Source organism: Bacillus sp. AK031 (assembly GCF_053903065.1).
On record NZ_CP096424.1, the window covers coordinates 3,325,739 to 3,383,409 of the forward strand.

Consider the following 57,671-nt stretch of genomic DNA (forward strand, 5'->3'; position numbering starts at 1 on the left):
ATGGTGGCTCAGGACGGAATCGAACCGCCGACACATGGATTTTCAGTCCATTGCTCTACCAACTGAGCTACTGAGCCATATTTGGTTTCGGCTTCCGCTAAGCTGCGAATTACTTCGTCAGCGCCTTTGCTCACATCCTCATGTACCTGTCAGTGCACTCCGGTGTTCACTCAGTTGCTTCCTTGAACTTCTCAGTTATCGAAACCCTCTTAGATTGAACTAAGATTTTTTTAAAAGATAATGGCGGTCCGGACGGGACTCGAACCCGCGACCTCCTGCGTGACAGGCAGGCATTCTAACCAACTGAACTACCGGACCATGGTATTGCGGGGGCAGGATTTGAACCTGCGACCTTCGGGTTATGAGCCCGACGAGCTACCGAACTGCTCCACCCCGCGACGATGTTAATCTTTTTTTAAAACTTAATGGTGGAGGATGACGGGATCGAACCGCCGACCCTCTGCTTGTAAGGCAGATGCTCTCCCAGCTGAGCTAATCCTCCGTAATGGGTTTTAAGTTTAACTTTTAATAAATCTTATTTAAGATCCTTGCGCTGATGATTTTTTAAGGAAGTTTATTTACTCCGCTTTGCTTCGTAAAAAACCTGGTGACCCCTACGGGATTCGAACCCGTGTTACCGCCGTGAAAGGGCGGTGTCTTAACCGCTTGACCAAGGGGCCAGTTAAGATATAATGGCGGAGAGCAAGGGATTTGAACCCTTGAGACAGGGTTACCCGCCTACACGATTTCCAATCGTGCTCCTTCGGCCACTCGGACAGCTCTCCATTATGGCTCCGCAGGCAGGACTCGAACCTGCGACCGATCGGTTAACAGCCGATAGCTCTACCACTGAGCTACTGCGGAATGGTAAGCCTGGCGACGTCCTACTCTCACAGGGGGAGATCCCCCAACTACCATCGGCGCTGAAGAGCTTAACTTCCGTGTTCGGCATGGGAACGGGTGTGACCTCTTCGCCTTAGTCACCAGACATTGTCTCTTTTTTAGGGACAAGTACTATTATAACGAGTTTTATAATTTTTTCAAGTGTTTTTTTAAAAATTATTCACTCAAAACTAGATAAAGTTATGAAGAAAAGAAAGTATTCCGAGTTTCGCTATAATTGTGGTTAAGTCCTCGATCGATTAGTATCTGTCAGCTGCACGTGTCGCCACGCTTCCACCTCAGACCTATCTACCTGATCATCTTTCAGGGATCTTACTCACATAAAGTGATGGGAAATCTCATCTCGAGGGGGGCTTCATGCTTAGATGCTTTCAGCACTTATCCCTTCCGCACATAGCTACCCAGCGATGCCTTTGGCAAGACAACTGGTACACCAGCGGTGCGTCCATCCCGGTCCTCTCGTACTAAGGACAGCTCCTCTCAAATTTCCTGCGCCCACGACGGATAGGGACCGAACTGTCTCACGACGTTCTGAACCCAGCTCGCGTACCGCTTTAATGGGCGAACAGCCCAACCCTTGGGACCGACTACAGCCCCAGGATGCGATGAGCCGACATCGAGGTGCCAAACCTCCCCGTCGATGTGGACTCTTGGGGGAGATAAGCCTGTTATCCCCGGGGTAGCTTTTATCCGTTGAGCGATGGCCCTTCCATGCGGAACCACCGGATCACTAAGCCCGACTTTCGTCCCTGCTCGACTTGTAGGTCTCGCAGTCAAGCTCCCTTGTGCCTTTACACTCTGCGAATGATTTCCAACCATTCTGAGGGAACCTTTGGGCGCCTCCGTTACTCTTTAGGAGGCGACCGCCCCAGTCAAACTGCCCACCTGACACTGTCTCCCACCCCGATCAGGGGCGAGGGTTAGAAGTTCAACACAGCCAGGGTAGTATCCCACCAGCGCCTCCACCGAAGCTGGCGCTCCGGTTTCCAAGGCTCCTACCTATCCTGTACAAGCTGTGCCAAAATTCAATATCAGGCTACAGTAAAGCTCCACGGGGTCTTTCCGTCCTGTCGCGGGTAACCTGCATCTTCACAGGTACTATAATTTCACCGAGTCTCTCGTTGAGACAGTGCCCAGATCGTTGCGCCTTTCGTGCGGGTCGGAACTTACCCGACAAGGAATTTCGCTACCTTAGGACCGTTATAGTTACGGCCGCCGTTTACTGGGGCTTCGGTTCGCACCTTCGCTTGCGCTAAGCACTCCCCTTAACCTTCCAGCACCGGGCAGGCGTCAGCCCCTATACTTCGCCTTACGGCTTCGCAGAGACCTGTGTTTTTGCTAAACAGTCGCCTGGGCCTATTCACTGCGGCTCTCTCGGGCTTGCACCCTAACAGAGCACCCCTTCTCCCGAAGTTACGGGGTCATTTTGCCGAGTTCCTTAACGAGAGTTCTCTCGCTCACCTTAGGATTCTCTCCTCGCCTACCTGTGTCGGTTTGCGGTACGGGCACCTTTTTCCTCGCTAGAGGCTTTTCTTGGCAGTGTGGAATCAGGAACTTCGGTACTATATTTCCCTCGCTATCACAGCTCAGCCTTCACGGTGACGGGATTTGCCTCATCACCAGCCTAACTGCTTAGACGCGCATATCCAGCAGCGCGCTTACCCTATCCTCCTGCGTCCCCCCATTGCTCAAACGGAAAAGAGGTGGTACAGGAATATCAACCTGTTGTCCATCGCCTACGCCTTTCGGCCTCGGCTTAGGTCCCGACTAACCCTGAGCGGACGAGCCTTCCTCAGGAAACCTTAGGCATTCGGTGGACAGGATTCTCACCTGTCTTTCGCTACTCATACCGGCATTCTCACTTCTAAGCGCTCCACCAGTCCTTACGGTCCAGCTTCTCAGCCCTTAGAACGCTCTCCTACCACTGACACCAAACGGTGTCAATCCACAGCTTCGGTGATACGTTTAGCCCCAGTACATTTTCGGCGCAGAGTCACTCGACCAGTGAGCTATTACGCACTCTTTAAATGGTGGCTGCTTCTAAGCCAACATCCTGGTTGTCTAAGCAACTCCACATCCTTTTCCACTTAACGTATACTTTGGGACCTTAGCTGGTGGTCTGGGCTGTTTCCCTTTCGACTACGGATCTTATCACTCGCAGTCTGACTCCCATGGATAAGTCTTTGGCATTCGGAGTTTGTCTGAATTCGGTAACCCGATGAGGGCCCCTAGTCCAAACAGTGCTCTACCTCCAAGACTCTTACTACATGAGGCTAGCCCTAAAGCTATTTCGGAGAGAACCAGCTATCTCCAAGTTCGATTGGAATTTCTCCGCTACCCACACCTCATCCCCGCACTTTTCAACGTGCGTGGGTTCGGGCCTCCATTCAGTGTTACCTGAACTTCACCCTGGACATGGGTAGATCACCTGGTTTCGGGTCTACGACCACATACTCATTCGCCCTATTCAGACTCGCTTTCGCTGCGGCTCCGTCTTTCCGACTTAACCTTGCATGGGATCGTAACTCGCCGGTTCATTCTACAAAAGGCACGCCATCACCCGTTAACGGGCTCTGACTACTTGTAGGCACACGGTTTCAGGTTCTATTTCACTCCCCTTCCGGGGTGCTTTTCACCTTTCCCTCACGGTACTGGTTCACTATCGGTCACTAGGGAGTATTTAGCCTTGGGAGATGGTCCTCCCAGCTTCCGACGGGATTTCACGTGTCCCGCCGTACTCAGGATCCACTCAAGAGGGAACGAAGTTTCGACTACAGGGTTATTACCTTCTGTGACGAGCCTTTCCAGACTTCTTCGTCTACTTCGTTCCTTTGTAACTCCGTATAGAGTGTCCTACAACCCCAAGAGGCAAGCCTTTTGGTTTGGGCTAATCCCGTTTCGCTCGCCGCTACTCAGGGAATCGCGTTTGCTTTCTCTTCCTCCGGGTACTTAGATGTTTCAGTTCCCCGGGTCTGCCTTCCATACTCTATGTATTCAAGTATGGATACTGCACCATTACGTGCAGTGGGTTCCCCCATTCGGAAATCTCCGGATCAAAGCTTACTTACAGCTCCCCGAAGCATATCGGTGTTAGTCCCGTCCTTCATCGGCTCCTAGTGCCAAGGCATCCACCGTGCGCCCTTTCTAACTTAACCAAATGGTTAATCAAACAATATCTCATAAGAGATATCCTAAAATGGCGAATTCTCGGTTCTTTCTTGACTTTCTTCATATATCTTTATCTAGTTTTCAAAGAACAATGTTTGATGGTCATCACTTATCAAAGGAGCTTTTAAAGCTTCGCTTCGCTGCGCGATGTTAATGAGGGTTATTTTGCTGTCGCAAAAACCTAATTAAACCATCAAAACTGAACAAAACAAAATCAAATCGTCACGTCTCATATATCCTTAGAAAGGAGGTGATCCAGCCGCACCTTCCGATACGGCTACCTTGTTACGACTTCACCCCAATCATCTGTCCCACCTTAGGCGGCTGGCTCCAAAAGGTTACCTCACCGACTTCGGGTGTTACAAACTCTCGTGGTGTGACGGGCGGTGTGTACAAGGCCCGGGAACGTATTCACCGCGGCATGCTGATCCGCGATTACTAGCGATTCCAGCTTCATGCAGGCGAGTTGCAGCCTGCAATCCGAACTGAGAACGGTTTTATGGGATTTGCTAAACCTCGCGGTCTTGCTGCCCTTTGTACCGTCCATTGTAGCACGTGTGTAGCCCAGGTCATAAGGGGCATGATGATTTGACGTCATCCCCACCTTCCTCCGGTTTGTCACCGGCAGTCATCTTAGAGTGCCCAACTGAATGCTGGCAACTAAGATCAAGGGTTGCGCTCGTTGCGGGACTTAACCCAACATCTCACGACACGAGCTGACGACAACCATGCACCACCTGTCACTCTGTCCCCCGAAGGGGAAAGCCCTATCTCTAGGGTTGTCAGAGGATGTCAAGACCTGGTAAGGTTCTTCGCGTTGCTTCGAATTAAACCACATGCTCCACCGCTTGTGCGGGCCCCCGTCAATTCCTTTGAGTTTCAGTCTTGCGACCGTACTCCCCAGGCGGAGTGCTTAATGCGTTAGCTGCAGCACTAAAGGGCGGAAACCCTCTAACACTTAGCACTCATCGTTTACGGCGTGGACTACCAGGGTATCTAATCCTGTTTGCTCCCCACGCTTTCGCGCCTCAGCGTCAGTTACAGACCAGAAAGTCGCCTTCGCCACTGGTGTTCCTCCACATATCTACGCATTTCACCGCTACACGTGGAATTCCACTTTCCTCTTCTGTACTCAAGTCCCCCAGTTTCCAATGACCCTCCACGGTTGAGCCGTGGGCTTTCACATCAGACTTAAGAGACCGCCTGCGCGCGCTTTACGCCCAATAATTCCGGACAACGCTTGCCACCTACGTATTACCGCGGCTGCTGGCACGTAGTTAGCCGTGGCTTTCTGGTTAGGTACCGTCAAGGTACCGCCCTATTCGAACGATACTTGTTCTTCCCTAACAACAGAGCTTTACGATCCGAAAACCTTCATCACTCACGCGGCGTTGCTCCGTCAGACTTTCGTCCATTGCGGAAGATTCCCTACTGCTGCCTCCCGTAGGAGTCTGGGCCGTGTCTCAGTCCCAGTGTGGCCGATCACCCTCTCAGGTCGGCTACGCATCGTCGCCTTGGTGAGCCGTTACCTCACCAACTAGCTAATGCGCCGCGGGTCCATCTGTAAGTGGTAGCTAAAAGCCACCTTTCCACTTTTCCTCATGCGAGGAAAAGAAATATCCGGTATTAGCCCCGGTTTCCCGGAGTTATCCCAGTCTTACAGGCAGGTTACCCACGTGTTACTCACCCGTCCGCCGCTGACTTCAGGGAGCAAGCTCCCATCAGTCCGCTCGACTTGCATGTATTAGGCACGCCGCCAGCGTTCGTCCTGAGCCAGGATCAAACTCTCCGATAGAAGTTCGACTTGCTCATTGATGCTGAAACTGTGTTTCAGCCTGCTAATTTTAAAGTGTTAGCAACTTTGTAAGAACTGTGTTCTTACTAGAATTAACGTTGACGTTTTGTCTTGTTTTGTTCAGTTTTCAAGGTTCAATCTGCGCCGCTCGTTTGAAGCGACTTTATTATCTTAACACCTCTTTGTTATTGCGTCAATAACTTTTTTCAAAAAAATTTAGAAGGTGTTGAGATTGTTTTTTGGGAAATCTCAGTCGCCACCGACCAAAAATGTAATTTCGTTCAGCGGCGACGTTTATTAATATAACAAGTATCTGATTTTAAGTCAACACTTTTATAATATTTTAATATAATTTTTTCGAAGCCCTGTAATACCTATGGAACAATCCTTGTCCTTTGGTCTCCACATTGACTGTTTCTATAATGTTCTTCTCTGCCAAATATTCAATTAGCACGCTGAGATCTACAGAATAAGGCTGGATTTCCTCATGCTCCTGAAGCTCACTGAAACTCCACTTCTCTTTCTCTTCCAGTACACTTATCAGATGTTCCGAACCAATTTTCAGCCTGGAATGAATAAGGAATTCACTTGCGAGGAATAACAGTTCTAGTCTTTTTTCAAGATTTTCTTCACTGTTACAGAGCTCCTCGTACAGCTTAAAGATCTCCGGTTCAATTTGTTTCACCTGATTCCAGACAGTCACTTCAGGGTGAAATCCATTTTCTATCACCGCAAGCCTGGCGAGATGATGCAGGGAATGCACAACGTGATTATAGGCATCAAGGTAATGTTTATTTTCAAAAAATGCTTTTCCATCAAGATACCTGCGAATTAATTTAGAGAATTCAAGTCCGATTTTAATTTTCCTTCCATAGAAAGGGAAATCCCTTAATTCTACTTTCAGGTTGCTTATATACTCGTTTCTGTCAAAAATAATCTTGCCATTGAATAACCATTCAACAATTTTTCTGTTGGTGCCTAGCAGTATCCACTCTTTGAGTTTATCCTCACTCACCATATGCATGGCGGCTTTTTGTTGTTCATATGAATAATGCTTTATAAACACCGGTTTTTCTGAATTCTTAACAATGATGAGCAGCACAATATCAAATGTGTCTGTTACGGGGCTTGATTTCTTTCGCTGATCGATCATTAGGACACCTAAAGTATTAGGGTGACTTGCTCTTTCCTGGTATATGGGTCGTAATATATCCTCCATCTTATAATTCCTCCACTTACTTTCATTGGGTTACTATTTCGACGGCAACAATAAATATCCTTCCTACTTTTTAGTCAATTTTCGACAAGGTGCTCCAAAGTGCACTAATTCCTAAGTAAATATGGTATAGTATTTTTTTAGGAGGGACAATAATGGCTAAAAAATATTCTAATAAAATTAATAAAATCCGCACTTTTGCACTAAGTCTTATCTTCATCGGCTTCATCATTATGTATGGCGGAATATTCTTCAGGGAACACCCTATAGTGATGACCATTTTTATGCTGCTTGGACTTCTTTCCATTGTCGCAAGTACTGTCGTATACTTTTGGATCGGCATGTTATCAACCAAAGCCGTACAGGTTGTCTGCCCCAACTGCGGCAAACCGACAAAAGTTCTTGGACGCGTTGATATGTGCATGTATTGCAACGAACCGCTCACACTGGATAAAAATTTAGAAGGAAAAGAGTTCAAAGAAGACTACAATAAAAAAGGTTAATCCCTGTTTCTACTATAAAATATTTAAAAAAGGAATTGCCGGCGGCAATTCCTTTTTTTAATGCGTTTCAGTATTTGTACTGCAATTATCGCATGTTCCGTATATCTCCATCCTGTGGGTGCGAACTTTGAAACCCGTGACATGGGAAGCCAACTGTTCAACTTCATCCAGTCCCGGGTAGTGAAAGTCAACTATTTTTCCGCATTCATCACAGATTACATGGTAGTGATCTGATGTTACATAATCAAAGCGGGAGGATGCATCTCCATAAGTCAATTCTTTCACAAGGCCCACTTCCCTGAAAACCCGAAGATTATTGTAGACTGTCGCTACACTCATGTTCGGGAACTTTCCTTCTAATGCTTTATAAATATCATCAGCAGTCGGGTGTGCCATTGAATGTATCAAAAATTCCAAAATCGCATGACGCTGGGGAGTAATACGGACTCCAGTTTCCTTCAGTGTGTCGATCGCTTCCTTCAATTGGACATCTGACATCGTCATGCACCTCTATTCCATAAAGATTATTACTTTATAATATTTATAATTAGTGTACTAACGAAAGCCCTGTTTTGTCAATAAATCACCAATTTATTTCCCTTCATGAAGGTGCTGTTCTTTTTCTCCCAACTGGTTATTAATATATCTTGCTGCTACAAAGAGGAAGTCAGATAGCCTGTTTAAGTAAGAAAGAACCAGAGGATTCACTCCTTCTTCAATACTTACCGCCTCTCTTTCCGCCCGCCTTACTACAGTCCGTGCAGTATGTAACGCGGCTCCAGACGGGTGTCCTCCGGGGAGTATAAAGTTAGACAGGGGCGTCAGTGCAGAATCCCATTTATCTATTGTTTTCTCTAATTCTTCAACATCTTCTTCAGTAACTTTCCATTTCACTTCTTTCCCTGCAGGTGTTGCAAGTTCAGCCCCTACATGGAACAGCGCTGTCTGAATTTTATGGAAAGCAGCTTCAAATTCTTCCCGTCCTTCAAAATATTCATTCTTAATGTAGCTTAACCCAAGACCTATCAAAGAATTCGCTTCATCACATGTACCATATGCCTCCACTCTGCTGTCCGCTTTTGAAACGCGCTGGCCGTAGACCAAAGATGTTGTCCCTTTGTCACCTGATTTAGTATATATTTTCATTTCTCAGTACCCTCTTTCTGCATCAATTTCATTTATATAATCATTCCCATTGTTAATATATGTCGTTAAGTTATTTTTAAAGATCTCAAAAGACCTGGGCAGGTAATGTTCCGTTCTGCTTGATAGATGCGGAGTGACCGTCACTTGTTCCATTTTCCAGAATGGATGAACGTTTTCCAATGGTTCTTTTTCGAATACATCCAGGAAGGCATGTGAAATCTCCTTATTCTCCAAGGCTTCAATAAGCACAGCTTCGCGGAACAAGTCCCCTCTCCCTATATTTATGAAAACTGCTGATTCATTCATACATATAAAATGCTCTTTTTTAAGCAAGTAGCGGGTTTCCTTGGTGCTCGGAAGAACAGAAATGATATAATCAGCCTCTTTTAAAGATGTTATCATGGTATCCATTGTATACATATCATCGAAGTACTCTGCCTTTTCACCGCTCGTATTGACTCCTGAAACTTTCATCCTGAACGCCTTGCCAAGCCTGGCTATTTCTCCCCCAATTGCCCCGGCTCCCAAAACAAGCATTCGCCGGCCGCAAAGCTCTGCCCCTGGAAAGTCCCGTTCCCAAATCCTGTTTTCTTCTTGCTTTCTGATTCTCGGCAGCTGCTTGGAATATTGAAGCATCAACCCAAATGTAAATTCAGCCATCGGAATCTTATGGATGCCTTTTACATTTGTCACCAGAATGTTTCTTTGTTTGATCATTTCAAGAGGCATCAGCTCCAAGCCTGCCGATACAACCATGACCCACCGAAGGTTTTCGGCTTCAAGGATATGTTCGTTTGTTAGATCTTCCCCAAACGTGACGATGACTTCAGCTTCTCCCAAACACCCTTCCGCCGACATGATGTCTTCAAAAAACTGGAACTCCACGCTCTTAAAGCTGGCCTCTATGTCCTGTAAAAGGGATTGTGGAGGAATGAATGTGAATAATACTTTCATTAGTGCACCTCTGACTGTTTAATAATAGAGCTTAGTTATTGTATGAATATTTTATCATTTCATTGAAATACAGCTCAACTTTAAGGATTCTCACGAAAAGAGAGCACCATTACAAAAAAAGAACGGCTGCACGTTTGCAGCCGTCAACGATCCGAGACTTATTGAGGAGGTATGCCCTACTTTAATCTATGTAAGAAGAAGAAAAGTGAATGGACAAAAGCCTCCTCTTAGTGAAAATAGGCTTTATTGAAGGTTTTCTTTAATATATTCCAAGGCTTCTTCTACATGTCCCTTCACTCTTACTTTTCTCCACTCCTTTGCAATTTTGCCTTCCTTATCGATAATGAAGGTTGATCGCTCAATCCCCATGTACTCTTTTCCGAAGTTTTTCTTATGCTTCCATACTCCGTATTCATCAGCCACTTTATGGTCCTCATCGACTAAGAGCAAGAAAGGAAGTCCATGTTTTTCAACAAACTTCTCATGTTTATTGCGCGGGTCGGGACTCACTCCCAGTATGACAGCATCAAGCTCTTGGAATTGTTCATGCTGATCCCTGAAGTCACATGCTTCAGTTGTACATCCCGGAGTCATATCCTTCGGGTAAAAATAGAGAACAACATTTTTGCCTTTATAATCAGAAAGCTTCACTATTTCTCCATTGTTAGCCTCTAATTCAAATTGCGGTGCTTGATTCCCTGTTTCGACAGTCATAACGGAACACTCCTATACATTTTGGTTATCTTTAGCTTAACCAAAATCACTGTCCCGCTCAACTGTTTCTCTTTTTGGAGGTGCTGTTTAACTGGCCTTCTACGATAAATGTTTTGATCACAAACGCTGCCGGAATGGTATAACCCAGCCACGACTCAATCAATGCAATCCCTCTGCCTACCCCAATTGGAGTGATATCTCCATAGCCTACAGAAAAAAGGGTGACACCGCTGAAGTACAGACAGGTAAATAAGTGCTCAAGGAATCCCCCCTGGATAATATCGCCGTTCTCGATCAAGATATCCAGGCCTTTTACTTCGAGCAGAACATAAACAAGCCCAAATCCGAGCATCAAGACAAAATAGGAGATTCCCAGCAATAGAAAATTTTTTATTGAAAGGTGCTTTTCTCTCCATTTGGAAGGAAAGAAAAGGGTTCTGAGACTCATAAACATGCAGAAAACAATCGCTGCCAAGATCGTATAGATCATCACGCACCATTCCTTATCAATTAACTTGTCTCTACATCTTACGTACGGATTCCTTAAAAAATGTTCAGAGAAAAAACCACCCTTAAGAAGGATGGCTCAGTCATCAATTTCCGGCTCCGCGATACCTTTTCACCCCTTCATTCCACAAAAACACAGAGAGGGCAAAAAATGCAGCTCCGATTGCCGGCGTTAAATAAGAAAACATGTACCATTCCTCTTTACCGAGGAAATAGGCCGCAGGATAGACACCCACAAAGGCAAACGGCAGTATCCATGTAAGCACAAACCGGATGACGCTGTTATAGATATCAACAGGGTACCTTCCGTAGTTCCCTATGTTATACATCATCGGCATAAGCGATGTCTTGGCATCAGACCAGAACCCGATGCTTGCAAGCGAGATAAAGATACCTGCATACACCAGCGCTCCACCCAGCACAAACAAAATGAAAAGGATGGGATCCAGCCAGCCTATTGATAACCCAAGATTCTTTCCTGCATAGAACATAATAAACAGACCAGTGAAAACACCAAAAAGGGACTCAAGCTCCATCCTTTCCAGTATGACCTGGAACAGACTGTGAATCGGCCTGGTCAGAATGCGGTCCAGCTCTCCTTTGACAATATACCGCTCATTGAAATCCCAAATATTGAAGAATGTTGAAAAAAGCGCAAAAGGCACAAGAAAAAAACCATAGATAAAAATGATTTCGTCGCGGTTCCATCCGCTCAGCAGCTGGGTATGCCCGAAGACGACAAGGATAAACACCAGATTGACAGCCTGGAACAGCAGGTCAGACAGTATTTCAACGACCAGGTCTGTGCGATACTGCAGCCTTGTTTTCATATACTGTGATACATACCGAAAGAACATTGATAGATAAAACACGTCTCACCCTCCTTGAATGATCATTTGTTTTTTGGCAATATGCCAAAGAGCACCTATGGGGATCAGCAGCACAATCACCCAGATAATTTGCAGGCCAAGGGCTTCATACACTTCAAAGCCTGTGTATCCTTCTGTGAATATCATACTCGGTACATAGCTGATGCTTTGGAATGGCAGGAATTTCATTATGGACTGTGCCCATAACGGGAAAAAACTGATAGGCAGCAGCAAGCCCGAGAATAAATCTATGACGACCCTTTTCGCCCTGATCAGTCCGTCGTTATTAAATAAGAAAAAGGTCGTGATTCCGGTCAGGAGGTTAATCTGTGTATTAATCATGAAGCTGAAAATAATCGAAAAGGTAAAAAATATCCACGTAGACACATTTGCCGATATTTCTATTGGAAAGACAAGCGCGACAATCACCATACCCGGAACCGAGAAGAACAGCAGCCTGAAGATCCCTTCCCCAAGCCCCTGCATGGTCTTCATGCCAAGATAGCTGTATGGCCTGATGAGTTCCACGGCCACCTTCCCTTCTTTTATTTCAGCCGCTATTTCTCTGTCTATGTTATTAAAATAGAATGCCCTCGCCATCCACGCCACAGCGATGTAGGTTGTCATCTGGATAACCGATAACCCTTCTATTTCCCCTTTGCCTCCATATATCGCCTGCCAAAGGAAATAATAGGCACCGATATTGATACTGTAAATCAGAATGCCGCTGTAATAATTTGTGCGGTATGCAAGCATCATCAAAAAGCGGATGCGAATCATTTCAAGATATTTTGACATTGCCGAACCCCCTAGACTTCCACTTTTTCTTTTTCGGCGGTTTTTATATCGACAACGCCTTGTTCATAAATGTTCCGGATGATTTCTTCCGTAGTTGTTTCCTTAACTTTCATATCTCTTACCTTAAAAGCTGACACCACAATCCCAATCAGATCTGAGATTTTATCGTCATCCGCTTCAATGATGGCTGAAAACCTTAATTCTTTATCATCAAGCTCCCATTCCGCTCCAAGCGTTGCCGTCAATGAATTCAATTCTTCAACAGAAGGGTGATCCAGGAATTGAAATTGAATTTCTTTATGCTCTCCCCACTCTGTTTTTAAATTCTGAAGAGCTCCATCATAAATGATTCTTCCCTCATCAAGCATAACCACCCGCTCACAAAGAGCTTCTATATCTGAAAGGTCATGCGTTGTCAGCAAGATGGTGGTATTATATTTTTCATTGATTTCTTTTAAAAATTGGCGGATTTTCAGTTTCACTAGTACGTCCAGCCCAATGGTCGGCTCATCAAGAAATAAAAGCGGCGGGTTATGGACCAATGCAGCTGCCAGTTCACACCTCATCCTCTGTCCTAAAGACAGTTTCCTGACAGGCTTGTCCAGTAACGGCTGGATACCTAATGTTTCGATCACATGATCCATATGTTCCTTATATTGGGCATCCGGAACTTTGTAAACTTTCTTTAACAGCTGGAAGGATTCCTGAACGGCAATATCCCACCACAATTGGGATCTCTGCCCGAATACGACCCCAATACTCTGGACGAACTTCTCCCGCTCTTTATGAGGGTTCATTCCGTTTACCGTCACTTCACCAGCCGTCGGGGTCAAAATACCGGTCAGCATTTTGATGCTCGTTGATTTCCCGGCACCATTTTCTCCTATATAGCCGACCATCTCACCTTGTTTAACTGTGAAACTTATATCGTTAACGGCCGATACAATTTTATAGTTACGGGTAAACAAATCACGGAAAGCACCCTTCAGCCCTGACCTGCTTGAATAGGCTTTAAAATCCTTCCGCAGATTGTGCACCTCTATAGCGTTGCTCATTTAATGACTCCTCCTTCAACTAAACCATGGAATAGTGTAACACACCCCTCAGGACAGAGCAGCTGCATATGCTTATCAACTAATTCCCCTGCAGCTCATCATCTCATTTATCCTCTCCCGATTTGCGCTATGCCTTGCATCATACTAAAATGGTTGAGAGATTCAGAAAATGAAGGAGGATACCAAGATGGATTTCAGCAATTCTGAACGTTTACATAAACAAGCATTAGAGAGAATAGTCGGTGGCGTCAACAGCCCTTCCCGCTCTTACAAAGCAGTCGGCGGCGGCTCACCTGTTGCCATGGAACGTGCCAAGGGAGCATACTTCTGGGATGTGGATGGCAACCGCTATATTGACTATCTTGCAGCATACGGTCCGATCATCACGGGACATGCCCATCCACATATTACCGAAGCGATTACGAAAGCAGCTGAAAGTGGGGTATTATATGGAACGCCAACACCATTCGAAGTTAAATTCGCGGAGATGCTGCAGGAAGCAATGCCGAATCTGGATAAAGTGAGATTCGTCAATTCAGGCACAGAAGCCGTCATGACAACCATCCGTGTTGCCAGGGCCTATACTGGCCGCGACAAGATCATTAAATTTGCAGGCTGCTATCACGGACATTCCGACCTTGTACTGGTTGCGGCAGGGTCGGGCCCTTCTACGCTGGGAACACCGGATTCTGCCGGGGTTCCGAAAAGCATCGCGAATGAGGTCATCACTGTTCCATTTAATGATATCGAGCCTTTTAAAGAAGCAATGGAAAAATGGGGCGACCAAATTGCAGGTGTACTGGTGGAACCGATTGTCGGCAATTTCGGCATCGTTGAACCTAAAGAAGGCTTCCTTCAACAGGTTAATGATATTTCTCACAATGCAGGAGCATTGGTTATCTACGATGAAGTCATCACGGCCTTCCGTTTCATGTACGGCGGCGCTCAGGATATGCTCGGCATTAAACCGGACCTGACAGCTATGGGTAAAATCATCGGCGGCGGACTGCCGATTGGGGCCTATGGCGGAAAAGCGGAAATCATGGAAAAGGTTGCACCTCTAGGGCCTGCATACCAGGCTGGGACAATGGCAGGCAACCCTGCTTCGATCCTGTCTGGGATTGCCTGCCTGGAAGTCATGAGCGAAGAAGGATTTTATGACAAATTGGATAAGTTGGGGGCAATGCTTGAGGAAGGCATTTTACAGGCTGCCAAAAAACACAGCGCGCCTATTTCCATCAACAGGTTAAAAGGTGCCTTGACACTGTATTTCACAACTGAAAAAGTCGAGAACTATGACCAGGCTGAGGCCACTGATGGAGAAATGTTCTCGAAATTCTTCAACCTGATGCTGCGCCAGGGAATAAACCTTGCTCCTTCCAAATATGAGGCATGGTTTATTACTTCAGCTCATACAGAAGAAGACATCGAGCAAACCATCAAAGCTGTCGATAACGCATTCGAACAACTACAAAACGCATAAACATTCATCTGTATACAAGGAGGAATCCCTCCTTGTTTTTATTTAACCTTAATATGTAAGCGTTTTCACTCAATTTCATTGTCGCCTCCCCCCTATAACAATCCATCATCTTGAATAAAAAATTGAATTCTGAATATTCTTGTGATATTATATAGTTATTGTTCAGAATATTTAGTAATCGAATTCTGCATTATTTACGGAGGTGCTTTTATTGAAAGAACAAAGAACTCAATGGAGTCCTGAACTCTTTAAGGAATTTCACAATGGCGCACATGACGCCTGTGGTATTGTTGCATCTATAGAAAAAAATAAAAAGCCAACAAAAGCAAATATCGATCGTTGTATCCAAGCGCTGGTGACCATGGATCACAGGGCAGGCTTTATAAACGGCGAAGGAGATGGTGCTGGAATACATATCGACATTCCCAGAGCCGTCTGGTCTGAAAAGCTGGAAGCCGCTTCTATCGATCCCTCATTAGCACTATCGCCCCGATTCATTATCGGCCACTTTTTCATTAAAGGCATTCCAGTAAACCAAGGCAAGCGGGAAATTGTCGAAAAGCTTGAAGACAAAGGGTTTCAAGTGCTGCATAACGTTCTTGATTCGACCAGGCCGGACACATTGGGGCCGATTGCTGCTCAAGAAAACCCCCACTTTTTACAGACTGCATTGCTCGCTCCCGACACCCAAGGGAGATCTGAAACTTATGAAGATTTGTTTGTTCTTCTTGCGTCTATCGAGGAAAACAGCAGTATCCATGTAGCATCTTTGAGCCCTGACCATGCCGTCTATAAAGTGATGGGAGCAGGCGCCTCACTGCAGAGGTATTATAAAGATCTGGCTAATCCGCTGATCGCCTCGACAATGACATTGGGCCACAACCGCTATTCAACCAACACACTTTCTAATTTTTTCAGAGTGCAGCCCTTCAGTGTAATCGGCCATAACGGTGAGATCAACACAATAAGCAAACTGAGAGCGGAAGCACGAAAGGTAGATGTTCCTCTTGTGGAAAACGGCAGTGATTCCCAGGATCTCAACAGAACAATTGAAACGTTGATTGGAAGAGATGGATACTCTTTATTCGAAGCGATGGAGTTAGTGTTTCCTCCAATTATTAATGAAATCAAGCAATACCCTGAACACATGCAGGATATGTATGCCTACTTAAGAGAAACATGGGGCCATTTCGCTCAAGGTCCTGCCGGAATTGTGTCCAGATTTGGTGAGGAAGCTGTTTTCAGTGTGGATTCATTGGGCCTGCGTCCACTATGGATGCTTGAAATCGAAAGTGCTTATGTTTTCGCTTCAGAACCTGGTATCATCAACTCTTCAGAATTCACAGCAGATCCAAAGCCTCTTTCCCCTGGTGAAAAAGTCGGTTTCTCATGGGAAAATGACAGAATCAGAAAATATGAATATAGCGAGTTTCAAAAAGAAATATTCAGCCGTTTTGGAAACAGGCTAAGTTTTTCAGGATACAGAAACAGATTGGAAACGTTAAATCTGCCTAAACACATAATGATGAGCTATCCGACAAGCATTGAAAATGGACAATATAATGCTTTCGGATGGGAAAGGGAACAGGTCCAGCTGTTGGAACAAATGGCGGAAAAAGGCGCAGAACCTATCAGGTCGCTTGGGCACGACTCCCCTCTTGCCGCTATCAATCCAAACCGAAAAAATGTGTCGGACTTTATTAAAGAAAGTGTAGCGGTCGTCACCAATCCGGCCATTGACAGGGACCGGGAGACAGAACACTTCTCTACCAGAACAATTATCGGAAAGAGGCCGCACTACAACAGCAAGACTGAGAAACACCTTGCTGTTGAACTGCTTACCCCTATTGTCATTGAAGGAAAAGCTGGCTGGGAGGCTTCAGAGGCGTTGGATCAACCGAGTTATGACGGACTTGTCCACCACTTCCAGCAAGAGAATCTCTGTCATTTTATCTCTATCACTTTTACAGAGGAAGAATCTATCTCACAAGCTTTAGATAGATTAGCAGAGGAAGCTTTTGAAGCTGTTTCTTCTGGAAAAAGTCTCCTTGTCCTGGATGATGGCGACTCTCATCATGACGGCAAGTTATGGCTGGACCCTCATCTTGCCCTGTCAGCAATCGACCAGAAACTGACTGAGGCTTCTGCCAGAAGGGACTGCTCCTTGCTGCTCCGTTCTGCAGCCATCCGGTCTCTGCATGACGTGATTGTCGCTTACGGGTTTGGAGCAGATGTTATCAGCCCCTATTACATGTTCTTGACAGTACTTGAAGAGGAATCGAATGAGCCGGTAATAAATTTGTATACTTCTTTGCAAAAAGGACTGGAAAAAGTCATTTCAACAATCGGGATTCATGAATTGAGAGGGTACGGCAGGCTCTTCTCGGCCATCGGCTTAAGCGAAGAAGTTGCCAATACCTTGAATATCGTAAACTTCTTCGGTTCCGAAAGCCTTGCTTTCAACTTTGAGGAAATGAAGAAGGATGCAATTCAGCGTGCAGCTGATTACTTTGATGAAAAACAAAGAATCGCTAAAAGTTTCCACTTATTCCCGCGAATCTGGAAAGCAATTGGAGATGTTGCAAGAACCGGGGACTATTCTGGCTACAGAGAGAAAATAACAGAACAGGAAGAGTCGAAACCCGTTACAATCAGGCATCTAACATCTCTCAAAAAATCAGAAAATCCTATCGACCCGTCCAAGGTTGACATTGGCGTTGGTGAGCACAGTCTTCCTTTCGCTATTGCCTCTATGTCATTCGGATCGCAAAATGAAATTGCTTTCCGTGCATATGCAGAAGCTGCAGACCGGCTGAACATGGTCAGCCTGAATGGCGAAGGCGGCGAAATAAAAGATATGATCGGCAAATACCCGAAAACGAGAGGGCAGCAGGTTGCTTCCGGCCGCTTCGGGGTCAACGCAGAATTGTTAAATTCGTCTAATTTGCTGGAAATTAAGATCGGCCAGGGGGCGAAACCTGGGGAAGGCGGACATCTTCCGGGCTCTAAGGTTACCGCGAAGATCGCACAGGCCCGTAATGCGACAATCGGTTCTGACCTTATTTCGCCTTCAAACAACCATGATATCTATTCAATTGAAGATCTTGCCCAAATGATCCATGAATTGAAAACAGCAAACGATCAAGCAAAGGTCGCTGTAAAAGTACCTGTGGTCCCTAACATCGGTACCATCGCTGTCGGAATCGCCAAGGCTGGTGCGGACATCGTTACCCTGAGCGGCTTTGACGGCGGAACAGGAGCAGCCAGAATTCATGCACTTCAGCATGTTGGCCTTCCAGTTGAGATCGGTATAAAAGCCGCGCATAATGCTTTGCTTGAAGCCGGACTCAGGGATACTGTGGAAATCTGGGCAGACGGCGGTATTAAAAGCATGCAGGATGTCATGAAAGTCATGCTTCTCGGTGCCAACCGTATCGGATTCGGTACACTTTCAATGATTGCCATCGGCTGTACCACTTGCCGCGGCTGTCATCTGGATACCTGCCATGTAGGAATTGCTACCCAAATTGAATCAGAGGCACAAGCAAAAGACCACGGTCTGCGCCGTTTCGTACCAAGACAGCTTGACCTTGCTGTGTCAGGTCTGACAAACATGTTCACTGCTTTTGGTGAAGAGCTTAAGTCACTTGCTGCTTCCCTTGGTATTCAGCGTCTCCAGGATGCAGTCGGCAGATCTGACCTATTGGAGCAAATAAGCGGACAGGAATCCATGAACCTATCAACCTTGCTTCAGCCGCTTGAAATCGGACAGCTTCATAAGGAGGCAGCCGCTTCCCTTGAACAGCCGAATATGCTGCAGGCAGTAGCAGGAGAATACCTGGACAGCAGTATTGAAGACCTTCATTTGTCCAGAGAATTTTCCGGGGTTATTTCCAACCAGCGTGTGCTGGGAAGCCGCGCATCCGGACATCGTGTCCGTTCAAAACTTCAAAATGTGAATAATGAATTACAGCCGGTTCAACTGAGCTATAAAGATTGTTCCATCCCAGGGAATGGCCTCGGTGCTTATAATGTGGAGGGAATCGATATCGCGGTAAGCGGCGGAGCACAGGATGGGCTTGGTAAATCAAGTTATGGCGGAAGCATAACTGTCACGAAGGGCAGAACCAAGAACGGCATGTTCTACAATGGTTCTGCTGGGAAAGGCTTTGGTTATGGTGCCCAAAAAGGGTTGTTAATGGTCCAAGGCAATGCCGATGCACGAGCAGGAATTAGGCTCTCAGGTGCGGATATGGTAATCGGCGGCCAGGTAACAAAGCCGATTCCAGCGCAGGAATATGGCAATATCGGTGCAAATGCAAATATTAAAGGGTTCGCATTTGAATACATGACGAACGGACGGGGATTGGTCCTTGGTGATCCGGGACCATGGATTTGCGCCGGAATGACCGGCGGTGTCATTTATCTGCGTCACCAGCCGGAAATGGGCCTTACACAAGACGCACTGACAAGAAGGATCGCAAAAGGCGCCAAGGTCAAGTTACAGCCTCTAAATGAACAAGGATTAGAAGATGTAAATGAACTTCTATCGAACTATATCAAGGTACTTGAGACAGAACAGCCTGAAGAAGCAGAAAACCTGAGGAAGCTATTGGACTCACCGAGTGAGCATTTCCTTCAGGTCATTCCTTCAAAAGAACAGGCAGATCCGTCTGTATCAACAGAGTAATACTTAAAAAGGCTGTGCCGGATGTCTCTTCCGCACAGCCTTTTTATCTGTGTATGGAGTTAAATTTCAATTTTATTCAATTAGTTAGTCGTTCGAGTCCATGCTTAATTTCTTGTATCTACGAGGTTTACCAAGTATGCCGCACTCTTTTACACAATGCCCTATTGATAAGCACTCAATTTCTATTTGAAAATACCTATTCCCTTTTCACAGCCTTATAGTAAAATAGGGTTTATCAAAAGAGGGAAAACTGTTTAGTATTCTCTCTTTGTGTTAAATCTACAATATAACCTACTTTTTAAGTATTACAGAAAGGATTATTTCTAATGAAGCTTGGTGCCCGTATATTCAAGACCGGAATCGCCATTGTGCTGGCTCTTCTGGCAGCCGAGCTGTTTAACTTCCCCAACCCTGTGTTTGCGGGAATCGCAGCCGTTTTTGCTGTCCAGCCCACTATATACCGGTCTTACCTTACGATAATTGAACAAGTTCAAGCAAACTTGATTGGCGCTATTCTTGCAGTTTTGCTTGTGCTGCTTTTCGGTCATAATATATTGGTGATAGGACTCGCCGCCATTATAGCCATCTTAATCATATTAAAACTAAAGATCGAGAATACAATCGGGCTGGCTCTAGTTACTGTCATTGCCATTATGGAAGCGCCGCAGGATGACTTCATTCTATTCTCACTGATCAGATTTTCAACGATCATGACGGGAGTATTTGCTTCTTTCGTTGTAAATCTGATATTCCTGCCGCCCAAATATGAAACGAAGCTCTATCATAAAATTGAGAACATCACCGAGGAGATATTAAAGTGGATCCGTCTCAGCAACAGGCATTCTGCTGACTTTCACCTCCTTAAAAAGGACTTTGAAAAAATCAGGGAGAAATTGACAAAGACGGAACAATTATACCTCCTTTATAAAGAGGAACGGAACTATCTGAAATCAAGCGATGTAGCAAAAAGCCGAAAGCTGGTCATTTACAGGCAAATGATTTCTGCTTCAAGACGGAGCTTTGAAATCTTAAAACGGCTCAACCGCTATGAAAATGAGCTCAACCACTTGCCGGAACAGCTGAGGAATTCGATAACGGAACAGCTTGACTGTCTGTTAACATACCATGAACAGCAGTTGCTCCGGTTCATCGGGAAAATGCATTCCACCCCTGACACAGACCATACCAATACAGTCTGTTTGAACAGGCGGGAAATGATGAATTTATTTATGAATGAAATTAACAAGTCCTATAACGAAAGCGACCTGAATACGTTTCATATTCTGCATATTTTCTCAGCCATCTTTGAATATGATGAGCAACTTGAACATCTGGATACACTGATAACCAGTTTTCAATCCTATCATAAAGAAGACAATGAAGTAGGAGTCAGGGAAACGGAAGAAACTTATTAACAAATTAAAAAGGATGCCGGTCGGCATCCTTTTTAATTTTTCATTTTCGGGTCAAGCGCATCCCTCAAACCGTCACCCATAAGGTTGAAACCTAATACAGTCAGCATGATTGCCAACCCTGGGAAAATCATTGTCCATGGTGCCTGCAGCATATACTGCCGGGCATCTGAAAGCATTTTCCCCCACTCAGGGTCTGGAGCCTGGGCACCGAGACCAAGAAAACCAAGTGCCGCTGCTTCGATGATGGCTGTTGCAATCGCCAATGTACCTTGGACGATGATCGGGGCCATACTGTTTGGAAGAACATGGCTGAATAGAATTCTTCTATCACTCATTCCTATTGCCTTAGCGGCCATCACATATTCTTCCTGTTTTACACTGAGTACCCGTGACCGAATCAATCTCCCGAAGTTCGGTACATTGATGATGGCGATGGCGATCAAAGCATTTCGCAAGGAAGGTCCCAATGCTGCTACGACCGCGATGGCCAGCAGGATACTCGGAAAGGCTAGCAAGATATCAAAGAACCTTGAAATGATGGTATCAACCCACCTGCCATAATAGCCAGCTACAATCCCCAAGAGACTTCCCGCAACTGCCGAGCCGACTACTGCAAAAAAACCAACCCATAATGAAATTCTTGCACCATGGATGATTCGCGATAATATATCACGGCCAAAGTCGTCAGTGCCCAGCCAGTGCTCTGCAGAAGGAGCCTCAAGCCTCTTGTCAAAATCCTGTTCATTGATTCCCTGAGGAGCAATGGCAGGTCCGATTAGGGCAATGACTATAAAAAACAGCACAATTCCCAAACCGACTAATGCCGTCTTATTTTTACGGAAACTCTTCCATGCTTCTTTCCATGGAGAGATTGTTTCTTCTGGAACACTTTGTTTTATTTCACCTGTATTTGGTGCCAGTTCTGCCATATTAGACACCTCTCTTTAATTATATTTGATTCGCGGATCGACTGCTGCATATAAGAGGTCGACGATCAAGTTGATGGTAACAAAGATTGTTGCAACAACAAGAATTCCTGACTGGATGACAGGATAGTCCCTGAAGCTGATTGCATCAAAGATATACCTTCCGATGCCTGGCCATCCGAAAATGGTTTCTGTCAAAATTGCCCCTCCTAGTAACAGGCCCATCTGCAAACCGATAACAGTCAGTACTGGAATGACTGCATTTTTCAGCGAATGTTTGTAAACGACCAGGAACATTTTCAGGCCTTTGGCTCTAGCAGTCCTGATGTAGTCAGACCTCATCACTTCAAGCATGCTTGAACGTGTCATCCTGGCAATGATGGCCATAGGAATCGTAGCAAGCGCAATCCCCGGAAGAATAAGATGTTGAATTACCGAACCTAGCTTTTGGAAATCCCCTTGAATCAAGGTATCAAGAATATAAAGGTTTGTAATGGCATCAACTGGATTCCGTATATCCTCCCGCCCGGTGGTAGGCAGGATATCAAGTTGAAGCCCGAAGATCCACTGCTCCATTAACCCGAGCCAGAAAATCGGCATTGAAACCCCTACCAGAGCCAAAATCATCGCTGTATAATCAAACCAGGAATTTTGGAACCAGGCACTTATGATGCCAGCATTCACCCCAATGACGACCGCTATGATAATAGCCACTAAAGAAAGTTCAAATGTGGCTGCAAGGTAAGGCCAAATCTCACTGGCAACAGCTGACTTTGTCCTGATTGATTCTCCCAAGTTTCCCTGGAACAGCCCGCCTAAATACTCAAAGTACTGAATATACCATGGGTTGTCCAAGCCCAGCTTGGCTCTTAATGCGGCAACTGCTTCTTTCGTTGCCTGCTGCCCCAGTATGGTTTGTGCAGGGTCACCAGGAATCGCCCGAATAATCATGAATACAATGAATGTCATACCGAAAAGTACTGGAATAACCTGAAGCAATCTTCTTATCGTATATTGAAACATACTTGTTCACCTCTTTTAGTAAGGCATTATTTATTACCTGTGTTGATGGAAAACATGCTCTTCTATTTTGTTAAATCCAAAAATGGAGTGGTTTATCAATTCCCGAAAGGCATGACAGTAATTTCTGCTGACCCTTCCACTTATAAACCAACAATATGTACAAAAGGGGAGAAATCTGAGAGATCCCCCCTTTTGTTTAAACCTTTATTCGAATGATACGCCGCTCAGCAAGTCAGAGCCTGTTGGATGCGGTTTGAATCCTTTAAGTTTCGAGCTTCCAGCCAATAGCGGCGTGGAATGAGCTAATGGAACCCATGGAGCATCCTCATGGATGATTTCCTGTGCTTCCTTATAAAGCTCTGCACGTTTGTCTTCATCTACTTCAGATTGAGCTTCAATCAATACATCATGAAGTTCATCGCTGCTGTAGTAAGAGTAGTTATTGCTTCCGATATTGTCTTTATCAAGCAATGTGTAAAGGAAGTTATCGGCATCCCCGTTATCACCAGTCCATCCCAGCAAGAATGCATCAGCTTCACCTTTACTCGCTTTATCCAAGTAAGTTGCCCACTCGAAAGAAACGATTTCGGCTTTAACACCAATTTTTGCAAAGTCAGCTTGGATAGCTTCTGCTACCTTCTGGCCGTCCGGCATATATGGACGTGGAACAGGCATAGCCCATAGTTCCATTTCAAATCCATCCGGGTAACCTGCTTCAGCAAGCAATTCTTTCGCTTTTTCTAAATCGAACGGATATGGATCGATATCATCGTTATAACCTGCGATAACAGGAGGCATCGGATTTTTGGCAGGTGTAGCTTTTCCTTCGAAAAACGCGTTGACAATCGCTTCTTTGTTCACAGCGTGATTAAGCGCCTGGCGAACTTTCGGGTTATCAAATGGTTTTCTTGTAGAAGTTAATCCTAAGTATCCAACGTTTAATGATGGACGCTCAAATAATTGAAGTCCTTCTTCTGCTTCAATCTTCTCAGCATCACTTGGGTTGATACCATCAGCAAGGTCAATCTCCCCAGAGATCAACGCATTCAAGCGTGCAGAGTTCTCAGGAATCGATTTGAAGATAACCTGTTGAAGCGCAGGTGCCTCTCCCCAGTAGTCTTCGTTTCTTTCAAGGACGATTTTGTCATTTTCTTTCCACTCTACAAATTTGAAAGGACCAGTTCCTGCATCAGTAGGCTGCTTTGCAAATTTGTCTCCAAGCTCTTCAACCGCAGTCGGGCTTGCGATCGAGAACGGGCTCATTGCAAGGTTCTTAAGGAACGGTGCTTGTGGGCGTTTCAAAGTGAATTCAACTGTATTTTCATCAACTGCCTTCACTTCTTTGATTACATGGCCTTCATCTGCTTTAAATCCGCCGAACATTGAACCGTAGTACGGGAATTCATCCGCAGTTCCATTCATCCAGCGCTCAAAGTTGAACACTACCGCATCTGCGTTAAAGTCTGTTCCATCTTGGAATTTAACATCTTCTTGAAGCATGAATGTGTAAGTCAATCCATCTTCAGAAACTTCCCATTCTTTCGCAAGGCCTTTATTCACTTCTGTGTCCTGCTCCCCGAATTTAACAAGCGTCTCGAAGATATTCTTTGTTACTTTAAATGATTCACCATCAGTGACAGTGATCGGGTCCAGTCCGACAGAGTCACCTCCACGTCCGAAAATCAATGTGTCCCCAGATCCGCCTGATGACTCTGTCCCGCCGCAGCCGTAAAGCACAGTGGAAACTGCCATCAGCAGGACTAAAAGTACTGCCCAGCTCCTTCTTTTCAAATAAATCCCCTCCAAAAAAATTTTATATACTTACATTACTTGCCCTCTTCATATAGATGGCAAGCAACATAATGCCCCGGTAAATGTTCTTTAAATTGCGGTGTTTGGCTCTTGCAAACGTCCATGGCATGCGGACATCTTGTGTGAAACGCACATCCTGCAGGAGGATTTGATGGACTTGGTATGTCACCTTGCAAAAGAATCGTTTCCCTCTCAAACGCCGGATCGGGAATCGGCACTGCTGACAATAAGGCCTGGGTGTAGGGGTGAAGCGGTTTCTCATAGAGGTTTTCACTCTCGCTGAGTTCTACCATTCTTCCTAAATACATAACACCCACTCTATCACTTATATGCCTGACCACTCCTAAATCATGAGCGATAAATATATAGGTAAGGTCAAATTCCTGCTGAAGTTCTTTCATCAGGTTAAGCACCTGGGCTTGAATGGAGACATCAAGTGCAGAAACAGGTTCATCAGCAATGATCAGCTTCGGCTGGGTCATTAGCGCTCTGGCAATTCCGATTCTCTGCCTTTGCCCGCCGCTGAACTGATGCGGATACCTTTTGGCGTGGTAGCTGCTAAGGCCGACAATTTCAAGCAATTCATATACCTTCTTTTTTCTTTCTTTTGCTGACCCCATCCCATGGACGATCAGCGGTTCTTCGAGAATCCGCTCAACAGTATGCCTCGGATTCAACGATGCGTATGGATCCTGGAACACCATTTGGATATCCCTCCGGACCTTTCGCATCTCCGATTTTGAAAGACTGGTAAGCTCTTTATCTTCAAAAGTGACTTTGCCTTCTGAAGGATCTATCAACCTCATTAACATTCTTCCAGTGGTCGACTTCCCGCAGCCGCTTTCGCCGACAATTCCAAGGGTTTCCCCTTTGGTCACTTGAAATGAAACACCATCAACGGCTTTCACATGGTTGACAGGTCGTCCCAAAATTCCGCCTGTGATTGGAAAATGTTTTTTTAACCCCTCAACTTTTAACAGCGGTGCTTCCATGTGCGATCCCCTCCTTGCTGTCATATAAAAAGCATCGGCTTCTGTGCCCCGGTGCTGTCTCATACAATTCCGGCGTTTCTGCCAGACAGCGGTCAAATGCATATTCACATCTTGCAGCGAAGCGGCATCCGTGTTTTATAGATCCCGGTTTCGGAACGCTTCCAGGAATGGAGTATAGCTTTTGCTTTTTAAAGCGCATATCAGGAACAGATTGGATAAGCCCCTTTGTATATGGGTGCTGAGGATCGTTGAATATATCCTCAACACTTCCCTCTTCCACTACTTTTCCTGAATACATGACGACGAGTCTTTCACACGTCTCTGCCACAACCCCGAGATCATGAGTGATTAAGATGACTGCGGTATTCATTTCTTTGTTAAGCTGCTTCATCAGTTTCAAGATCTGCGCCTGAATCGTCACATCCAAGGCCGTCGTCGGTTCGTCTGCAATCAGGACTTTCGGATCACAGGCCATGGCCATCGCAATCATGACCCTCTGCCTCATTCCACCGGAAAGCTGATGAGGATATTCATTCATTAACTCTTCCGCTCTAGGAAGCCCGACAAGCTGCATGATCCTCACAGCATCTTCTTTCGCTTGTGCTTTACTGTTCTTTTTATGTATGCGAATTGCTTCTGTCAGCTGATTGCCGATTGTGAAAACAGGATTTAAAGAAGTCATAGGCTCTTGAAAAATCATTGCGATATCATTTCCGCGGATTTCCCTCATCCTTTTTTCCGTTGCCTTTGTCAAATCCTCATCTTTGAAGAGGATTTTCCCTCCTGTCACCTTACCTGGAGGACTTGGCACCAGTCCCATTATCGAAAGGGAGGTAACGCTCTTTCCACACCCTGATTCCCCTACTATTCCGAGAACCTCACCTTCATTGACATGAAAATTCACACTATCTACTGCTGGGATTTCTCCATCATCTGTAAAAAAGGTGGTTTGAAGCTCTTCCACTTTTAAAATTGGAGTATTCGCTGACATCCCCATAACCCCCTGACTCTAAAACAATTATGAATTTTATAATATTTCTGACATATACTTGTAACTTATTATACATAGCCCAAAAAAAGAATCAATAGTAAATATTTATTCACACTCATTAATATCAATTTTATGGGTAATTTTCACCACAACTTCATACACCCTAATATATATGTGTTTTGAAAAAATTGAGAACTTCCCGCTCTTTTTCCCCCTAATAAAACATGAATAGACAAAATATGCTAAATTTCGCTTTATATACGACAAAAAAGCTGAATCAAAGATGATTCAGCTTTTTTGTTTCTTTCAAACATAAAATTTTTAGAAAGTCATTAATCAAATTATCTTTTTTTATCCCAAGATAAAATTTAGTCAAAATGGATTACGAAATTTCATCCTGTCCCCTTATCACTGAAAAGGGGGTATCCGCTTCAATTTGTTTCACCTTATTGGTCAAGCTGCTGAACCTGGAACAGTTTGTGATAATGGCCTTGTCGTTCCATCAATTCTGAATGAGTGCCCAATTCGGCAATTTCTCCAAATTCGATATGGATGATCCGGTCAGCGTGCGTAATGGTTGAGAGTCTATGAGCAACGATGAACGTAGTTCTGTCTTTCGCCAGTTTTTCCATCGCTTCCTGGATAAGATGTTCACTCTCTAAGTCAAGAGCTGAAGTCGCTTCATCCAGTATCAATATTGGAGGATTTTTCAGGAACACCCTCGCGATGGCCACCCTTTGCTTCTGGCCTCCTGATAGCTTAACCCCCCGCTCGCCTACTTTTGTATCATACCCTTGTGGAAGGTTCATAATGAAGTCATGGGCGTTTGCCGCCTTAGCTGCAGCGATTACCTCCTCATCTGATGCATGAGGAGCCCCAAATAGAATATTTTCCTTAACTGATTCACTGAACAGGATATTATCCTGGAGAACCATCCCGATATTATTGCGCAGGCTCCTGACTTGATAGTCTTTCAGATCCTTCCCATCAAGCGTGATCCGGCCTCTGGTTACATCATAGAACCTTGGTATCAGGCTGACGAGTGATGATTTACCGCCGCCGCTCATTCCGACAAGCGCTACCGTTTCACCTGCAGGAATCGTTAAGTTAATATCCCGCAGTACCTCTTCATCTTCTTCATTATATTGAAAGTGAACCTTATCAAATACAATTTCGCCTTTGACATTTCTGCATTCAACTGCGCCTGGCAAGTCATCGACATCATACTTTTCATCCATATATTCAAATACCCTGTCCATTGAGGCAATCGATTGTGTAAGTGTCGTTGAAGAGTTCACAAGCCTTCTTAGTGGATTGTACAGCCTGTCAATATAGGCAATGAAAGCGGCCATTACACCTATCGTTAAGTTTCCATTAATAACCTGCAATCCGGCATAACCGATAACAATCAGAGGAGCAATATCGGTTATCGTATTAACAACAGCAAATGCTTTGGCATTCCAGCTTGTCTGCTTTAATGCTTTATCTAAAAAGCGGCTGTTATGCCCTCTGAATTGTTCCTGCTCATGGTCTTCTACAGCAAAACTCTTGATCACAGACATTCCCTGTACCCGTTCGTGCAGATAGCTTTGGACTTCAGCAAGTGCCTGCGACCTGTCTCTGGTCAGTTTTCTGAGATTGCCGAAAAAATACTTTACAGAAACAGCATAGAACGGAAAGGCAATCAGTGACACAAGTGTCAGCCCGACATCATATGTAAACATAATCGTGACGGCGATGATAATTGTCGCTACATCCAGCCATAGATTCATTAATCCGGTTATAACAAAGTTCTTTGTCTGCTCGACATCATTGATCACTCTGGAAATAACCTCTCCAGCTCGTGTATTTGAATAAAATTTGAAGCTTAATTTCTGCGTGTGGCTGTACAGCTTATCCCGCAGGTCATAAAGAATTTTGCTCCCTGTCCACTGGGCAAAATATTGGCGGTAATATTCAACGGGCGGACGGACAATAACAAAGATAAATATCATGACTCCCATGATCATCAGCAGTTTATCCGTTTTCTCGCCTGTAGAAAGTGTGTCGCTTCCCACAATATCATCTATGACATACTGAATTAAAATGGGTATTAACAGCGGGATGGCAAATTTGATGATTCCAATCAAAAGCGTCCCGATAATCTGCAATCTATATGGTTTTACAAATTTCATAAATCGTTTAATGCTGTCCAAACGTCACTCCCCCTCTCAAACATTTTTCCCCTTGGGAACATAAAAAAACCTGTTGAATCAGTCCCAACAGGTTTTTCCCAGAACAGATCATTTTCGATGGTAAAGAAATCTTTCATACCATACATCGATGAAATCCGGAGCAAACGGTCCTTTTCGCTGGCGGATCCAGCGGACCAGCTTGTCCACATTTCTCTGTAAAATTTGGTCAATGACATCAGGATAACCCATCTGCTTTCTGTGCTGTTCATATTCATCTTCATCAAGCAAAGTATAAGTCATATCCGGGAACACTTTTATATCAAGATCATAGTCAATATATTTCAGCGCCTCATCATCATATACAAATGGTGAACTTAAATTGCAATAATAATAAATTCCATCTTCCCGAATCATGCAGATGATATTAAACCAAAGCTCTGCATGAAAGTAGCAGATGGCCGGCTCACGAGTAATCCATGTCCTTCCGTCTGACTCCGTTACCATTGTCCGGTCGTTTCCCCCGATAACGAGATTTCTCGTTCCTTTTAAAACTGTAAGTTCATTCCAGACACGATGAATATTCCCATCATGTTTGTAACTATGTATTTGTATTGGTTGCCCTTCGCTGGGAACCGCCATCAGTCTCCCCTGCCTTCCTGCAGATTATTCCGCAAATCTGTTAAGTCTATATTTTATTATTATAACGTTTTAAGAATAATTTTAAAACAAAAGAGCCATTATTATCGTTCTTCTGTGGATTGCGGACAGTAAACAAGGGGATTCGGACTGGCTGGTCCTTATGGAATAATGGGGGAGTAGTCAGAATTCAAAGAAAGAGCCATCATTATGATAATGGCCCTAGAAAAATTACTTTGAAATTTCTTTATTCATCAAATGACTACCTTTTCTTCGGCATACATCTGGATGACCTCATTTGTCTGCTCTTGAAAAACTTCTTGGATTTCTTTCAGCTCCATTTTCATGGCAGCAATTTCTTTATGGATGGACTCCAGTTTCGATTGCTGCTGCAGTTCAGCCAATTCCTTTTCAATCTCCTGGCATCGTTCAATTTCCGATTGAAGAAATAAAAGTTTATCCATCGTTTTCAGCTGGTCTGTTATAAGCTTGTTAAATTGCGACATTGCTAATTCCCACCCTCTCAGTAGTACTTCTATTAGCATTCCATATTACTTTTTTAATTCCTTTGACTAGTTATGTCGCTTTGCGGGATTGTTTGTCGGAATTCTCGCAGCTTATGGAATTATACGCACAGATTATACATACTTATGTACGTACGCAAACTTTACCCTTTTATGTAAAAAAGCCACTTTAGCAAAAGAGAAAAGGCACCCTGTTACCAGCAGGATGCCTTTTCTTAAGATTATTGTTGGTTCTTCTTAGCTTGAGATTGAGCGTTTTGCTTTCTCACTTGTTGTACGTCAGTCTCTGAAGCAAACTCAGCGCCGTATTGGCCAGCTTGCCCTTGTCCAGCTTGAGCGTTTTGTTGTTTTACGTGTTGTACGTTAGTACCTGATTGCGTTTGGTTGCGTTTTGCCATTGTAATCACCTCCACGAAAGTTAATTTAACCAAGGTGGAGAGTTACTATTCCAAAAAAAATTATTAAAAATCAATTTCTTCTCGATGGACTTTATAACCAGTTTTTATACTAAAAGAGAACGTCCGCCGTCCACAATGATTGTCTGTCCACGGATCATTGATGCCTGGTCAGAAACGAGGAACATGACTGAGTTCACAAGGTCTTCAATTTCCACCATTCTTCCCGCCGGTGTCTTCGTACGCGCATCCTCAAGCAGTTCTTCACGGTTTGGAAAGTGAGTCAGTGCATCTGTGTCGATGGCTCCGCCTGAAACGGCATTCACTACAATGTTCTCCCGGGATAATTCAACTGCCAGGTAACGTGTAAGTGCCTCTACCGCAGCTTTTGATACTCCTACTGTTGTGTAGTTATCAAGATAACGGATAGAACCTAATGAACTGATACTGACAATTTTACCACCGGACTGCTTGTCCATTAATTTGGCTGCTTCCTGTGCGCAAAATAAAAGCGCTTTGCTATTAATATTCATTGTCCAATCCCAATGGGACTCTTCCAGTTCCATTGCGGGTCTCAACACTCCGGATGCAGCATTATTGATGAAGACATCCAGTCTGCCAAACTCCTCTTTGATGGTTTGGAACATTGATTTAATTTTTTCCACATCGCCTACGTTGGCCCTGACAATCAATGCTTTCCTTCCCAGCTTTTCTATCTCTTCTGCTGTTTCAAGTGCTGCTTTTTTACTTCTTGCGTAGTTAACGACGATATCGTACCCCGCTTCAGCCAATCTGATGGCCAGTGCCTTTCCGACACCGCGGCTGCTTCCCGTTACTAATGCAACTTTATTATTCATATAAAATAACCCCTTTCTGATAAGTTTCATTTTAGCCTTTACTGGCATAATCAACAACGTTTACAGAAAAACTATACTCAATGACGCTAAGGAGGACAATCATTATGTATGTTGGCAGAGACATGACAGAACTCTCTATGGTCCCGAAAACAGAATGGGACAAAAGTGAACTTGCGTTTTTTCACCATTCACTACAGCAGATGGTTCCATATTTAAATGCAGAAGGGCAGACCATCCACAGGGAAATCGTTGAGGAAATTGAAAACCGCGGCGGCCTGAAACGAAATGAAGCTGACTGGACACACGGAACAAAAGTAACCTACGATTGAATAAGGAAGCTGCCTTGGATATTATTCTCCAGGGCAGCTTTTTAAATAGCTTTTCCATATTTTCTGGTGTGAAACCGGAAAGGCAAACTGGATCAGTGCTTCTTCATCTACTTTTCTAAATCCCTCTGGCACTTCTTCATAATCGGTGATAGAACCGACGTACACATCAATGTTCCATACCAAGTGGGAAAATACATGCTCAATTTTTGTCAGCAGCCCATTTTCAATCTGGGCTTTCACGTTATATTCTTCACCAAGATATTGTTCAAGCTGTTTTCTTTGAGATCCAAAATTGTCGACTTCACAGTTGGGGAATTCCCAAAGATTAGCCAGCAAGCCTTTTGAAGGCCTCTTATGGATCAGATACTTCCCGTCATCTGTTTTCAATACGACTGCAGCCATCTGCAGCTTTTTCACACTCTTCTTCTTCGTTTTGACCGGAAGGGAGTCCTGGACCCCTTCGTGAAAAGCAGTGCAATGTTCCCTGACCGGACATAACAGACAGGATGGAGAAGTCGGGGTACAGATCAACGCCCCAAGCTCCATCAATGCCTGGTTAAACCAGGATGGATTTTCATGTGAGATCAACTTTCGGACTGCCTCTTCAAACACCTTCCTTGAAGAAGGCTTTGCAATATCTTCCCAGATGGACAATATCCGAGACAGGACTCTCATTACATTTCCGTCCACGGCTGGTTCAGGCTTTCCGTATGCAATACTTAATATCGCTCCTGCAGTATAGGGCCCAACCCCTTTTAATTTTGAGATTTCCTTTGGTTCTGATGGAACAATCCCGCCGTAAGTGTCCCTTACTTCTCTGACTGCAGTTTGCAGATTCCTGGCTCGGGAATAATATCCCAGCCCTTCCCACGCTTTAAGCACTTCTTCTTCATCTGCAGAAGCCAATGCTTCAACTGTAGGAAATTTACTGATAAAATTAAGGAAATAAGGGGTGACCGTATCCACTCTTGTCTGCTGCAGCATGATTTCAGAGACCCAGACCTTATAAGGATCACTGTCTTCTCTCCAGGGAAGCTGCCTTTGTTCTGCACTGAACCAGCTCAACAAATCTTTTCTGAATGCTTCTGTGTCAATTTCTTCTATATGTGTTAAAGGATTACTCTCCACTTTTGTACCTCCAAGATGTTAAACCTTCACTTAATGAGGGAATATATAATATTAACGCACACTTTTCAAAGCAAAGCAGTCCATTTGCTTAAGACCGCCTGAAATACAACCATCCAGCATGCCGAACAGAAGGTGCTGGCGGGACTTTCGCAACTTTTTCAAAGCGTGATAGTGCGATTCAGTCGGCAATGTGAACACTTCCGTAAATTGATTCGGCTTTTCAGGAACTGACTGCCACTGAATATTAAAGGCATCGTAATAGGGCAATGTATGAAGGATGCTTTGTATTAATTGTTCATAATGTTCGATCGATGATTCCTTGATTTCATACTGAATATACATTTGAAGTGAATGTTTCATTGAAATAATCTCCTTTTATACCATATCATTTTCATTCATGAAAACAAGACTATTCTTATTGGAATTAATTAACGATGAACCCTACTTTAGAGGAGGATTAACGTTGGATACAGGTACACATGTAGTAATGGGGTTTGCCATAGGCGGCCTGGCGACATTGGATCCTGTTGTAGCAGAAAGCGCTGCAACCTCACAAAGTGTTCTGATCGGTGCCATCATCGGCTCGCAAATACCCGATATAGATACAGTATTGAAGTTAAGAAATAACGCAGTATACATCCGCAATCACCGTGGAATTACACATTCAATCCCGGCTGTCCTGCTGTGGCCGCTGGCAATATTGGCCGTACTCTATCCATTCTACCCGGAAGCCAATCTGCTTCATTTATGGATTTGGACATTTCTCGCCGTTTTCCTTCATGTTTTTGTCGACATATTCAACGCCTATGGGACACAGGCATTGAGGCCGTTTTCGTCGAAATGGGTCGCATTGGGCGTCATTAATACATTTGACCCAATCATCTTTGGGATCCATGTTATTGGATTGGTATTCTGGGGGTTCGGCTTCGATCCCGGACCCACTTTCCTGATTATGTACTTTGTAATAATTGTCTACTATGTGTTGAGGTTTTTTGTCCAGAATGCAGTGAAATCCGCTGTCCGGAAAAAACTTCCTGATGCCGAGAAGATCATCGTCTCTTCTACCATGCACTTTTACCAGTGGAGACTGGCGATCATCACGAAAGAATACTATTACGTTGCCAGAGCATATGGAAGCTCCATTACATTCTTTGAAAAATATAAACGGATAACGGTTCCGGATAGTCCGGTCATCAATGCCGCCAAGAAAGATAAAAACCTTTCCGCATTTCTTTCCTTTTCACCTGTATATAGGTGGGAGGTTGAAGATTTCGAAGATGACGGCTATGAGGTTAGGTTTATCGACCTGAGGTATCGAAGCAACGGACATTATCCATTTGTAGCAGTGGTTAAGCTCAACGATGATTACGAAATTGAAAGTTCATACACAGGATGGATTTACAGCGAAGAGAAGCTGAGGAAAAAACTTGAGATCATTCCAGACTAATAAAAAGCGCAACCGCCTTGGGCAGCTCCGACAGGCATAAGACGAGCCGGCGGGAAGGTTGCTCTTTAATCTTCTTGACGGATTGGCTTATGACCCGAAGGGCTAGGCGCTGGAGCTGGATTCAGAACCGCCACCTAATTTCCATACCATCTATTTTTTTACTTTCTTATCTAATCAAAAAGGTGCCGCACTTTCGGGCACCTTTCTTAATGGCTTACATCATTTTCATCATCAAGCATGTGACTGTATTTCGGATTCCTTGATGCAAACTCATGCAGCCTGCCGCCATAACTGTCAATCCATTGTTTAACGAGCCGGCTTGTCATTTCTTTGCCCAGATACTCTCCGCGTGCTTTTGCATAGGTAGTTTCAAAATCTTCCCATAATAATTCGACCCATGTGCGTGCTCTTGCATATGATAACTCCTCGTTTTTTTCCAGCAATATCTTGGCTAAATCCTCGTGATACATGTCCATTTAAATCTCCTCCATTCCCAATATTTTTAATGATAACTGATCCATTTAAGTCCCATACTAATAATACGCAATCAGCATAACCCATAGAGGATTTGCTGGTTGCGAGGTGACCATCATTATTGTTGGGAGGAATACGATGCGCAATAAAGAAAGAGGCTTCCCTAACCAGAATAACAATAAGTTCGAAGGTGAACCGCGGGCAAAGCCGGAATATGCTTCCAAAAGGGCAGACGGGACAATCAATACTCACCCTCAGGAACGCATGGCTGCATCCAACCAGCGTGAAAGCGATTCTGTTTAAGTTTTCGAGTAAGATCCATTTTTAAGGAGGCGATTGTATTGGGTATGGGCAAAAAGAACAATACCAATAAATTTGACAGAACGTATCAGAGTCCATTTAACCAGGCATTCTACAATGCAAAACACGCGCACTCACAAGCTAATGGACATACCACTCAAACTCAGGACTTGATCATTCTGGAAAGACAGACCCGAAAAAGATCGTAATATAAGAACGGAAACAAGGCTGGCCGTTGGCCCCTTGTTTCCATTTTATTTTTTCCTGTTCAGTAATGAAATTGGCAGCGCTTCCTCTTTCCCTGTCCCGCCAAGGCGATAACCCCAGGCGAAGACACCGTTCATATAGTCAATCTTGAAAAACACACCCGGATCTCCTTCAATTCCATAGATTTCCCCTGGTTTATAATCATCAGGGTTCAGCAGATAGGCCTGTGCCATTAAAGCTTTCCGTTCTAAAACAGCAAACTCATTTACAATCCCCAGCTGCTCGGCTTTTCTCGCCTTCTCTTTCAGCTGTGAAATTTCCTGCCTTAATTCGTATTCATTCATTTCACTATATCTTGTTTCTTTATCCACAATGTTCACTCCATTCCCCTTCATTATAGGGAAATTAGCATGATAAATAAAGTTTGGTTTAAAATTATTGTCGAAGGAAAAAATTACGGTATAGCATGCATTGTCGAATATTAACAGAAAAGAGTTGAAGTACATATGAAAACTGCAGTCATCTCCGGAGGAGGCTCCGGACTCGGAAGGGAACTTGCCAAGATTTACAGCAATGAAGGGTACCATGTCCTGCTGCTCGGCAGAACAGAAGACAAATTGAAAGCTGTCAAAGATGAGATTGTGATTGATGGGGGCACCGCTTCCTTCATCACAGTCGATATCACCTCTTCTGAACACGTGGAAGAAGCAAGCAAGGAGATACTTGAACAACATGATGTACAGCTGTTGATTAATAACGCAGGCGTCGGCCATTTCGGGCCGTTCCTTGATACCTCTTATAAAAAAATGGACCAGATGCTGGCCGTCAATTTCTCAGGAACGGTTTATCTTACTAAATCACTACTTCCTTACATGTCTAAAAAAGATGATGGAATCATCATTAACATTATTTCTACTGCAGGATTGCGCGGCAAAAAAAATGAGTCTTATTATGCAGCAAGTAAATTTGCACTCAGAGGCTTTGCAGAAAGCCTGCAAAAGGAGTTCGAAGATACAGGCATCAGAATTATTAATGCCTACATGGGTGGAATGAATACACCTTTTTGGGAGGAAACCGACCATGTCGAGGACCCGAGCAAACTCCGGTCACCTCAGAAAGTCGCAGAAATCATCTACGAAGAAAGCAAGTCATCAACCGACATCATCATTGAATCCAAAAAGTAAGAAGAATAAGGAGACAGCAATATGCTGCCTCCTTATTCTTCTTTTAACTTCTCAATCGCAAGGTCAATCTCTTCCATCGCAAAACCTTTCCGGTATAAGTTCTGCTTCATTTTCATTACATAGTCGTAGCCAGTGAATTTTGATTTGAGACGATTGTGAGCTTTCTTTGCATGCACCATGACCGCTTCCAATTTTTCATCTTCAGATTTGTGATTGTCTGTTTCTTCCCAGGCAAGGTTAATGATTGAGAAGTAGTAACCCTTGCGCACAAGGTTTTGCTCTATTTTTTGTTTGGCTGTTGTAAGTGAATCTTTTTTGTATTTCTTAAATAACTTATTCGTCAACACGATCGCTTTCTCCAACTGGATATCCTTGTGGAATGAAGCCAGGGCTTCCTCAATGAAATTCCTATCCACACCCTTTGCAACAAGCTCTCTTTCCACTGCAGCAGGTCCTTTATCAGAAGTATTGATTTGTGTATTTACGTAGGCCTCTGCAAATTCCTTATCGTTCAAATATTTGTATTTCTTTAATTTATGGATTGCCTCGCCGGCAACCGCGTCTCCAAGTTCTTTTTTCTTAAGATAATCCGTAACTTCCTTTTCCGTTCTCATGCGGAAAGACAGATAGTGGATTGCGAGATTAAAGGCTTTACGTACATCGTCTTCATAACCAATTTCCGCGATGGCTATTTCATCAATTTCTTTCCCTTTGCCGAGTTGAAACCTGGCAAGTATCTCTTCATCTACACTAAATGAATAGTCTCCATCAATAAAAATATTATACCGCTCATCATTTTTAACTTGTTTCGTTATTTTTGTGATGACTCCCATATTGAACACCTCATTATTAATGTAACACATCCAAAATGTTTTTTATCAGTGAGAGAGGTAAAATAAGTACAAAGCACAACTAAAAGGAGGTACAACATGAAAGCTGTGATATCAGGCGGTACGGGGTTTGTTGGAAATGCCCTGACAGACGAATTGCTCGCAAACGGTCATGAAGTATCGATACTTACAAGGAATCCGGGTAAACATCAAGACAACAGACAGAACGTGAGCTATGTTAAATGGCTGTCGGAAGGAGCGCAGCCGGAAAATGAACTCCATGACTGTGACATATTCATCAATCTTGCAGGAGAATCCATCAACAGCGGGCGATGGACAGAGGAACGAAAAAAACGGATATTGAACAGCCGTATAGATGCCACCCGGGAGATGATCAGAATCCTCCAGGCCTTGGAAAACAAACCCTCTGTCTTTATTAACGCTAGTGCCATTGGCATTTACGAATCATCAGAAACTAAAACACATACTGAGAATTCCCTCGATACCAGCTCTGATTTCCTCGCTGAAACAGTAAAAAAATGGGAGTCTGAAGCAGGCAAAGCGGCCGACTCAGGTGTAAGGACGGCGTTTACACGTTTTGGGATCATTTTGGGTAAAAATGAAGGCGCCCTTCCAAAGATGGCTCTTCCCTACAAATTGTTTGCCGGAGGTACAGTTGGTTCCGGGGAGCAATGGATGTCCTGGGTGCATATCTCAGATGTCGCAAAAGCAATTCGATTTGTGATTGAAACCAAAGAAATTGAAGGACCTGTTAATGTCACTTCACCTTCCCCTGTCACGATGAAAGTAATGGGGAGAACACTTGGAGATGTATTGAATCGCCCTCACTGGATACCAGCACCTGCATTTGCCATCAAAGCGGCATTGGGCGAAATGAGCACGTTAATCCTGAAAGGGCAGAAGGTCATTCCAGAAAAACTTCTTGAGCATAATTATCCATTTGAATACCCTGAATTGAAGGCAGCCCTTCAAGCAATTTATAAAAACTGAAGTATGAATCCTCAAATGATAGGAAAAAATAGGCATATACTCATTTGAGAAAGGATGAAGCTATTATGGCGGATAAAAAGAAAAGAGATAAAACGAAATCAGTACTGTCTTCAATGCAGGAAGTCACATATTCCCGTGAGTTCAAACGAGCAGACAGAGCTGGCGGCTATACTCAGAAAAAACACTAATTCCCGTCACTATACCCTGAAGTTTGTATCAAAATATACCTCTTTTAAAAAGAGGTCCATTGCTAATACTAAAGGAGCGAAAACATTTTGCGTTTTCGCTCCTTTATCTTTCTAATTATGAAAGGGGACGGTTGTAATGGGCAGAGCACATGGACATAAAACACGTGATAAAAACAAAAATAAACTTCCTCAGGTTCCTAAAAACATGAAAACTGAGGGTATCGACGAGGAATTCTCACGCGAGCTTGCCGACCAGGCTGATATGGAGGCACAAGCACGATCAAATGCAGCTAACCAGCGTCAGCAGGTAGTCAACCGAAACAAAAGATAGTTATTGATAAGATGGTCCCATAAAGGGACCATCTTTTTCCACAAACACATACAAAAGTCTGTGAATTACCTGTTGATAATAATCCACAGCAGGGTGTGGATATTGTTGATAACTTTCTGAATATTGATAATATTAATAACTGAAGTGTGTATAACTATGTTTATAACTTTAAGACTAACCACACAGTGGGGAGTACCACTGCTGTGTTATTGTGTTAACATTTATAAAATTGAATTCCGTTTATTATTGGGGCCTAACACTAGAAACATGCTATTATAAAACGGAGGTCCGCTTATAATACTTTGATTACTTGAGAAACGCACTATTATAAAACCAAGTTCAGCTTCTAATAGCGTGATTACATTAGAAACACACTATTTTAAGGAGAATTCTCCCCCATATCAATATCAAAACGTGTCAAACAGTTATCCTAACAATAAGAAGCTGCCCCATTATTTTCGGGACAGCTTTTAATATTATTTTTTTAACACCAGCTTTGCGACACTTTCAACATGAGCCGTTTGCGGGAACATGTCAACAGGCTGGATATATTCTACTTCATACGTCTTGCTAAGCATCTTTAGATCTTTGGCAAGGGTCGAAGGGTTACAGGATACATAAACAAATGTTTTCGGCTTCACTTTAAGGATGGTGTTCAAAAAGCTCGGTTCACAACCAGTACGGGGTGGATCTACTACTACCACGTCAGGTTTCCAGCCTTCTGCCTTCCACTTTGGCAGCCATTCTTCTGCAGTTCCGACTTCATATACCGCTTGATCCATTCCGAACTTCTCGCTGTTCTTTCTGGCGTTTACAATGCCTTCTTCAACAACATCCATACCGCGGATTTCTTTTGCTCCGCTTGCGAGCCACATCCCGATTGTTCCAACACCGCAGTAAGCATCGACGAGTTTTTCCTCACCGGTCATCGCTGCTGCATCGCGGACCTCATTATAAAGCTTGATTGTCTGTGAAGGATTCAATTGGAAAAAGGCCCTTGCCGATAACTCATAAGAAAACTTATCCAACCGTTCGACAATTGATTCTGTACCATAAAGGTGGATGGTTTCTCTGCCAAATATCAATGAAGTTGATTTTGGGTTAATATTTTGAGCTACTGATTTGACTTCGGGTAGACGCTTGTTGATTTCGGAGAGAATCTTTTCTTTTCCGGGCAGATCTTTTCCGACGGTTACAAGCACAACTTGAACTTCGCCTGTCGTTACACCAACGCGAGTTACCACTGTCTTCACGATGCCTTTTTTTGTCCGTTCATTGTAAATCGGCACCTTGAAATCGTTCAATATCTGCTTTACTTCATTGGTCACTTTATTGGTTGATGGATGCTGGACAATGCATTCAGGAATATCGACGAGCTTATGGGAATTTAAGCTGTATAGGCCAGAGATTATTTTGCCGTCCCTGAATCCCAGCTGGAACTGGCTTTTATTTCTGTAATACCACGGTTCGACCATCCCGATCATCGGTTTCACTTCAAGCTTTTCGAGGTCAAACTTTGTGTGCCGCTCCAGGGATTGAAGGAGGATATCCCGTTTTTCGACCAGCTGCTGTTCATAGCTTAAGTGCTGAAGTTGGCAGCCCCCGCACTGTTCATACACGGGACAAGGCGGCTTTGTTCTATGTTCTGATCTCTTTCTGACTTTTTTCACCCGGCCTTCTGCAAACTTGTGGTGAACTTTAACTGCTTCCACGACAACCTCTTCACCCGGCAAAGCCCCCGGTACGAACACAACTTGTCTTTTAAAATAGCCGACACCTTCTCCATTGATGCCCAGTCTCTTGATTGTCAGGGGAAACTGCTGTTTTTCTTTGATTTTTACTGTTTTATCATTCTTCACTATTTCACTTCCTATTTTCAATACTTCTCCATAAATATAATGAGGCATAACTTAAATAAGGCTCCCATGCTGTGCTCATTTTCTCAATTTCAGCAAGAGTCGGTTTTCTATCCATCCCATAGAGCTTTTTCAAAGCATTCTGAATGCCAATATCAGTTTTCGGAAACAGATTCTGCCTGCCAAGAGCGAACATTAAATAATTCTCAGCTGTCCACGGACCGATTCCCCTTAACTTCACCAATTCCTTGAGTATTTCTTCATCGGTTTTCTTTTCTAATTCCTTCAGGCTCAAACGTCCCTCTGCTATTTCCTTCGAAACGCCGATTACATATTCTGCTTTTCGCTGGCTGAACTGGAGGTCACGCAGCTCAGAAACATCCAGAGCGGCAATCTCACTTGGCCGGGGATAGAACCATACCCCTTCCTTCAACCTCCCATATGTATGGACAAACCTTTCTGTTAACGTATGGGCGAAGGACAGATTGAGCTGCTGGTGGATAATGCTTTTCATCAATGTGGCATAAGGACTGAATTCCAATACTACCGGTGTCCCCGAATGTTCAATGAATATCGGCTTCAAGTCCGTCCCTAAAAAGTGCTGGTGAATATCCTGCAGTGTGCCTTCCCATTGAAAAATCTTCTTCAAAAAATTCATTCTGCTGTTATCTTCATCATTGCTTTCCAGCTTTATTAAAAAAGAAGGCTCATCCGTAGTTCCGGCTGCCTTTACGACAAGAACCTCATCCTTCTCACCATAGTAAGGCACCTTCACACTTCGATCTCCTATATCAACATTATTCAATGGATCCAAAGACAGCCTGTCCAAAACCAAATCAAAATTATAAGGAGGTGATACGATTAATTTCTCTTCTCTCATGGCACCCTCACTTTTTCAGCGTTTATTCGTATTATAGCACTTCCCAAGCGGAGGGATAAGAGATTGCCTTTGTAGAAAGGTATCCTAGTTGATTTTTGGCTCATGTTGCCTGTGAAAGGGGAAACGGAAGAGCAAATAAATTTGCTCCTGCCGTTTCCCCTTTCACAGGCAACCTTTCAGCACAGCTGAAAGGCGAGTGAAACAGAGTTTCACTCGAATGAGCCAAAAATCTAAGAGCGCTCAATATTCACAAAAAGGATGAAACAAGAAATCTGTTTCATCCCATTTATCACACAATCACGGAGTAAGCAGCGGATTCCCGCCACCTTTACTCATCTCATAATAGTCCAGGCTTTTAAATGTATACCCCTGCTTCTTTAAATCCTGAATCACTCTCTTCAGCGCTTCGGCATTATCCTTTGACACAGTATGCAGAAGCATGACAGCTCCAGGGTGTACCTGTTTCATAATGTTATCATATGAGTATTTCCAACCCTTTTGGCCATCTGTATGCCAGTCGACAAAAGCAAGCGACCACAAGACATGGGTATAGCCTGCATCCTTTGCAAGTTTCATCGTCCGCTCGCTGAACACCCCGCGCGGCGGCCGTAGATAACTCATCGTTTTCTGTTTTGTGATCTCTGCTGTTTTCTCCTTGACTAAATCTAATTCTTTCTTAAGCTTCTCATCAGATACCGACGTTAAATCGGGGTGGCTCCAGGAATGATTCCCTACAATATGGCCTTCATCCACCATCCTCTCCACCAAGTCAGGTGCACTGTTCAAGTAGTGTCCGGTAACAAAGAATGCAGCCGGCACCTTCTCTTCCTTCAATACATCAAGGATCCTCTCTGTATATCCATTTTCATATCCGTTATCAAACGTAAGGTATAGAATTTTCTCTTCGGGAGAGTCTTTATAAAAAGCCCCGTACTTTTCAAGCAGATCATCATATGCTTTTCCGGCTTCTGCCTGCTTGCCATCACCACCCTTTTTAAAGCCCCAGCCTATGCTTTTATTCGATATAGCCGACGCACTGTTTCCGCCAATGATACTTAGAGTTAAAAGAACAGCGATTAAGACAGATAATTTTCTCATACGTTCTACCTTCTCTCTTTTAGGTGCTAGTTTTATTTTTACAAAGAGAGCGAGTATCATGCCTTCTAATTGATGGAAAAAAGCACATTGAAACATGGATTGGGGATTGACGAAAAAACCGCTGCCAACAAAGGCAGCGGTCCTAATGATATTATTAGCTGAATACCTTCTCTTTGAATTGAGAAAGCTTTTCCAGTGATGATTTATCGATATCTTTATGAAGGCTGTTGCCATGTGAATCCATTGTCACAACTGCGGTGAATCCCTCGACCTCCAGATGCCACATCGCTTCAGGAATACCGAATTCCATAAAGTCGACACCTTCTACTGACTTGATACAGTCAGCATAGTATTGCGCAGCTCCACCAATGGCGTTTAGGTAGACCCCGCCATGTTCACCAAGAGCTTCTAAGGTTTTAGGTCCCATTCCACCTTTTCCAATAACGGCGCGGATACCGAATTTCTTCATGATATCACCTTGATAAGGCTCTTCACGAATAGAAGTAGTCGGGCCGGCGGCTTTTACATGCCACTGTCCTTCTTCGTCCTTCATCATGACAGGACCGCAGTGGTAAATGACCTGCCCGTCCAGGTCTACAGGCGATTCATTGTCGGACAGATGCTTATGGATTGCATCACGACCTGTATACATTCTGCCATCGATGCGGACAACGTCCCCAACATTCAAACTGCGGATTTTTTCTTCGGTAATCGGTGCTTGCAGTGTAATGATATCTGCTTCTCCTTCAGATGCAGCTGCCGTTTCTTTCTGTGCATCGCTCTCTGAAAGGTCGACAAGGTCGCCTTCCTGGTACAGCCATTCCTGTACAGCGCCAGTTTCGGTGTCGAGTTTGAAGCCCAATCTGCGGAAAGCCCAGCAGTTATAAGCCACAGATACGAAGAAACTTGCCGGGATGCGGTTCATCACTCCGACTTTACAGCCAAGCAATGTTGTTTCTCCGCCGAAGCCCATTGTTCCAATGCCAAGTTCATTGGCATTTGCCATGACATATTCTTCAAGCTTGCGAAGATCTTCATTGCCGTTAACGTCATCTACGGTCCGGAAAAGCTGCTCTTTAGCCAGATCGTATCCCGATGAACGGTCTCCGCCGATGCCGACTCCGATGAATCCTGCAGAGCACCCTTGTCCTTGAGCCTGGTATACCGAGTGCATGATACACTTGCGGATGCCGTCCAGGTCACGTCCTGCTCGTCCCAATCCTTCAAGCTCGCACGGCAGGCTGTATTGGATGTTTTTATTCTCACAGCCGCCGCCTTTAAGAATTAAACGGGCATCAATATAATCTTTGTCCCACTGTTCGAACTTGATAACCGGAGTACCAAGGCCAAGGTTGTCCCCGCTGTTGGCTCCTGTCAGTGAATCGACGGAATTTGGACGGAGCTTTCCATCCTTTGTTGCCTGTACCATTGCTGCATAAATGGCATCTTTAATCCCAAGCTGGTTAACGCCGGCCGGTGTTTTGATTTTGAATGTCGGCAGTCCTGTATCCTGGCAGATCGGCGACACGTTATCATCCGCCATTTTGATATTATTGGAAATTGTTGCAAGGCTCATCGCTGACCGAGTGCCGGCACTCTCTCTTGCTTTCGCGGACTTGATCGCCCTTCTTACATCTTTAGGCAGGTTGGTTGAAGTTTCAACAATCAACTGATACATGCTTTCTTGCAATTTTTCCATGTTCATATACAAATCCCCTTCTCCCGAAATTATCTCTCTCTATAGATAGTTCAATGATTAAAAGTTTGAATTTTCCACAATTCATTATACTCCTATAATTAGGAGAAAAAAAGACTTGATTGTAAACGATTACAGGTCAAACATTCAATTTTTTACGAAAATGGATTCTTTCGTTTTCGGCAAAGTACGCACTATACCCATTTTTCTCATATAAAGCAATTGCATCGTCCCATTCTTTATTTGTTTCGAGAATGATGCTCCCTGCCTTTTTCAAAAAAGCTTCTCCCTCCAGAAAAGACAGCATCTTTCCTCCTAAGCCCTTATTGCGGTAAGGTGTACGGACAGACATCCTTACAATCCTGCACTCATCCGGTGTTTCGAATATTAGCGCACCGGTTGCGATAGGTTCTCCATGCTGCACGCCTATGTAAAAGTACTTATCCCCCTGATAATAAGAGCTAATATCATCAAGATCGGGGTTCAATCCTTCAATAATATGTCCGAAACGTTCTTTAAACCCTTCCAGCACAATCTGCTTAGCTTCTTCAGCATGAGTTTCTTTTATAGGGGAAATGTCCATGGCATTATCCTCACATTCACAATGTAATATTGAATCTCTCTTCATTTAACCATAAAAAAAGAGCCCTCAACAGGCTCTTTGCTCTTTATTTTTTGAATTGGTCGACTTTCATTTCAAGATCGTCGATCATTCCGATTAATCGGTCGATATCTTCCAAATCCGTATGTTCAGGGTCGATTGAATCCAATACCTCCAGGAACATGTTCAGTCTTTGTTTCAGGTATAATACTTGATCATCTCTGTTGCTTGCAGCTTTACCCAATGTGTTCGCTCCTTTAAATAAATTTCCTTTCTAATCGTACCGAATTCCGGATAGATTGACAAGCTTCGGCCCATTTAACAGGTTCTTCCCTCAACTCTAGAAACCCTTTTTCATACGGAATTTCGAGTGTGATTTCCGCTCCAGGCGTACGACTCCGCGGGGCGTGCGGTGAGCCTCCTCGGCTTTGCCTGCGGGGTCTCACCTGTCACGCTAGTCCCGCAGGAGGTCGCACGCCTTCCGCTCCAATCGACAATTTTTAAATCTATAATAGGAGTACAAAAGAATAGATACAATTTTTAAACAGTTTTTTGAAAAAGCTCGATTTCCATTACAGCAGGTGTTTGGCTCCCAAGGATTGTTTCTCCGTTCCATTTACCTCACAGATTAAGTAAATGTCCAGATAAATACTTGTACTAACCATTAGCCTGCCGCTGAAAAAAGCTGACCCTGCAACGGGTCAGCTTTTATGGTTCTACCGGGGTTTGTCTGTCGCGACGAAACCGAATGATACATGATCCTGTACAGGTATCCATGCACCGATGCCCTGGGAGGTAACGTTTTTGACCACAATTGAACGTTTTGATCCTTTCATGACCAGATAAACTTCCCCATAGGTTACTTTTCCTTTTTCATTAACTGCAGGTGCATAACCATATAGGTAGCCAAGGCGCTTAGGAGCGATGTTGTAGACATGATCTTTCTTCGTCCCTGCACCAACGATCGTTTGGAAGGAAAGCGGGAGTTCAGAGTTTTCCATTGCTTTTAAAAGCATCATTTTTTGTACGTCATCTGAATGAGGGACCTTTGCTGTCAGGCCGCCTTTAATAGTTTTTTGGGCTTCCTGGACGTAATGAATCTGGTAGTTCTGGTTGCCGCCTCTGTTATCGTAATAGTTGGTGTTGATTTTCTGGTATTCCCAATTCGGAGCTGTTTCCGTCGATTCATAGTTCAGCGGCCATTCTCCCAGATAAATGGTTGCTCTCAAACCCAGTGCAAAAGGTGATTTATTCATCGTCGATTCGTTGAACATACGAATTAAATTTGGATTTTCAATTTTGACATTCGATGTCTCTATCAACTCACTCGTTAACTCACTGGGCTGGAGATAAGGAAGATCCTGAGTTGGATTCGGATATGTGTTTTCCTTAGCGATATTCAAAACGGATGAAGGCATCTTCACTTTTGGTTCAGCCGGTTTTTCAGCCTGCTTTTCCTCGTCCTTTTTTTGAACTTTTTCCTGCTTAGGTGCTTGCTCCTTCTCTTCCTGTTTTTGTGCCGACACAGCCGGAAGAGCAAGCGATGAAATGAGGAACATCATAAGAACGATGCGTAGTAGTTTCATACTTTTTTGCTCCTTTCTTGCTAATACTTTCTGCTGTTAGTTTTTCCTTTGTTTTCATAGTTATCCAACCATTTTTAAAAATTTCCGTTTGCAACTAAATTGAATATTTACAAAATTCAATATTTGTACTATAATTGAATCATTGAAAGGCTGGTTGATCCGGCCTACCAAATTTTTCATTCCCTAAATTCCCTAATAAAAACCAAGGAGAAAGCACTCGGCTTTCTCCTTGGTTTTTATATTCCCCTTTTGAGCCACAATACCGCTCCCCCCAAAAAGTCTGATTAAAAGTATCGGCATTAACACAGATTAATATCGTACAATTAAAGGAGGAATGAACATGTCCGATACATTAAAAGAAAAAGTAATCGAACTTTTTTCCAATCATAAGATAGGAACGTTGGCCACAATCCGTGATAATAAACCTTATTCCCGCTTTATGATGTTTTACAATGATGGACTTACCCTCTTCACGGCTACAAACCAACATGCCCATAAAGCAGAGGATATTGCTGCCAACCCGCACGTGCATATATTGCTTGGCCATGACAGGGACAGCAGCCATGAACACTATGTAGAAATTGAAGCTGCTGCTGAGATTGAACAGTCTCAGGAACTTAAAGAGAAATTCTGGAATGACTACCTGAAGCCTTGGATCACTGCACCAGATGACCCGGAATACATGCTGCTGAAGCTGACACCAAAAACAATCCTTTATTATGAAAAGACAGGAAAAGAACCTCAGGAATTAAGTCTGTAGTTCGAAAGCTGTTATTACATCCCTGCAATCTTTTGATAAACAACCAATGCAAAAAACGCGGTAAACACCTAACGGGTTCGGTTTTGGAGTACACAACTAAAAAATGCACATCAAAATGAGTGACAATTCGCATCGAATTTGTCACTTGTTTTTTCTTGATTTAGCGGTGTTTATGCCAATAATTATGCTCTTTTTGTATTATAAAATGTAACCCAAAATGCAGGTGACAGAACTTTCTGTTCTTCTAAATTTGTTGTGCGGTTTCCGATACATTTAAGTGACAGATATTTTTAAAAAAAGGTCAGTATGTATGATAAAATGAAAAGAACAGAATCTTCCATTAACGGAGCAGATTACTTGAAGAAACTCACGAGTTGGCTAAAAATGCTGTTAGCTTAAATAAAGGGAAATTTTCCCGTTAAATGCAGATTAGAAGTAGTTTTTGATAAAATAAGGGGAATTTTTCCCTCTATTTCAGTCAAAGGTACCTATTTTTACAATTTTTGATTCAAATAAGAGGAATTTCTCCCGCTATTTAAGCTGTTTTCAGCACAATTTGCTAAATAAGGGGAATTTTTCCCTTTATAAATCTCAACTAGCAGAGAACCTGATTTCATTTTTTTAAGAATGCAAAAGGTGAACGGTGGATCTGATGCTCAACTATTCAGCCATCTGGGGCGTTAATTGAATAACCGGCAATAAAAAAAACCGGTCAGGTGCACATCAGCCTCTGACCATTTTTTTACTCAGATATGATTGAATTTCAACTACAAAAAGCTCCACAATTTCATTTGTTAATTAGATGTTTGTACTTCAAAACTGAACCCGTTAGTAAACACCCGCGTTTTTTTATTTACTTATTCTATTGAATCTCAAACGTTTCTTCTACCTCGATACTTCCAATCACCGATTGAACCATCGAACAGTTTTTCCTTGTCAGGTCCATTGCTTTTTGGAGTTTTTCTTCCTTCAATCCCTCCCCTTTAATGACAAAGTGGAGTTTGACACTTTCGATTTTATTCGCTTCCTCTTCGTTTCTTATCACATCAGCACTGATCGATATGTCTTCGAAGGCTATCCTCTGCTTCTCCAGGATTTTTCGAAGCACACCGCCGCTGCAAACTGCCAGCGAAGAAACCATGAGTTGATAGGGACGGAACCCAAACTCCTCGTTTCCAGATACCTCTAATTTTCCAAATGGGAGGTCGGTGTAGAATCCGCCCTCTTTCATTTTAAATTCCATTTCATTCACTCCTCATAATTCAGATTTAGAAAAAGTGTACTCCATAATGTTTTATCTTGCCAATATTGTGAAATGACGATACCATCGAAGAGGAAATAAGGAACGTTTGGAGATAGATATATGGATAAACAAATGAAATTCCGTTTTTGGATATTAATAAGCATTGTCGCGATTTCCGGTTTTTCTCAAGGAATGCTGCTTCCTTTGATTGCTGTCATATTTGAAGGCGACGGACTGTCTTCTTCCCATAATGGTTTAAATGCAGCCGGACTTTACATAGGAATACTGCTGATTTCGCCATTTATGGAAGATCCGCTGAGGAAATTTGGGTACAAGCCGATCATTATAGGCGGGGGACTTCTCGTAATTCTTTCCCTTGTATTCTTTCCTTTATGGAAATCCTTCTGGTTCTGGTTCTTCTTAAGGCTGCTGATCGGCATTGGAGACCACGCCTTGCATTTTGGAACACAAACCTGGATTACGTCCTTCTCGCCTGAGAACAAAAGAGGACGGAATATTTCTCTGTACGGTTTGTTTTTTGGAGTCGGCTTTGCTGTTGGACCTTTAATGACGCCATTGGTGAAAATTAATGAGGCTTTGCCTTTTATCATTTCTTCCCTTCTTTGTTTGTCTGCATGGGTATTTCTTTTCATCTTGAAAAATGAATATCCTGAGCAGTCGATGGAAGTCAGCTCTTTCCGCGGCACCATGTCGAGGTTTAAGCAGGCTTTGAAATATGGGTGGGTAGCATTCCTGCCGCCATTGGGATATGGGTTCCTTGAAGCTTCATTGAATGGCAGCTTCCCTGTATATGGATTGAGAAACGGCATAGATGTCACAAGTGTTTCATTGTTGCTGACTTCTTTTGCGATCGGCGGCATTGTCTTTCAGCTTCCGCTCGGTATCTTAAGTGACAAGTACGGCAGGAGAAAAATTCTTTTGAGCATTCTGCTGCTTGGTTTTATAAGCTTTACAGCTGCCAGTTTCCTTGAATCGTATATCCCTGCCCTTACGGCTGTCTTGTTCATCGCCGGTATGGTTGTAGGCTCAACATTTTCACTGGGAATCAGCTACATGGCCGACTTGATGCCCAATAAATATCTGCCGACAGGAAATCTGCTTTGCGGCGTTTCCTTCAGCATCGGAAGCCTCATCGGCCCCTACACCGGCGGAATCTTTATCGATTTCTTTGAAAATATCAGCTTTTTTATGATCATTAGTTTTACCCTCCTGATCATCTTTTTTGCCATCATGATCTATGGGAAAGAAAAGCCGGAAATGCAGCCGGCACCAACTGAATAACTGCACTTTAATCTTTCCAAAGCATAGACTGTATGGTAGTATGAATTTAACAAACAAATAGGCAAGTTCTGTGTAAAAATTAGGCATTACAGCTGTCATCTTTCAAAGATGACAGCTTTCGTCGTTTTATAGGGGAAATGAAGCTGATTATTGTTATCAATTAAAAACGCTCTTCTCGCAAAGATTGTGTTGAATAAAAATAATGGATTTCCGCTCCAGGTGCACGACTCCGCGGGGCGTGCGGTGAGCCTCCTCGGCTTCGCCTGCGGGGTCTCACCTGTCACGCTAGTCCCGCAGGAGGTCGCACACCTTCCGCTCCAATCACCCTACATCAATAAAACAGCGGTAAATTAGCTTCAAAAACAACAATCTTTTAGAAAAGAGCCCTTAAAAAAAGGGAAAAGGAGAAATCCATATGAGCTCACACGCAAAGTCAATGGCTGCCCACGATAATACAGAGAAAACGGAAATACCTGTTTTGGAAAAGATCAAACCGCATGCTGAACTGATAGCAGCACTTATAAGCGGGGTCTTCATCTTGCTTGGCTGGCTTCTGGCAAATGAATCCTCTTCACTCTCCATCACTTTCTACCTGCTTGCGTTTGTGATCGGGGGATTTGCCAAAGCAAAAGAGGGAATCGAAGAAACCATTGAAAATAAGGAGCTTAATGTTGAGATGCTGATGGTATTTGCTGCAATCGGTTCTGCTATCATTGGTTATTGGACAGAAGGTGCCATCCTGATATTCATATTTGCCGTCAGCGGTGCACTTGAAACCTATACTCTAAATAAGAGCCAGAGGGAAATCTCTTCTCTTATGGATCTTCAACCTGAAGAAGCGCTTCGGGTAACAAATGGAGTTGAAGAAAGGGTCCATATTTCCCAACTGGCTGTAAAAGATCATATCCTGATCAAACCAGGTGAGAGGGTTCCATCTGATGGACGTATCATAAAAGGATCCACCACAATAGATGAAGCAGCAATTTCAGGAGAATCCATCCCTGTTAGCAAGACTTTAGAAAATGAGGTTTTTGCAGGGACAGTTAACCTGAATGGTGCCATCACTGTTGAAATCACCAAGCCAAGCAGTGAAACCTTGTTCCAAAAAATTATCGACCTCGTCCATTCCGCGCAAAGTGAGAAATCGCCGTCACAGCTGTTCATTGAAAAATTTGAAGGAACATATGTAAAAGCAGTCCTGCTAGTAGTGCTCCTAATGATGTTTGTCCCACATTTCCTTTTCGGATGGAGCTGGACTGAAACATTTTACAGAGCAATGGTTCTGCTTGTTGTCGCATCTCCCTGTGCACTTGTAGCATCGATTATGCCCGCTACACTATCTGCAATATCAAATGGTGCCAGAAACGGAATTCTTTTCAAAGGCGGGATGCATTTAGAAAACCTTAGTAATCTTCAAGCGATTGCTTTTGATAAAACAGGAACACTGACAAAAGGAAAACCTCAAGTAACGGATGTCATTGTAGCTGAAGGATTTTCTAAAGAAGAAATCATGGCTGTAACCGCAGCTATTGAAAATCAATCGACCCATCCGCTTGCACAGGCGATTGTCACTCATACCAAAAAAGCCTATCCTGAACTTCAATTAACTGAACCCCATTCACTGGAAGATGTATCAGGCTGGGGAGTCAAAGCGGTGATTGATCAGCAGGTATGGAAGATCGGTAAAGCCGAATTTGTCGGAGAGGCAGACGCCAAGAGCTTTGCTGGCGGAAGTTCAGAATCGCTGGCGTCAGAAGGAAAAACGATCGTGTTTGTAGCGAATAATGATGGAATTGCAGCACTCATTGCACTTAAGGATATCATCCGGGAAGAGGCAAAACAGGCTTTGAAATTATTGAAAAACGAAGGAATCCTTACTGTCATGCTGACCGGCGACAGTGAAAATACAGCTAAAGCCATTGCTCAGGAAGCTCAAATAGATGATTACACCGCCAAATGTCTCCCTGAAACGAAAGTGGAAGAGTTGAAGAAGTTGATCACCCGATACGGAACCGTGGCGATGGTGGGAGATGGGATTAACGATGCTCCTGCCCTGGCAACGGCCAACGTTGGAGTAGCGATGGGAGAAGGAACTGATGTAGCACTTGAAACAGCCGATATAGTTCTGATGAAAAATGATTTAAAACGAATTGCAGATGCCGTCCAGTTATCAAAAAAAATGCAAAGGATTGTAAAGCAGAATATCATCTTTTCATTGTCTGTCATTTTTATCTTGATTGCCTCAAACTTTCTGCAGATACTGGATCTTCCTCTCGGTGTAATCGGCCACGAGGGGAGTACAATCTTAGTGATTCTTAATGGGCTGCGTCTTTTGCGGTCATAACAGAGCTAACAAAGGGGATTCCACTGGAATCCCCTTTGTTGTTTCTAATGATATCCGTTTTGCCCGTTAGCAGAACCGGATGTTTTATGTTTTGGTTTTTGCTTGCTGTTTTGCTTTGTGCCGCCATCTTTTTTTGTGTGTTTCGTCATGACCGTTTCCTCCCTGCAATTATTCAAAGGCTTTGTATTAAAAGCCTCTTCAAATATAGTCTGTTCCAAATTAAAAAAGAGTTTACCGGTAATAACCGGTAAACTCTCATGATTTTAGGCTGGTTAGGTCCCAGCCACCTTCCTTAATATCTTACATCAGCATTCTGAAGAATTTTTCACGTTCATGATTGCATTGATATGGCCTCCGAACATAATGATTATGCCCGTCAGATAAAACCAGATCATAAGGACAATGATACCACCGATACTTCCATAAGTCGCTGAATAGTTGCCGAAGTTCCCAACATAATAAGAAAAAGCCAACGATGCGCCCACCCATCCAAGTGTGGCAAATACAGCACCAGGGACAGCGCTTAAACATTTCAGCTTTTTACTTGGGGCGATAAAATATAGTCCGACAAAGACAATAAATAAAATGATCGGCGATATTGCCCATCTGATGCCAGACCAGATTGTCAGAAATTGCTCCGAAAAGCCAAATTGCGAGAACAAGAACAACCCGATTTGCCTGCCGAAAACAGGCAGCAGCAACGCGATGATAAATACAAAAATCATTGCGACCGTCAGGACGATCGACATCAATCTTGTCACGATAAAGGAACGGGTCTCTTCCACTTCGTAAGCATCATTGAGTGATTTGACAATAGCGTTCATTCCATTGGAAGCAGACCAGATTGTCGCGATAATACTGAATGATAACAACCCGGTGTTTCTATTAGACATGACTTCATTTATGGTCGATTGGATCATTTCCATTGTTTCACCGGGTGCAAAATCTCTTATCACATTCAAAATGTCTTGCTGTGAAAAAGGCAGATAAGGCAGTAAAGTTACCATGAAAATCAGCAGCGGAAACAGTGACAGAAGAAAGAAATATGCCAGCTGTGCTGCCAGTCCCGTAACATCACCATCCGTTATTTTTTGGAATAACTTTTTAAAGAACCCCTTAATGCCGCCTTCCTTACTTCTCTTAGTCATCCTTTCACCTCTTGTCCTGCTGGATTACTCTACTTTTTCTTGTGCAGGAGAACCTTCTTCCTCAGAAAAAACTTCTTTATACGATTCAGAAGAAGAATGGATGGTCTCCTTCGTGTCTTCTATTAGTTCTTTCACATGAGGGGAAATCTCTTTAATTTCTTCTACTTTCTGGTTAATGAATTCCATATCTTCTCCAATTTGCTGAGCCGTTTCTCTGACTTTCTCATACACCTCTTTGCTGGATTCTACGAGAAGCTGGGGATTGCGGGCGTAACGGCCAATAAATTCTCCGCCTTTCTTCGTGCTGTCCATCACATCTTCGCGCGTTTCTTTATTAAGCAGTGTAATGAATCCCCCTGCCAAAGCACCATATACCAAGCCTTTAACAAACCTTTTCGTTCCCATAGTCATCCTCCGTTACATTAATGTTGTTATCTTGCACTTGATTAACTTCTTATAATCATGAAATGTGAAGACCAGTAATTCTTGTACATACACCATTGTTTATCTTCTTCTACTTCTTGTTCACACGCTTGTTTTCCTTTTTTTCAGGTGCTTTTTTAAGGTGTTTTAGCAAATATTTTAGCTTTTGAACAAGTTCTGAAGAGTGATCTCCGCTCCAATCAATAAACTTTAGCAGATAAAGGTTATCCTTCCAACCTTTAAGTATTTGAACAATAGTATTATTTATCCATCCTGATAAAATATCAAACATTTGAACAGGCTGTAATCCCGGTAGCATGGGAGTTCAGATTGACAACCTGTGATAATAATGAAAAGATATTAATAATAATTAAAGTATAAAAGGAGATAACTTATGGATCTTTCACAAAAGTCATCAGAAAACGTAGAATTTATGATTGAAAAAATCAAAACAAAATTAAGGGTTGTAAATGTTGGAGCAATAAAGCCTTCCCACTTTGACGGAGAAATGTACGAAGAATTAAGAGATATCTATGAAATGGTCGAGCGGAAGAACAACTTCAGCCCGAGTGAAATGCAGGCGATTGTCGAGGAACTTGGCAATTTACGAAAGCAATCTTAATAATAAGCCTGCTGTTTTAATAGGCCTAAAAAAGAGACCGGGAGTCGGTCTCTTTTTTGTTGTCCATATATTATGATACTTTATTTAAGAGCTTCAGCGATTCACGGACAAATGCAGGAATATCATCAGGATTGCGGCTTGTTACAAGCTGGTCTTTACAAACAACCACTTCTTCATCTTTGTAGTCTGCTCCTGCATATTCCATATCCACTTTGATTGATTTAAAACCGGTAGCTGTCCTGCCTTCCAGAGTCTTGGCCGTGAGCAGAAGCTGCGGGCCATGGCAGATGGCAAGTACAGGTTTATCACTTTTCATGCAGCTTTCGGCAAACTGTACAAATCGTTCATCCGCACGAAGCTGGTCAGGAGAAAACCCTCCCGGAAGGAATAAAGCATCAAAGTCACCCGGGTTCACATTATTGATCCCTTCATCGATGGTAACCTTAGCCTCTCCCTGCTTTCCTTCAACCGTTTTACCAGATTCTCTTTCAATCGTCACAACTGTATGTCCTTCATCCTTAAATGCACCAGCAGGTTTGGTATACTCTACATCTTCGAACATATCTGTCACTAAGCATGCGATTTTAGCCATTGTAACCTCTCCTTTGATTAGCATTCTTTTTACAAGTTCATATATTCCCTCTGTCACTTTCAAAAAACCTAATCCCTAAAGTAAAATACTGGAATCACTTTTTGAAAACGGCAATATACCAGCCGCCCTCTTTCACTATCGGATCGATCGACATTGTCTTCAATCCAGCTCTTTTAGCGAAAGCTTTTAAGTCTTTTTCTGTAGGTACGGGGTACAAATTATCAAATGTCATAAAGAAGCTGTTAAAAGCGCTGGAAAATTCCTTGCCGTGCTTTGGCCTCTGAATCGGAGTAATGATGGATAAGGTTCCATTCTTTTTGATCCATTTTGCGGCATTTTGAAAAAAACTGTCTCTTTCCTTTGGTTCTATATAATGCAGCAAGTTATTGGCCATCACCATCTTGAATGTATCCTTAGGGTTATACTCGTTAATATCTTTATTAATTATTTCGATATTGCCATGTTCCGCAACTGCTTCCTCTGCATTCGCAGCCACCTCCCCATTCACCTCGACCCCGACCATTTTCTTGTCAGGGAATTTCCTGGCCAGCTTTTCCAAGTAGCCTGCTTCTCCGCACCCGACATCCAGTACTGCATCCACTTTATACTTTTTCATGACCTTCTCTACCTTAGGATAAGCAAGCTGTTCCAGAAGAGAAGAGGTTTTGGCGACTGTCGGGCCATGGACACTGGAATCAAAGTGCTGTTTGCTTTGATTCCTTAGGAGCTCAGGGTAGGCAAGCAGAGATGGAATGTGGAGCTCCATCATTTCTTTCAATATAATTCCTGACGAGAAGCGATTCGATTTTGATTTAGGCAGCTTCCACCTTTTAATTGTTTTCACTTTTTCTGATGAAACTCTTTTAAAATGCTTAAGGATAAGCCCTACTTCCACCCATTGTTTCAGGAGGTCGGCCTCAAGATCCCTCTCAGCAGCTACCTCTTTTATGGATGCAGGTTTTTTAAAAGATTGGAAAAGATCGAGTTCATAACCCACATAGGCATGCCAGCTCCGCAAAAAAGGCATGTTTTTCTTCATCCAGCCCCTTGCCCGCCAAACTCTTATATATTCTCTGATCATACTAGTAGCTCCTTCCACTTCCACGGATAGTCTTCTCTTTCTGAAAATACTTTCGCTGTTCTCTCCTGTTCGGTCAGTGGTGAATTTCGTTTTGGCAGCAAGCCGCCTTGGATAAGGCGGTCTTTCACCGTGTCCTGCCACATCCCAAGGCCTGAGATGTTGAGCATTTGCTTAAAATGGAGGACAGGATCTTGTTCTATCCGCATCAGGCTTCTTTTCCTCAATTTGCTTACAGCCCTGTATGGATATGAATAAGCGAGAGCTGAAAGGTGACTGAGTTTCATCTGGTTCTTGACTCTGCCTTTTCGTACGTGAGGAAACCACTTCAGGTTTTCATGGCTCAATTTATTCTGTGAAAACATATCACATAGAAGCTCCCCTAATACATCTCCATCCTGTATAGCCATATTCATTCCTTCGCCTGCCATCGGATGGACGGTATGAACAGCATCTCCTATTAACGCCATGTTTCCTTTCACATACCGTTCAGTATGATATGCTACGGGTACCATCAGCTGAATCGTTTTCCAGTCCTTTATTTGGTTGACATAGCCTTCCAATTCCGGACAAAGTTCAGTGTACAATTCGTGAAAGTACTCTATCGGCTTTTTCCTGAGTTCTTTATACTCTCCTGCAGGGATCAGATATACAGACCGAACCTCATTATTCGGCAAGGGAAACAAACCTAAAAATCTGTCAAAGGTAGAAATGATTTTTCCTTTAGTAAACGAAGGCGGGCGTGGAAATGTAACCGTAAGAAAGTGGTGATTGTATTCATTTTCTTCTTTCTCGATGCCCATTTCCTTTCTTGTAACGGAGACCCTGCCTTCTGCTCCGATAAAAAAGGTGCTTTCATAATGCTCTTCTTTCTTCTCTTTACGATTCTCCACTACTGCATTTCCATCAGAGAATCCTTTACAACTGCTGTTGGATCTATAATGAAATGAAGAAAATTGCAATGCGGCAGCTCTGATGATTTCTTTTAATTTTTCATGGTGAATCATCAGCGAATATGAATATTGGCCGGGCACCACACTGTATTTCATATTGGATTCATCCGTTGTGCCTGAATTCTTATCTATTTCAATGAGATTCAATTCTTCTATGACATGGCCGTTTTTTTGGATAGTTTCTAAAAGCCCCAATTCATCAAATATCTCCAGGCTTTTAGGCTGCAGCAATTCTCCTTTATATACAGGGGTCGGTCCTGGAAGACGCTCAATCACTGTTACATCTATACCGCATTTGGCAAGTTTAAGAGCAAGCGTGAGTCCTCCAATGCCTCCCCCTGATATAAATACATCCGTTTTCATTCTAATCACCGCCTTTAAGGATATTTATCCTCTTTCGCTTTTTCTGAAACCACGGGATGTGTTGGTGAGGGAGGATGCAGAAAACGACAATTGCTGAAGGGTTTATCCAATTGTTTTTAAATTATTTCCCGGAAAATAGAGAGAGGTGGCG

General features: G+C 43.5%; 53 protein-coding genes, 7 tRNA genes and 3 rRNA genes. 16 read left to right on the forward strand and 47 right to left on the reverse strand.

Translation table 11 applies throughout. The features are described 5' to 3' along the window. Position 1: 1 nt before the first annotated feature. The 11 genes from M1E09_RS17060 to M1E09_RS17110 all read right to left on the reverse strand — a co-directional run bounded on the left by M1E09_RS17060 (position 2) and on the right by M1E09_RS17110 (position 7,085). A tRNA-Phe gene (locus tag M1E09_RS17060) sits at positions 2 to 77 on the reverse strand. A 164-nt stretch (positions 78 to 241) separates the two neighbouring features. Then, positions 242 to 318: transfer RNA gene (locus M1E09_RS17065), tRNA-Asp, on the reverse strand. Positions 319 to 324: 6 nt separating this feature from the next. Next, positions 325 to 398 (reverse strand) — tRNA-Met (locus M1E09_RS17070). A 28-nt stretch (positions 399 to 426) separates the two neighbouring features. Further along, positions 427 to 502 (reverse strand) — tRNA-Val (locus M1E09_RS17075). A gap of 103 nt (positions 503 to 605) precedes the next feature. After that, positions 606 to 680 (reverse strand) — tRNA-Glu (locus tag M1E09_RS17080). A 13-nt stretch (positions 681 to 693) separates the two neighbouring features. After that, a tRNA-Ser gene (locus M1E09_RS17085) sits at positions 694 to 785 on the reverse strand. Positions 786 to 789: 4 nt separating this feature from the next. Continuing rightward, positions 790 to 864 (reverse strand) — tRNA-Asn (locus tag M1E09_RS17090). Between the two features lie 7 nt (positions 865 to 871). Next, positions 872 to 988 (reverse strand): 5S ribosomal RNA (rrf, locus tag M1E09_RS17095). Positions 989 to 1,122: 134 nt separating this feature from the next. Beyond that, positions 1,123 to 4,058, reverse strand: a 23S ribosomal RNA gene (locus tag M1E09_RS17100). A 256-nt stretch (positions 4,059 to 4,314) separates the two neighbouring features. Next, positions 4,315 to 5,866 (reverse strand): 16S ribosomal RNA (locus tag M1E09_RS17105). The 16S, 23S and 5S rRNA genes sit together here with 7 tRNA genes alongside, the layout of an rRNA operon. Before the next feature lie 343 nt (positions 5,867 to 6,209). Then, positions 6,210 to 7,085 (reverse strand): nucleotidyltransferase-like protein, encoded by an 876-nt coding sequence (locus tag M1E09_RS17110; RefSeq protein ID WP_456272024.1) that lies wholly within the window; start codon positions 7,083 to 7,085, stop codon positions 6,210 to 6,212. 152 nt (positions 7,086 to 7,237) lie between these two features. Here M1E09_RS17110 and M1E09_RS17115 point away from each other — a divergent pair, with 152 nt between their 5' ends. Next, a complete protein-coding gene (locus M1E09_RS17115; RefSeq protein ID WP_456272025.1) occupies positions 7,238 to 7,585 on the forward strand; it encodes a YgzB family protein in 348 nt (115 codons plus the stop codon). Between the two features lie 57 nt (positions 7,586 to 7,642). Here the strand turns inward: M1E09_RS17115 and perR are convergent, their stop codons facing one another. The 8 genes from perR to M1E09_RS17155 form a co-directional block, all read right to left on the reverse strand. Further along, positions 7,643 to 8,083: a peroxide-responsive transcriptional repressor PerR gene (gene perR, locus M1E09_RS17120; RefSeq protein ID WP_456272026.1), complete on the reverse strand. Its 441-nt coding sequence runs from the start codon at positions 8,081 to 8,083 to the stop codon at positions 7,643 to 7,645. A gap of 93 nt (positions 8,084 to 8,176) precedes the next feature. After that, positions 8,177 to 8,731 (reverse strand): cob(I)yrinic acid a,c-diamide adenosyltransferase, encoded by a 555-nt coding sequence (locus M1E09_RS17125; RefSeq protein ID WP_456272027.1) that lies wholly within the window; start codon positions 8,729 to 8,731, stop codon positions 8,177 to 8,179. Between the two features lie 3 nt (positions 8,732 to 8,734). Next, positions 8,735 to 9,685, reverse strand: coding sequence for a D-2-hydroxyacid dehydrogenase (locus M1E09_RS17130; protein WP_456272028.1), 951 nt, complete (start codon positions 9,683 to 9,685; stop codon positions 8,735 to 8,737). A 243-nt stretch (positions 9,686 to 9,928) separates the two neighbouring features. Continuing rightward, positions 9,929 to 10,399 carry a thioredoxin-dependent thiol peroxidase gene (gene bcp / locus M1E09_RS17135; RefSeq protein ID WP_456272029.1) on the reverse strand — a complete coding sequence of 157 codons (471 nt, stop codon included), beginning with the start codon at positions 10,397 to 10,399 and terminating at the stop codon, positions 9,929 to 9,931. A gap of 58 nt (positions 10,400 to 10,457) precedes the next feature. Further along, on the reverse strand, positions 10,458 to 10,889 hold the full coding sequence (locus M1E09_RS17140) for an ion channel (RefSeq protein ID WP_456272030.1): 432 nt from the start codon (positions 10,887 to 10,889) through the stop codon (positions 10,458 to 10,460). Between the two features lie 103 nt (positions 10,890 to 10,992). After that, complete coding sequence (locus M1E09_RS17145) at positions 10,993 to 11,778, reverse strand: ABC transporter permease (RefSeq protein WP_456272031.1); 786 nt, start codon at positions 11,776 to 11,778, stop codon at positions 10,993 to 10,995. Positions 11,779 to 11,781: 3 nt separating this feature from the next. Continuing rightward, a complete protein-coding gene (locus M1E09_RS17150; RefSeq protein ID WP_456272032.1) occupies positions 11,782 to 12,573 on the reverse strand; it encodes an ABC transporter permease in 792 nt (263 codons plus the stop codon). Positions 12,574 to 12,584: 11 nt separating this feature from the next. Beyond that, complete coding sequence (locus tag M1E09_RS17155) at positions 12,585 to 13,628, reverse strand: ABC transporter ATP-binding protein (protein ID WP_456272033.1); 1,044 nt, start codon at positions 13,626 to 13,628, stop codon at positions 12,585 to 12,587. A 187-nt stretch (positions 13,629 to 13,815) separates the two neighbouring features. On the opposite strand from M1E09_RS17155, the gene M1E09_RS17160 reads away from it, so the two are divergent. From M1E09_RS17160 to M1E09_RS17170, 3 genes are all read left to right on the forward strand, one after another. Continuing rightward, a complete protein-coding gene (locus M1E09_RS17160; RefSeq protein ID WP_456272034.1) occupies positions 13,816 to 15,111 on the forward strand; it encodes a glutamate-1-semialdehyde 2,1-aminomutase in 1,296 nt (431 codons plus the stop codon). 202 nt (positions 15,112 to 15,313) lie between these two features. After that, positions 15,314 to 19,801 (forward strand): glutamate synthase-related protein, encoded by a 4,488-nt coding sequence (locus tag M1E09_RS17165; RefSeq protein WP_456272035.1) that lies wholly within the window; start codon positions 15,314 to 15,316, stop codon positions 19,799 to 19,801. 326 nt (positions 19,802 to 20,127) lie between these two features. Next, positions 20,128 to 21,216 (forward strand): FUSC family protein, encoded by a 1,089-nt coding sequence (locus M1E09_RS17170; protein ID WP_456272036.1) that lies wholly within the window; start codon positions 20,128 to 20,130, stop codon positions 21,214 to 21,216. 32 nt (positions 21,217 to 21,248) lie between these two features. On the opposite strand, the gene M1E09_RS17175 is transcribed toward M1E09_RS17170, so the two are convergent. The 10 genes from M1E09_RS17175 to fabL all read right to left on the reverse strand — a co-directional run bounded on the left by M1E09_RS17175 (position 21,249) and on the right by fabL (position 31,546). Continuing rightward, positions 21,249 to 22,145 carry an ABC transporter permease gene (locus M1E09_RS17175; protein ID WP_456272037.1) on the reverse strand — a complete coding sequence of 299 codons (897 nt, stop codon included), beginning with the start codon at positions 22,143 to 22,145 and terminating at the stop codon, positions 21,249 to 21,251. A 15-nt stretch (positions 22,146 to 22,160) separates the two neighbouring features. Next, positions 22,161 to 23,165, reverse strand: a complete 1,005-nt coding sequence (locus M1E09_RS17180; protein WP_456272038.1) for an ABC transporter permease — start codon at positions 23,163 to 23,165, stop codon at positions 22,161 to 22,163. A 204-nt stretch (positions 23,166 to 23,369) separates the two neighbouring features. Further along, positions 23,370 to 24,956 (reverse strand): ABC transporter substrate-binding protein, encoded by a 1,587-nt coding sequence (locus M1E09_RS17185; RefSeq protein WP_456272039.1) that lies wholly within the window; start codon positions 24,954 to 24,956, stop codon positions 23,370 to 23,372. A gap of 35 nt (positions 24,957 to 24,991) precedes the next feature. Then, positions 24,992 to 25,969, reverse strand: a complete 978-nt coding sequence (locus M1E09_RS17190; RefSeq protein ID WP_456272040.1) for an ABC transporter ATP-binding protein — start codon at positions 25,967 to 25,969, stop codon at positions 24,992 to 24,994. Continuing rightward, entirely contained in the window at positions 25,944 to 26,960 is a 1,017-nt protein-coding gene (locus tag M1E09_RS17195; protein ID WP_456272041.1) for an ABC transporter ATP-binding protein, read from the reverse strand. The genes M1E09_RS17190 and M1E09_RS17195 overlap by 26 nt, the downstream gene beginning before the upstream one ends. 446 nt (positions 26,961 to 27,406) lie before the next feature. Continuing rightward, a complete protein-coding gene (locus M1E09_RS17200; protein WP_456272042.1) occupies positions 27,407 to 29,155 on the reverse strand; it encodes an ABC transporter ATP-binding protein in 1,749 nt (582 codons plus the stop codon). An 87-nt stretch (positions 29,156 to 29,242) separates the two neighbouring features. After that, a complete protein-coding gene (gene ntdP / locus M1E09_RS17205) occupies positions 29,243 to 29,773 on the reverse strand; it encodes a nucleoside tri-diphosphate phosphatase (RefSeq protein ID WP_456272043.1) in 531 nt (176 codons plus the stop codon). A 251-nt stretch (positions 29,774 to 30,024) separates the two neighbouring features. Further along, the gene (locus tag M1E09_RS17210; RefSeq protein ID WP_456272044.1) at positions 30,025 to 30,276 is read right to left on the reverse strand and encodes a YgaB family protein; all 252 of its coding nucleotides are present in this window, start codon (positions 30,274 to 30,276) and stop codon (positions 30,025 to 30,027) included. A gap of 239 nt (positions 30,277 to 30,515) precedes the next feature. Further along, on the reverse strand, positions 30,516 to 30,692 hold the full coding sequence (locus M1E09_RS17215) for a gamma-type small acid-soluble spore protein (RefSeq protein ID WP_456272045.1): 177 nt from the start codon (positions 30,690 to 30,692) through the stop codon (positions 30,516 to 30,518). A 104-nt stretch (positions 30,693 to 30,796) separates the two neighbouring features. Next, on the reverse strand, positions 30,797 to 31,546 hold the full coding sequence (fabL, locus tag M1E09_RS17220) for an enoyl-[acyl-carrier-protein] reductase FabL (protein WP_456272046.1): 750 nt from the start codon (positions 31,544 to 31,546) through the stop codon (positions 30,797 to 30,799). Positions 31,547 to 31,650: 104 nt separating this feature from the next. Between fabL and M1E09_RS17225 the strand changes: the two genes are divergently transcribed. Beyond that, positions 31,651 to 31,875, forward strand: coding sequence for a hypothetical protein (locus M1E09_RS17225; protein ID WP_456272047.1), 225 nt, complete (start codon positions 31,651 to 31,653; stop codon positions 31,873 to 31,875). A 21-nt stretch (positions 31,876 to 31,896) separates the two neighbouring features. Here the strand turns inward: M1E09_RS17225 and mutY are convergent, their stop codons facing one another. Both mutY and M1E09_RS17235 read right to left on the reverse strand, forming a co-directional pair. Beyond that, positions 31,897 to 33,003, reverse strand: a complete 1,107-nt coding sequence (gene mutY, locus M1E09_RS17230) for an A/G-specific adenine glycosylase (RefSeq protein WP_456272048.1) — start codon at positions 33,001 to 33,003, stop codon at positions 31,897 to 31,899. Positions 33,004 to 33,054: 51 nt separating this feature from the next. Then, positions 33,055 to 33,363, reverse strand: coding sequence for a hypothetical protein (locus M1E09_RS17235; RefSeq protein ID WP_456272049.1), 309 nt, complete (start codon positions 33,361 to 33,363; stop codon positions 33,055 to 33,057). Between the two features lie 103 nt (positions 33,364 to 33,466). Between M1E09_RS17235 and M1E09_RS17240 the strand changes: the two genes are divergently transcribed. Then, positions 33,467 to 34,450 carry a metal-dependent hydrolase gene (locus M1E09_RS17240; RefSeq protein ID WP_456272050.1) on the forward strand — a complete coding sequence of 328 codons (984 nt, stop codon included), beginning with the start codon at positions 33,467 to 33,469 and terminating at the stop codon, positions 34,448 to 34,450. A gap of 206 nt (positions 34,451 to 34,656) precedes the next feature. On the opposite strand, the gene M1E09_RS17245 is transcribed toward M1E09_RS17240, so the two are convergent. Beyond that, a complete protein-coding gene (locus tag M1E09_RS17245) occupies positions 34,657 to 34,926 on the reverse strand; it encodes a YfhJ family protein (protein ID WP_456272051.1) in 270 nt (89 codons plus the stop codon). A 136-nt stretch (positions 34,927 to 35,062) separates the two neighbouring features. On the opposite strand from M1E09_RS17245, the gene M1E09_RS17250 reads away from it, so the two are divergent. Both M1E09_RS17250 and M1E09_RS17255 read left to right on the forward strand, forming a co-directional pair. After that, positions 35,063 to 35,227 carry a small, acid-soluble spore protein K gene (locus tag M1E09_RS17250; protein WP_044022547.1) on the forward strand — a complete coding sequence of 55 codons (165 nt, stop codon included), beginning with the start codon at positions 35,063 to 35,065 and terminating at the stop codon, positions 35,225 to 35,227. Between the two features lie 44 nt (positions 35,228 to 35,271). Next, a complete protein-coding gene (locus tag M1E09_RS17255; RefSeq protein WP_456275025.1) occupies positions 35,272 to 35,433 on the forward strand; it encodes a YpzG family protein in 162 nt (53 codons plus the stop codon). A 45-nt stretch (positions 35,434 to 35,478) separates the two neighbouring features. Here M1E09_RS17255 and M1E09_RS17260 read toward each other — a convergent pair whose 3' ends face one another. Continuing rightward, positions 35,479 to 35,826, reverse strand: coding sequence for a YfhH family protein (locus M1E09_RS17260; protein ID WP_456272052.1), 348 nt, complete (start codon positions 35,824 to 35,826; stop codon positions 35,479 to 35,481). 111 nt (positions 35,827 to 35,937) lie between these two features. On the opposite strand from M1E09_RS17260, the gene M1E09_RS17265 reads away from it, so the two are divergent. Then, positions 35,938 to 36,615, forward strand: coding sequence for an SDR family NAD(P)-dependent oxidoreductase (locus M1E09_RS17265; RefSeq protein ID WP_456272053.1), 678 nt, complete (start codon positions 35,938 to 35,940; stop codon positions 36,613 to 36,615). A gap of 32 nt (positions 36,616 to 36,647) precedes the next feature. Here the strand turns inward: M1E09_RS17265 and recX are convergent, their stop codons facing one another. Next, on the reverse strand, positions 36,648 to 37,448 hold the full coding sequence (recX, locus tag M1E09_RS17270; RefSeq protein ID WP_456272054.1) for a recombination regulator RecX: 801 nt from the start codon (positions 37,446 to 37,448) through the stop codon (positions 36,648 to 36,650). A gap of 96 nt (positions 37,449 to 37,544) precedes the next feature. Between recX and M1E09_RS17275 the strand changes: the two genes are divergently transcribed. The 3 genes from M1E09_RS17275 (at position 37,545) to M1E09_RS17285 (ending at position 38,975) form a co-directional block, all read left to right on the forward strand. Beyond that, the gene (locus tag M1E09_RS17275; RefSeq protein WP_456272055.1) at positions 37,545 to 38,456 is read left to right on the forward strand and encodes a TIGR01777 family oxidoreductase; all 912 of its coding nucleotides are present in this window, start codon (positions 37,545 to 37,547) and stop codon (positions 38,454 to 38,456) included. Between the two features lie 65 nt (positions 38,457 to 38,521). Continuing rightward, positions 38,522 to 38,644 carry a YfhE family protein gene (locus M1E09_RS17280; RefSeq protein WP_456272056.1) on the forward strand — a complete coding sequence of 41 codons (123 nt, stop codon included), beginning with the start codon at positions 38,522 to 38,524 and terminating at the stop codon, positions 38,642 to 38,644. A gap of 136 nt (positions 38,645 to 38,780) precedes the next feature. Then, a complete protein-coding gene (locus tag M1E09_RS17285; protein WP_456272057.1) occupies positions 38,781 to 38,975 on the forward strand; it encodes a YfhD family protein in 195 nt (64 codons plus the stop codon). Between the two features lie 476 nt (positions 38,976 to 39,451). Here M1E09_RS17285 and rlmD read toward each other — a convergent pair whose 3' ends face one another. The 7 genes from rlmD to M1E09_RS17320 all read right to left on the reverse strand — a co-directional run bounded on the left by rlmD (position 39,452) and on the right by M1E09_RS17320 (position 46,692). Then, positions 39,452 to 40,882: a 23S rRNA (uracil(1939)-C(5))-methyltransferase RlmD gene (rlmD, locus tag M1E09_RS17290; protein ID WP_456272058.1), complete on the reverse strand. Its 1,431-nt coding sequence runs from the start codon at positions 40,880 to 40,882 to the stop codon at positions 39,452 to 39,454. Further along, on the reverse strand, positions 40,839 to 41,711 hold the full coding sequence (locus M1E09_RS17295) for a DNA-3-methyladenine glycosylase family protein (protein ID WP_456272059.1): 873 nt from the start codon (positions 41,709 to 41,711) through the stop codon (positions 40,839 to 40,841). Before M1E09_RS17295 ends, rlmD begins: the two co-directional genes overlap by 44 nt. Before the next feature lie 297 nt (positions 41,712 to 42,008). Continuing rightward, positions 42,009 to 42,809, reverse strand: a complete 801-nt coding sequence (gene pdaA / locus M1E09_RS17300) for a delta-lactam-biosynthetic de-N-acetylase (protein WP_456272060.1) — start codon at positions 42,807 to 42,809, stop codon at positions 42,009 to 42,011. Between the two features lie 154 nt (positions 42,810 to 42,963). Then, positions 42,964 to 44,514, reverse strand: a complete 1,551-nt coding sequence (locus tag M1E09_RS17305) for a fumarate hydratase (protein WP_456272061.1) — start codon at positions 44,512 to 44,514, stop codon at positions 42,964 to 42,966. Positions 44,515 to 44,644: 130 nt separating this feature from the next. After that, positions 44,645 to 45,088, reverse strand: coding sequence for a GNAT family N-acetyltransferase (locus M1E09_RS17310; protein WP_456272062.1), 444 nt, complete (start codon positions 45,086 to 45,088; stop codon positions 44,645 to 44,647). A gap of 85 nt (positions 45,089 to 45,173) precedes the next feature. Continuing rightward, positions 45,174 to 45,350, reverse strand: a complete 177-nt coding sequence (locus M1E09_RS17315) for an SE1561 family protein (protein WP_187442717.1) — start codon at positions 45,348 to 45,350, stop codon at positions 45,174 to 45,176. 472 nt (positions 45,351 to 45,822) lie between these two features. Next, positions 45,823 to 46,692, reverse strand: coding sequence for a YfkD family protein (locus tag M1E09_RS17320; RefSeq protein WP_456272063.1), 870 nt, complete (start codon positions 46,690 to 46,692; stop codon positions 45,823 to 45,825). Between the two features lie 340 nt (positions 46,693 to 47,032). Between M1E09_RS17320 and M1E09_RS17325 the strand changes: the two genes are divergently transcribed. Continuing rightward, the gene (locus M1E09_RS17325; protein WP_456272064.1) at positions 47,033 to 47,452 is read left to right on the forward strand and encodes a pyridoxamine 5'-phosphate oxidase family protein; all 420 of its coding nucleotides are present in this window, start codon (positions 47,033 to 47,035) and stop codon (positions 47,450 to 47,452) included. A gap of 862 nt (positions 47,453 to 48,314) precedes the next feature. Here M1E09_RS17325 and M1E09_RS17330 read toward each other — a convergent pair. Beyond that, the gene (locus M1E09_RS17330) at positions 48,315 to 48,695 is read right to left on the reverse strand and encodes an OsmC family protein (protein WP_456272065.1); all 381 of its coding nucleotides are present in this window, start codon (positions 48,693 to 48,695) and stop codon (positions 48,315 to 48,317) included. Positions 48,696 to 48,815: 120 nt separating this feature from the next. On the opposite strand from M1E09_RS17330, the gene M1E09_RS17335 reads away from it, so the two are divergent. Continuing rightward, positions 48,816 to 49,997, forward strand: coding sequence for an MFS transporter (locus M1E09_RS17335; protein WP_456272066.1), 1,182 nt, complete (start codon positions 48,816 to 48,818; stop codon positions 49,995 to 49,997). Between the two features lie 415 nt (positions 49,998 to 50,412). Beyond that, positions 50,413 to 52,341 carry a heavy metal translocating P-type ATPase gene (locus M1E09_RS17340; RefSeq protein ID WP_456272067.1) on the forward strand — a complete coding sequence of 643 codons (1,929 nt, stop codon included), beginning with the start codon at positions 50,413 to 50,415 and terminating at the stop codon, positions 52,339 to 52,341. A gap of 305 nt (positions 52,342 to 52,646) precedes the next feature. On the opposite strand, the gene M1E09_RS17345 is transcribed toward M1E09_RS17340, so the two are convergent. Both M1E09_RS17345 and M1E09_RS17350 read right to left on the reverse strand, forming a co-directional pair. Continuing rightward, on the reverse strand, positions 52,647 to 53,489 hold the full coding sequence (locus tag M1E09_RS17345) for a YihY/virulence factor BrkB family protein (protein ID WP_456272068.1): 843 nt from the start codon (positions 53,487 to 53,489) through the stop codon (positions 52,647 to 52,649). Between the two features lie 24 nt (positions 53,490 to 53,513). Beyond that, a complete protein-coding gene (locus M1E09_RS17350) occupies positions 53,514 to 53,894 on the reverse strand; it encodes a YtxH domain-containing protein (RefSeq protein WP_456272069.1) in 381 nt (126 codons plus the stop codon). A gap of 412 nt (positions 53,895 to 54,306) precedes the next feature. Between M1E09_RS17350 and M1E09_RS17355 the strand changes: the two genes are divergently transcribed. Continuing rightward, positions 54,307 to 54,534: a DUF1128 domain-containing protein gene (locus M1E09_RS17355; RefSeq protein ID WP_456272070.1), complete on the forward strand. Its 228-nt coding sequence runs from the start codon at positions 54,307 to 54,309 to the stop codon at positions 54,532 to 54,534. Between the two features lie 70 nt (positions 54,535 to 54,604). On the opposite strand, the gene M1E09_RS17360 is transcribed toward M1E09_RS17355, so the two are convergent. The 3 genes from M1E09_RS17360 to M1E09_RS17370 form a co-directional block, all read right to left on the reverse strand. Continuing rightward, positions 54,605 to 55,126, reverse strand: coding sequence for a type 1 glutamine amidotransferase domain-containing protein (locus M1E09_RS17360; protein ID WP_456272071.1), 522 nt, complete (start codon positions 55,124 to 55,126; stop codon positions 54,605 to 54,607). 94 nt (positions 55,127 to 55,220) lie between these two features. After that, positions 55,221 to 56,207 (reverse strand): class I SAM-dependent methyltransferase, encoded by a 987-nt coding sequence (locus M1E09_RS17365; protein ID WP_456272072.1) that lies wholly within the window; start codon positions 56,205 to 56,207, stop codon positions 55,221 to 55,223. After that, positions 56,204 to 57,520, reverse strand: a complete 1,317-nt coding sequence (locus tag M1E09_RS17370; protein WP_456272073.1) for an FAD-dependent oxidoreductase — start codon at positions 57,518 to 57,520, stop codon at positions 56,204 to 56,206. Before M1E09_RS17370 ends, M1E09_RS17365 begins: the two co-directional genes overlap by 4 nt. Between the last annotated feature and the right edge of the window lie 151 nt (positions 57,521 to 57,671).

Bases quoted from the DNA above. Each gene is read 5' to 3' on its own strand.
- M1E09_RS17110 (WP_456272024.1), bottom strand. From the start codon at position 7,085: ATGGAGGATATATTACGACCCATATACCAGGAAAGAGCAAGTCACCCT.
- M1E09_RS17115 (WP_456272025.1), top strand. From the start codon at position 7,238: ATGGCTAAAAAATATTCTAATAAAATTAATAAAATCCGCACTTTTGCA.
- perR (WP_456272026.1), bottom strand. From the start codon at position 8,083: ATGTCAGATGTCCAATTGAAGGAAGCGATCGACACACTGAAGGAAACT.
- M1E09_RS17125 (WP_456272027.1), bottom strand. From the start codon at position 8,731: ATGAAAATATATACTAAATCAGGTGACAAAGGGACAACATCTTTGGTC.
- M1E09_RS17130 (WP_456272028.1), bottom strand. From the start codon at position 9,685: ATGAAAGTATTATTCACATTCATTCCTCCACAATCCCTTTTACAGGAC.
- bcp (WP_456272029.1), bottom strand. From the start codon at position 10,399: ATGACTGTCGAAACAGGGAATCAAGCACCGCAATTTGAATTAGAGGCT.
- M1E09_RS17140 (WP_456272030.1), bottom strand. From the start codon at position 10,889: ATGATCTATACGATCTTGGCAGCGATTGTTTTCTGCATGTTTATGAGT.
- M1E09_RS17150 (WP_456272032.1), bottom strand. From the start codon at position 12,573: ATGTCAAAATATCTTGAAATGATTCGCATCCGCTTTTTGATGATGCTT.
- M1E09_RS17155 (WP_456272033.1), bottom strand. From the start codon at position 13,628: ATGAGCAACGCTATAGAGGTGCACAATCTGCGGAAGGATTTTAAAGCC.
- M1E09_RS17160 (WP_456272034.1), top strand. From the start codon at position 13,816: ATGGATTTCAGCAATTCTGAACGTTTACATAAACAAGCATTAGAGAGA.
- M1E09_RS17170 (WP_456272036.1), top strand. From the start codon at position 20,128: ATGAAGCTTGGTGCCCGTATATTCAAGACCGGAATCGCCATTGTGCTG.
- M1E09_RS17175 (WP_456272037.1), bottom strand. From the start codon at position 22,145: ATGGCAGAACTGGCACCAAATACAGGTGAAATAAAACAAAGTGTTCCA.
- M1E09_RS17180 (WP_456272038.1), bottom strand. From the start codon at position 23,165: ATGTTTCAATATACGATAAGAAGATTGCTTCAGGTTATTCCAGTACTT.
- M1E09_RS17190 (WP_456272040.1), bottom strand. From the start codon at position 25,969: ATGGAAGCACCGCTGTTAAAAGTTGAGGGGTTAAAAAAACATTTTCCA.
- M1E09_RS17195 (WP_456272041.1), bottom strand. From the start codon at position 26,960: ATGTCAGCGAATACTCCAATTTTAAAAGTGGAAGAGCTTCAAACCACC.
- ntdP (WP_456272043.1), bottom strand. From the start codon at position 29,773: ATGGCGGTTCCCAGCGAAGGGCAACCAATACAAATACATAGTTACAAA.
- M1E09_RS17210 (WP_456272044.1), bottom strand. From the start codon at position 30,276: ATGTCGCAATTTAACAAGCTTATAACAGACCAGCTGAAAACGATGGAT.
- M1E09_RS17215 (WP_456272045.1), bottom strand. From the start codon at position 30,692: ATGGCAAAACGCAACCAAACGCAATCAGGTACTAACGTACAACACGTA.
- fabL (WP_456272046.1), bottom strand. From the start codon at position 31,546: ATGAATAATAAAGTTGCATTAGTAACGGGAAGCAGCCGCGGTGTCGGA.
- M1E09_RS17225 (WP_456272047.1), top strand. From the start codon at position 31,651: ATGTATGTTGGCAGAGACATGACAGAACTCTCTATGGTCCCGAAAACA.
- M1E09_RS17235 (WP_456272049.1), bottom strand. From the start codon at position 33,363: ATGAAACATTCACTTCAAATGTATATTCAGTATGAAATCAAGGAATCA.
- M1E09_RS17245 (WP_456272051.1), bottom strand. From the start codon at position 34,926: ATGGACATGTATCACGAGGATTTAGCCAAGATATTGCTGGAAAAAAAC.
- M1E09_RS17250 (WP_044022547.1), top strand. From the start codon at position 35,063: ATGCGCAATAAAGAAAGAGGCTTCCCTAACCAGAATAACAATAAGTTC.
- M1E09_RS17255 (WP_456275025.1), top strand. From the start codon at position 35,272: ATGGGCAAAAAGAACAATACCAATAAATTTGACAGAACGTATCAGAGT.
- M1E09_RS17260 (WP_456272052.1), bottom strand. From the start codon at position 35,826: ATGAAGGGGAATGGAGTGAACATTGTGGATAAAGAAACAAGATATAGT.
- M1E09_RS17265 (WP_456272053.1), top strand. From the start codon at position 35,938: ATGAAAACTGCAGTCATCTCCGGAGGAGGCTCCGGACTCGGAAGGGAA.
- recX (WP_456272054.1), bottom strand. From the start codon at position 37,448: ATGGGAGTCATCACAAAAATAACGAAACAAGTTAAAAATGATGAGCGG.
- M1E09_RS17275 (WP_456272055.1), top strand. From the start codon at position 37,545: ATGAAAGCTGTGATATCAGGCGGTACGGGGTTTGTTGGAAATGCCCTG.
- M1E09_RS17280 (WP_456272056.1), top strand. From the start codon at position 38,522: ATGGCGGATAAAAAGAAAAGAGATAAAACGAAATCAGTACTGTCTTCA.
- M1E09_RS17285 (WP_456272057.1), top strand. From the start codon at position 38,781: ATGGGCAGAGCACATGGACATAAAACACGTGATAAAAACAAAAATAAA.
- rlmD (WP_456272058.1), bottom strand. From the start codon at position 40,882: ATGCCTCATTATATTTATGGAGAAGTATTGAAAATAGGAAGTGAAATA.
- M1E09_RS17295 (WP_456272059.1), bottom strand. From the start codon at position 41,711: ATGAGAGAAGAGAAATTAATCGTATCACCTCCTTATAATTTTGATTTG.
- pdaA (WP_456272060.1), bottom strand. From the start codon at position 42,809: ATGAGAAAATTATCTGTCTTAATCGCTGTTCTTTTAACTCTAAGTATC.
- M1E09_RS17305 (WP_456272061.1), bottom strand. From the start codon at position 44,514: ATGAACATGGAAAAATTGCAAGAAAGCATGTATCAGTTGATTGTTGAA.
- M1E09_RS17310 (WP_456272062.1), bottom strand. From the start codon at position 45,088: ATGGACATTTCCCCTATAAAAGAAACTCATGCTGAAGAAGCTAAGCAG.
- M1E09_RS17320 (WP_456272063.1), bottom strand. From the start codon at position 46,692: ATGAAACTACTACGCATCGTTCTTATGATGTTCCTCATTTCATCGCTT.
- M1E09_RS17325 (WP_456272064.1), top strand. From the start codon at position 47,033: ATGTCCGATACATTAAAAGAAAAAGTAATCGAACTTTTTTCCAATCAT.
- M1E09_RS17330 (WP_456272065.1), bottom strand. From the start codon at position 48,695: ATGGAATTTAAAATGAAAGAGGGCGGATTCTACACCGACCTCCCATTT.
- M1E09_RS17335 (WP_456272066.1), top strand. From the start codon at position 48,816: ATGGATAAACAAATGAAATTCCGTTTTTGGATATTAATAAGCATTGTC.
- M1E09_RS17340 (WP_456272067.1), top strand. From the start codon at position 50,413: ATGAGCTCACACGCAAAGTCAATGGCTGCCCACGATAATACAGAGAAA.
- M1E09_RS17345 (WP_456272068.1), bottom strand. From the start codon at position 53,489: ATGACTAAGAGAAGTAAGGAAGGCGGCATTAAGGGGTTCTTTAAAAAG.
- M1E09_RS17350 (WP_456272069.1), bottom strand. From the start codon at position 53,894: ATGGGAACGAAAAGGTTTGTTAAAGGCTTGGTATATGGTGCTTTGGCA.
- M1E09_RS17355 (WP_456272070.1), top strand. From the start codon at position 54,307: ATGGATCTTTCACAAAAGTCATCAGAAAACGTAGAATTTATGATTGAA.
- M1E09_RS17360 (WP_456272071.1), bottom strand. From the start codon at position 55,126: ATGGCTAAAATCGCATGCTTAGTGACAGATATGTTCGAAGATGTAGAG.
- M1E09_RS17365 (WP_456272072.1), bottom strand. From the start codon at position 56,207: ATGATCAGAGAATATATAAGAGTTTGGCGGGCAAGGGGCTGGATGAAG.
- M1E09_RS17370 (WP_456272073.1), bottom strand. From the start codon at position 57,520: ATGAAAACGGATGTATTTATATCAGGGGGAGGCATTGGAGGACTCACG.